Origin of the sequence: Halomonas profundus (genome assembly GCF_020865425.1) — a bacterium.
Classification (GTDB): Bacteria; Pseudomonadota; Gammaproteobacteria; order Pseudomonadales; family Halomonadaceae; genus Vreelandella; species Vreelandella titanicae.
Genome location: NZ_CP086344.1, coordinates 3,499,174 through 3,555,067, shown reverse-complemented (window position 1 = coordinate 3,555,067; position 55,894 = coordinate 3,499,174). Strand labels below are relative to the sequence as shown.

Here is a 55,894-nt window from a genome sequence, read left to right as displayed (position 1 = left end):
GCAGGCCGAGACCTACTACGCCAAGGTTATTCAAGACGTGGTTAAGATGCTGTGCGCGGGCCTGATTCACGGCGATTTGTCGGAATTTAACGTGCTGGTCGATGCCTCTGGCCCGGTGATTATCGATCTGCCCCAGGCCGTTGACGCTGCCGGTAATAACAGCGCGGCCGCGATGCTGTATCGCGATGTGGATAACATGCGCAACTACTTCGGCCAGTTCGCTCCCGCGCTTTTGAGCACCGAATATGGCAGAGAGATGTGGGCGCTGTATGAAACCGGTGAACTACATCCGGATAGCAAGCTCACCGGCCACTTCGATGCCGACACCCATATCGCTAACGTCGATGAGTTGATGGAAGTTATTGACGATGCCAAAGAGGAAGAGGCGGAACGCCAAGCGCGTATGCGCGATGATGACGACGACGGCGAGATTCCGCAGCCTTATTGAACAGCCTCAATAAATCAGGCTCCTCTCGTTTGATAGCAAAGTGAGGAGCCTGGTTCGAGCTTTTGCCTGCTTTTAAGATTTAACCCAGCAGTTCATTTGCTTGCTTGACCACATTGTCGACGGTAAAACCGAAGTGTTTGAACAGATCACCTGCCGGGGCGGATTCGCCGTAAGTGGTCATGCCGATCACACGGCCGTCCAGACCTACGTACTTGTACCAGTAGTCGGCGTGAGCCGCTTCGATAGCGATACGCTTGGTCACCGCTTTGGGCAGTACGCTTTCACGGTACTCGGCATCCTGACCGTTGAAGCGATAGGCCGATGGCATGGAGACCACACGCACCGCTTTGCCCTGCTGCTCGAGTTCAGCGGCGGCATCCATCGCCAGGCCGACTTCTGAACCGGTGGCAATCAGAATCAGCTCGGGTGTTTCTGGCGTGCCTTCGCTGTCTTTCAACACCGGGTCTTTAAGAACATAAGCCCCGTTTTGAATCGCTGCCAACTGCGCTTTAGTGCGCTGCTGGTGGGGCAGGTTCTGGCGTGACAGCACCAGCGCCGTGGGGCCAGAGTGACGCTTGATGGCCGCATCCCAGGCGGCGGCGGTTTCCACCGCATCACAGGGGCGCCAGGTGTTTAGATTCGGCGTGGTACGCAGGCTGGTGAGCTGCTCAATGGGCTGGTGAGTCGGGCCATCTTCACCCAGGCCGATGGAGTCGTGGGTAAACACGTAAATCACCTGCTGGCCCATCAGCGACGCCATGCGAATCGAGTTACGCATGTACTCCATAAAGATCAGGAAGGTTGCACCGTAAGGTACCAGACCGCCGTGCAGGGCGATGCCGTTCATGACCGCCCCCATGCCGAACTCACGCACACCGTAGTGCAGGTAGTTGCCGCTGGCGTCTTCCGGGGTGATCGCTTTGGCGCCTTTCCAGAAGGTCAGGTTAGACGGCGCCAGGTCGGCACTGCCACCCAGCAGTTCCGGCATTTGTGGGCCAATCACATTGAGTGCTTCGAACGAGGCTTTGCGTGACGCAATGGTCTCGCCACGCTCTTGGGCCTGCTCGATCAAGGCTTCGGTGGGCAGTTCCGCGGGTAACTGGCGCTTCATCCGGCGGGTGAACTCCCGCGCTTCCGTGGGGAAGGCTTCCGCATAGCGGGCAAACCGCGCGTCCCACGCCTGCTGAGCCGCTTTGCCCGCTTCACGGGCATCCCAGGCGGAGTAGATCGGCTCGGGAATATGGAAGGGCGCATGGGGCCAGTCGAGCTGAGTGCGTGCCAGGGCCACTTCGTCGTCGCCTAAGGGGGCGCCGTGGGCGTCTTCCTTGCCCTGCTTGTTGGGGGCACCAAAGCCAATGATGGTCTTGCAGATAATCAGGCTCGGCTTATCGTCGTGGCTCTTGGCCAGCTCAATAGCGGCTTTCACCTCTTCAGGCTTATGACCATCCACATTGGGCACCACGTGCCAGCCGTAAGCTTCAAAACGCTTGGCGGTATCGTCGGTAAACCAGCCTTCCACTTCGCCATCAATGGAGATGCCGTTATCGTCGTATACAGTGATCAGCTTACCCAACTGCTGGGTACCGGCCAGAGAGGCCGCTTCGTGGGAGATACCTTCCATTAAGCAGCCGTCACCTACAAAGCACCATGTGTGGTGATCGACGATGGTGTGGCCGGGGCGGTTAAATTGCGCCGCCAGGGTTTTTTCCGCGATGGCAAAACCCACGGCGTTAGCAAAGCCCTGACCCAGCGGGCCAGTGGTGGTCTCAATGCCCGGCGCGTAGCCGAATTCCGGGTGTCCGGCAGTAGGCGAGTGCAACTGGCGGAAATTCTGCAGCTGTTCCAGGCTCAGCTCGTAGCCGCTGAGGTGGAGCAGCGAGTAAAGCAGCATGGAGCCGTGGCCATTGGAGAGCACAAAGCGGTCGCGATCGGCCCACTTGGGGTCTTCGGGATTGTGCTTGAGGTAGTCATTCCATAGCACCTCGGCGATATCAGCCATACCCATGGGGGCGCCCGGGTGGCCGGATTTGGCCTTCTGAACGGCATCCATGGACAGGGCGCGAATGGCATTGGCCAGCTCAAAACGGTTATTCATAGCAGTGATACCTTAGTTGTTATATTGAGTAGCGTGTCTTTAGGCGCGAGCAGTCAAGCGTTGAGCAATCAGCGACTCTAATGTTTGTTGGTCGCTGGCGAAGCGTCGGATCCCGTCAGCCAGCATCTCGTTGGCCATTGCATCTTGGTTGTGCTGCCAACGAAAGTCAGCTTCTGATAGCGGTGTGAATGCTTTACGAGCGACGGTTTTCTGTTGGATTTTTGAGGCCACCTCTCCTTCCATGCTATCAAGCTGTTCTAGCAGTGCGGGAGAGATGGTCAGGCGATGGCAGCCCGCCAACGCTAATACTTGATCGGTGGTACGAAAACTTGCCCCCATGACGACAGTGTCATAATGACCAGTGGCAGCCCTCTCGCAAATCCCCTTTACAAATAGCACGCCAGGGTCTTCTTCTGGTGTGAACTGTTCACCTGTTGTCTTTTGATACCAATCGCTAACGCGGCCAACGAAGGGCGATATCAGGTACACCCCAGCATCAAAGCAGGCCTGTGCCTGAGCATCGCTGAACAAGAGCGTTAAGTTGCAGTTGATGCCTTCACGCTCTAATTGCTGAGCCGCACGGATCCCTTCCCAGGTAGACGCGAGCTTGATCAGCACACGGCTGCGGTTAATGCCCATTTTTTCGTAGCGCTCAATCAGTTCGTAGGCCTTGTGAATACTGGCTTGGGTATTAAAAGAGAGGTGTGCGGACACTTCTGTCGATATTCGTCCAGGTACCACATTGGCAATTTGCCCGCCAATCGCAACCGAAAGTTGGTCAACTATTCGGCTCAGGTCGCTCTCATCACTACATGATTCAGCAAGCACCTTGTCGATCAACTCTTGATAACGAGGCAGTTCGAAGGCCTTGAGAATCAATGAGGGGTTAGTGGTAGCGTCCTGCGGTTGATAGCGCTTTATGGCATCCAAGTCGCCCGTGTCGGCCACGACCAGTGAGTGTTCGCGTAATCCATCCAGAAGCGACATTGCCTACTCTCCTTAAAAATGAACATGCTGTGTTCAAATGATTGTCCATTTAGACCGATTTAGTCAAATCAGCGTGCCACTGAAATCGATTTTAAGGTCATTGAACAAAAGTATAGTGCTTGGTAGATAATGCTTTATATTCATATAATTCTTTTATTATCAATATATTATTGATTGTTTCTTGGTTTTTATCCTGAATCCTCCAAAAAAATACAACTAGATCTTATGATCGGTGTGTTTACAAATGCTCGGTTAGTGATAGATTGAATAGCGTCAGTAGACGGCTGGCAACTGCGTGGTGGTTTTCATCGTTGTTAGTCGTCCGCGTTTCTATTTCCTAGAAAGGGAGAGCATGAATGTCTAGTGCGACGTCTTCTCTCAGAGTCGCCATTGGCGGTGATGAGGCCGCTTACGACTTGAAAGAGATTCTCATTGGTTATATCCGAGAGTTAGGCTACGAGGTTGAAGATTTTGGCACTTTTAATGCCCAGCCGGTGCTGTACCCCGATGTTGCCTTTGAGGTGGCTACGGCGATTAAGGAGGGGCGCTTCGATCGTGCAGTACTGGTATGTGGCACGGGAATCGGAGTGGCTATTTCTGCCAATAAGGTGCCCGGTATCCGCGCTGCGCAGGCACACGATACTTACTCAGCAGCAAAGGCGCGCACCAGTAATAATGCACAGATTGTCACGCTGGGATCCAGAGTGATTGGGCCAGAGTTGGCTAAATCAATAGTGGCAACCTTTTTGGGCAGCAACTTTTCGGGTGGAAATTCCGAATTAAAAATAGCAAAGATTGACGAATATGAGTCTCGATTGAATACTCCGTAACCGTGGTATCGCTCATATTCGTCGACGCTGATTAATAACAACAGCATGCAAGCTGTGATCACGCAGTTTGGCCTCACTCCAGAGGATATAATAATGACACGCCTATTTAATGATCCAAATGATTTCCCTGAAGAAGCTCGTTTAGGTTTAGTAGCTGCTCATCGCGATAAGTTGATGGCTGTGCCGGGAGGTGTCGTACGCAGTACGCGCAGCCAGCCAGATAGTGTTGCGGTCGTGGTTGGCGGTGGTAGTGGCCATTACCCCACCTTTGCGGGGTTGGTCGGGCAAGGGTTGGCCCATGGGGCGGTCATGGGAAATCTGTTTTGCTCGCCTTCTGCACAGCAAGTTTATTCCGTCGCCAAAGCCGCCAACAACGGCGGTGGTGTGCTGCTCTCTTTTGGGAATTATGCGGGGGACGTGCTGCATTTTGGTGAGGCGCGCGAGCGTTTGATTGCGGACGGTATTCCCTGTGAAATCGTGCTGGTCACTGATGATGTCGCCAGTGCACCCTTGGCGGAGATTGATAAGCGCCGGGGCATCGCAGGTGATCTAACCGTTTTCAAGGCCGCCGCCGCTGCAGCAGAAAAGGGATTATCACTGGAAGAAGTAGTTCAAGTGGCGAAAGAGGCAAATCGCTGCACGCGCTCTTTTGGAGTGGCGTTTGAGGGATGCACGTTACCGGGTGCAGCCGATTCGCTCTTTCATGTGCCCGAAGGCAGGATGGCCATAGGGCTGGGGATTCACGGCGAGCCGGGTATTAGTGAGACGGATATTCCTTCCGCAGATGGCTTGGCAGAAATCCTCGTTGCCCGATTATTGGAAGAAGTTCCTGACGGTATCAGACTCCAAGGAGCTCGGGTGGCACCGATACTCAATGGCCTGGGTACTATTAAGTATGAAGAGCTGTTCGTTATTTATCGCAAGGTTGACGAGTTGCTGCAGGAAGCTGGATTAAGCATTGTGGAGCCCGATGTGGGCGAGCTGGTGACCAGTCTTGATATGGCCGGGGTTTCGCTGACGTTGTTCTGGCTTGATAAAGACATGGAGCCGCTGTGGACCGCCGCTGCGGATGCGCCGGGCTATCGAAAAGGCAGCGTGACGCCAGCGCAGGCGCTGGATCCTGCCGAGGTAGAGGTGGTTACGCAAGATGAGATTCCCGAGGCTAGCGATGCCTCGCGAAAATTAGCGTGCGGCGTCGTTGAGGCGCTCGAAGTGCTCGCAAATACGGTCAATGAAAACTGCGAGATGCTGGGCCAGATTGATGCGGTTGCTGGGGATGGTGATCACGGTATTGGTATGCAGCGGGGCAGCAGGGCTGCGCTTGAAGCGGCCAAAGAGGCTCTTGATGGCGGCGCGGGCGCGGAGACAGTGCTGCAGTGGGCTGGGCAGCGCTGGTCAGACGAAGCGGGCGGTACCTCTGGTGCTATCTGGCGGGTTATCTTAAAAGCGATGGGGGAGTCGCTTGGCAATGAGAAGCCGTTATCAGGACAGCGTCTTGCTGCTGGCGTGGTCAATGCCCGTCAGCAAGTCATGGCATTTGGTAAGGCTGAATTGGGCGATAAAACGCTTGTCGACGTGCTAGTGCCTTTTGCCGATGCCCTGTCGTGGGAGGCTGAGAAAGGCCAGGGAGCTTTGGCTTGCTGGGAATCCGCTGCACGCATAGCGAGTGAGGCTGCTGAGGCTACCAGGCAATTAATTCCCCGTGTTGGCCGCGCACGACCATTGGCTGAAAAAAGCGTGGGTACGCCTGATGCCGGTTCTGTTTCATTGGCGCTGATTATTCAGGCGCTGATTCCTGTGTTGAAAAAGTGTCAAGCAAGCTGACATGATACATGCCCTTCAATAACCCCTGGATGCCGAGGATGAATGGTCAAGACGCTGCAGATATAGACTTAATGACAGAGATTTCAACGCTCTACTATGTGCAGGGGGAGACGCAGGAAGCGATCGCAAATAGGCTCGGGCATTCGCGTGTGCGAATAGGGCGGCTGCTCAAGCGTGCCCAGGCAGAAGGAATTGTCGATGTCCGAGTGCGCCTGCATCCCGCCGTTAGTGTTGAGATTGAGCAGGAGCTCAAGCGGCGCTTTGGCCTGAAGCGAGCGTTGATTGCTCTGGATAATGCCGACCCGGATGTGCAGCGCTCGTCAGTCGCTAGCCTAGTGGCAGACCATCTGTCGCGTAGTTTGACCGATGGCCAGATCGTAGCCGTTGGCATGGGTCGTAACGTGGCCGCCGTGGCGGATAACGTTTTCCTGGCGGAGTCGTTGAAGGTTTCATTTGTGTGCGCAATTGGTGGCTCGCTGCGCGCAGGCGAGCATATGAATCCCGATCATATTTGTCGACGTTTGGCGAGTAGGTTTGGCGGTGATAGTGAGACGCTTTATGCCCCTGCGCTGGTACAGAGCGGTGAACTTAGGGATGCATTGTATGAAAACTCCACCGTGCGTCAGACGCTAGACCGGGCTCGACGCGCGGATACCGCTTTGATTGGCGTGGGTGACGTAAGTGAAGACAGTAATATGGTGCGTATGGGGTGGTTTTCCGCCCAGGAGATTGCTGAAGCACGGCTCTCTGGAACCGTGGGCGATATGATGGGCTATGACTTTATCGATATCCATGGGAAGCCTTCCGCAACGCAGATGCAGGGGCGTGTGGTGGGACTTAATATACAGGATCTCACGCGTATTCCAGACGTTATTGCTATCGCCAGTGAAAATACTAAAGCGGTTGGGATACTGGGGGCGCTGCGTACCGGGGTTATCGATACCTTGGCGACTAGTGTCACTAACGCGCACACCATTCTGCGTCTCGATGAAGCGACTACCGGGTAAGTGCGCGCTTGATTTGTATTCAAAACCTAAGGTTTCTCGGCATCTTACGCTTAGGTCGGCCCAACTTTCTCTGTTGCATTTATTGGCTTTTCTTGGGCATGTGGGCACTCTTTGGCATGCTTGGTTTCCCCCTTGTCCCTCGCTCCGATGTCAGTGATATTTGACGGGTGCTTGTACATTTGTACGATGCTGGAACATATAGCATGGCTTTAAGTGATGCTTTCGCATGGCCGTAATAATAAATAGTTTCCATTTTTAAAATTTAAATATAAAAAACAAATAATTATGTTATTGGTCTAAAGTATAAGATTAGAAAATTCCATTATGGATTGACTCAGCTATGCTTAAAGCAGTTAATTCATATGTACACAGCAAGATCTTTTGTAAAGCGTGCGCCGCTAGCCAAGCAATACAAGATATATTAGGAGTGAGTAATGCATAACGCCGATAACAACAATCACACCGAACTGCCTCTGACCATGCAAGCCGTCGTAGCCTACGCGCCTGGTGATTATCGTCTTGAAGAGGTGGGCGTGCCGAAGGTGGGAGAGGGTGAAGTCCTGATAAAGGTTGAAGCGTGCGGAATCTGCGCAGGCGATCTCAAAGCCTATGAAGGCGCCCCCAGCTTTTGGGGAGACGAAACCCAGCCCGCTTATATCAAAGCACCGATGATTCCAGGCCATGAGTTTATTGGTCATGTGATGGCTTTAGGAGAGGGCGTTAAAAACCTTGAGGTCGGTGATCGCGTTATTTCCGAGCAAATCGTGCCTTGCTGGGAGTGCCGTTTCTGTAACCGTGGGCAGTACTGGATGTGCGAAAAGCACGATGTGTATGGATTTCAGCACAACGTAAATGGCGGTATGGCTGAATATATGGTCTTTCCCAAAGAAGCCATTAATCACAAGTTGCCAGATGAGATTCCGATGGAGAAAGCGGTTCTTATTGAACCCTATGCTTGTTCGTTACATGCCGTTAAGCGTGCGCAGATTGAACTGGGAGATGTGGTTGTCCTCTCCGGGGCAGGCACCCTAGGGCTAGGAATGATCGGTGCGATCAAAAAGTCCGGGCCTTCCAAGCTGGTCGTACTGGATCTCAATAACAAGCGCTTAGAACTTGCTAAACAGTTTGGTGCTGACATTGTCCTGAATCCCGCTGAAGTCGATGTTATTGACTACGTTAAAGGCATAACGGAAGGCTATGGTTGCGATATCTATATTGAGGCGAGCGGTGCGGTACAGTCGGTAGAGCAAGGTCTTTATATGATCCGTAAATTGGGTCGCTTTGTCGAATTTAGTGTATTCAAAGAGCCAGTGACTGTTGATTGGAGCATTATTAGCGATCGTAAAGAGCTGGATGTGCTGGGTGCGCATCTAGGCCCTTATTGTTACCCACCTGTCATTGAGGGCATTGGTAATGGTGATTTCCCAACGGATCATGTGGTGACCCATAAGCTGCCGTTAGCCGAATTTCATCAAGGGCTAGATCTAATGCGCAATGACCCTAACGCATTAAAGGTTGTGCTTATACCTGACGGGAAGTAGGTAGTGAAAGTTTCTTATTTATAACTTTTTTATAACTACAATGATAACCGGAGTGATTATGTCGGCGACATTAAATTCGGTGCCCGGTGATAAGCGTATAAGGGCCTATGTGGCAGCTGCTTTTGCTTTAGCGCTGGTTGCACTCATGGCGTTTGATACCAAAGTCATTAGTCTTACTGAACTTGAGAGCGCGGTGGGGTTTTCACCCCAGCAATTTGCTCAGGAAACATTTCCAGAGATCCAAGCGTATGTCGAGAATAACGCTGTAAATGCATCGGTATTGGCGCCAGAGGTTCTCCAGGATGCCGGAGCGGCAGGTGAGAAATACGGCGTCGCTGCCGGCATTGGCCATATTGTGCCGGTCTCTTTATCCGGAGTTGCTGTAGAAAGCCGGGGGGGCGTTTACACCCTAGAGGTTGCCGATGTGCCTTCAGATATCGTTATTCGTGTGCAAACAGGCCCAGCCATTAATGGCACTACGCTGAGAGATACAACCGGCAATATTCAATTTGGCGACTTTACCAATCAGATTGAGTACCAAGATGTCGGCGCAGCGCTCAATGATGAAATGAAGCGTCAAGTGCTTGCGGATATTTCCGGGCAAGAGTTAACCGGAAAAACGTTAGAAGTAGTCGGCTCCTTTACCATGATAAATCCCAAAAACTGGCTAATTACTCCTGTGAGTATAGTGACCATTGAGTGAGGGGCGGCTATGAATATCGATAGATCAACAGTGGAAGTGGCTCCACCCGAGGTGATTCTTTCTGCACGCAATATCGAAAAGCGTTTCGGTGCCGTGCAAGCCCTCAAAGAAGTGAACTTCGATATATATCGAGGACAGGTGACAACGCTCTTTGGCGAAAATGGAGCGGGTAAATCTACGCTGATGAAAATTTTGTCTGGTGTCATTGCTCAGACGGCTGGGGAGATTGTATTGGAAGGAGAGAGCGTCAGCTTTTCTTCACCGTCGGATGCTGAAGCGCTGGGGATTACCATTATTCATCAGGAGTTGAGCTTGGCCCCTAACCTGAATGTGCGTGACAACATTTTTATGGGGCGTGAGCTGACTAAAGGAAGAGGCAGCGTCGACTATAAAGAAGAGGCACGTCAGGCTGAATTGTTAATGGAGGAGCTGGATGAACCGATCCACCCTCTTACCCTGGTCGAAGATCTACGGGTGGGGCAGCAACAAATCGTTGAAATCGCGAGAGCGCTGTCCAAGAACTCTCGCATTTTGATTATGGATGAACCGACTTCCGCATTGAGTGCCACGGAAGTCGAGACGTTATTCAAAGTCGTCCAGGATCTCAAAAACAAGGGTGTGTCGATTGTTTATATTTCTCACCATTTGGAGGAGGCGCTGCAGATTACCGATCATGCCGTTGTTCTCCGTGATGGGGTCATGACTGCTTATGCCCCACGTAGTGATATCGACCTGCAGTGGATCGTCAGGCATATGGTAGGAGAGAGTTTCGACCTTGGCTCACCGCCCACAGGGTATGAGCAGGGCTCCACCGCGCTCTCTATTCAGAACCTTTACATAAGCGACGATAAAGTGGCAGGTCGCTATGTTGTTGAGGATCTTTCTCTTGATGTGCGCGCAGGCGAGATTGTCTGCATTTATGGGCTAATGGGCGCTGGAAGAACTGAGTTATTGGAGTGTGTGGCAGGGCGAACCCGGCAGTCCAAGGGAGATATCTTGCTCAACTCAACTGACGTATCCCATTACAACATTGCACAGCGAATCGAGAGAGGGTTGGTGTTAGTGCCTGAGGATCGCCAGCGTGATGGGTTAGTACCCACCCTGTCAGTCGGTAGAAATCTGTCGCTAGCCAGTATTCATGCGTTTACTCGCAAGGGGCTTACTTCTTCCAGCTTGGAGGCAGAAATGATTAATTCAGCTATCGATAAGGTGCACATTAAAACAGACGGCGGGGAGGCTTCCATTGGTTCATTGTCTGGCGGTAACCAGCAAAAAGTGGTGATCGGTAAGATGTTGGCTACCCATCCAGACGTCATCATACTTGATGAGCCAAGCCGTGGTATCGACGTGGGCGCCAAGGCCGAAGTGTTCAAGTTATTGAGCCAAGGGGCTCGGCGGGGGTTGGCGGTTGTCTTTACAACATCTGAAGTAAGCGAGTGCTTGAGTATTCCACACAGAGTGCTGGTGATGAGCAAAGGACGGATCTCCGCTGAATTCAAACCGGGTGTAACGAAAGATGAAATTATGGCTGCTTCGGGCGAATCAGTTGCTGCATGATTATTCAATCGGATAGGTAATGACTATGTCTCATCACAACAATAACGCGTTACAAGATGAAAAAGGCAGTATCGATATCGTCAAGATTTTGCTGGAAGGTAGGGCTTTTTTTGCATTAATCGTGATCATTATTGTCTTTTCCATGCTCTCGCCTGTTTATTTTTCAACGGGTAATTTTTTAACCATGTCTTCGCATGTGGCTGTTTTTGGTTTGCTAGGCATCGGCATGCTGTTTGTCATTCTGACTGGCGGTATCGATTTATCGGTTGGCTCTACGTTGGCACTTTGCGGAGTGTTCGCGGGTATGTTGTTAGAAGGGGTGGAGATTGAAGCGTTTAATTTGGCTTTCTATCCTTCAGTGTGGGTCGTCGTGGTACTTACTTGCTTACTGGGCGGCCTCGTGGGGGCTATAAATGGCGTATTAGTTGCCTACTTCAAAGTGCCTGCTTTCGTGGCCACACTGGGCATGTTGTATGTCGCGCGCGGAGCCGCACTGCTGCTAACCGATGGATTAACGTTCAATAGTTTAAGTGGTGACCCTACATTAGGTAATACTGGGTTTGAATGGCTTGGGTTTAATAAACTATTCGGTATTCCTGTAGGTGTTTTGATTCTCTTTTGTGCTGCGGTTATTTGCATGTTGGCGCTCAGTCGTACGCCGTTTGGCCGGTGGATTTACTCTACCGGTGGCAATGCGCGTGCTGCAGAGCTATCAGGGGTGCCCGTCAATCGCGTTAAGCTCTCCGTCTACATTATTTCCGGCGTGTGCGCAGCCCTGGCTGGGATTGTGCTTGCCTCACAGTTGACCTCTGCTGGGCCTACGGCAGGTACTACCTATGAGCTGACAGCGATTGCTGCTGTCGTTATCGGCGGCGCCTCACTGATGGGGGGACGTGGCACGGTTCGAAATACTTTATTGGGCGCATTTGTAATTGGCTTTCTCGCCGACGGTCTGGTCATCATCGGTGTGTCTGCTTATTGGCAAATGGTCTTCACGGGTAGCGTGATTGTCTTCGCTGTCATGTTAAATAATGTCCAATACAGTGCTAAACACAAGTCCTCGCAACAAGCCGAGAAAACGACAGAAAGTAAGCGTGAAGGTTCTAGAGCAAGTGCTACTTAACGTAGCATTGCTTAGAAGTGTGGCCTGCTCAGGTCTACCGATTCAAAGACCAACAATCATAACTATGAGGTAATAATCATGCTTCCAAAAAGTAAAAAAGTGCTTTTTACAGCTCTCGCCAGTGTCTCGATGCTCTTTAGTAGCTCTATAGTTGCTCAGGACAAGGGACTGATCTCAATTATTGTCAATGATATGTCAAACCCCTATTGGCAAACGGAAGGAACAATTGCTGAGCGTACAGCAGAAGAATTGGGCTATGATGCAAATGTAAGTTCCCATGTGGGTGACACCAACACTGAAAGCAATCAGGTCGATACGGCAATTACCAATGGGGCTAAAGCAATCATTCTCGACCCTGCTAATGCGGACGGTTCCATTGGCGCTGTGCGAAGAGCAATCGAGGCGGGAATTCCGGTATTTATTATTAACGCTGAGATTAACCAGCAGGGATTGGCCAAAGCGCAACTGGTTTCCAATAATGCGCAAGGAGCCGCGTTAGGAGCGCAACAGTGGGCAATGCAACTAGATGGCGAGGGATCCTATATAGAGTTAAAGGGACCCCCTTCTGATAATAATGCTGCGACAAGATCCAATGGCTATGAGACGGTGCTTAGCCAATACCCCGATCTTAGCCTTGCTGCGTCTGACATCGCTAACTGGGATCGGACGGAAGGGCGCAATAAAATGCAGAGTATGCTCCGTTCTCATCCTGATATTCGAGGCGTCATTAGTGGTAACGACGAAATGGCTTTAGGCGCCATTGTGGCTCTAAAGCAGGAGGGGCGGCTAGACGATGTAATAGTAGGTGGTTTTGACGGTTCACCAGATGCTGTTGATGCGGTTCGCTCGGGTGAACTGGCCTATACCGTTCTACAGCCGGTGGCCGTATTTGCAGAACATGCAGTAAAAATTGCTGATCATTACATTAATACCGGAGAAACAGGGTTGGATAGTGAAAAACAGCTTTATGACTGTTTCCTTATTACTCAAGATAATGTCGATAGCTATACCTCTCCCTTTGTGTTGGAATAATAGGTTTTAGAAGAGTAAGCGTTAGAAGAGTAGGTGTTAGAGGAACTTGCCTAGAGGCCAGTCAGCTTTAAAGCTGGCTGGCTTTTTGAATAAGAGGGGGTGTCAATGATCTTTAATTTTGGTTCCATCAATATCGATTATACTTACCGTGTACCCTATTTTGTCCGCCCTGGCGAAACCTTGGAAAGCGGTGATTATAATATTGGGTTAGGTGGAAAAGGCGTCAATCAGTCACTGGCAATAGCGCGTGCCAAAGGAAGGGTGAGTCACTGGGGGCGAGTTTCATCGATAGATGCCTGGGTGACCAGTGAGCTTGAGTCTGCGGGTGTTGGTGTGAAAGATGTCGAATTGACCTCAGAGCCAAGTGGGCATGCCATTATTCAAATTGACGCACTGGGTGAAAACGCTATTCTTTTGTTCTCTGGCGCCAATTATGGTTTTACGCAGGAGAAAATGACGGCTCTTATTGCGCAAACCGCTCCTGGCGACACAATACTTATTCAGAACGAATGTAACGGGCTTGATCAGCTTATTCCATTAGCAGTGAGCCACGGCTGCAAGGTGATATTTAACCCAGCACCAATGACCTCGAAGGTATCATCACTCCCTCTAGACCAATGTGAACTGCTTTTTTTTAACCGTACAGAGGCCGCCGCTTTATTAGAGATGCCGGTAGAGTCGAGCGCCGCAGATTTGCTAAGGCGTTGTAAAGAATCGCTTGGCGATGTCGAGGTGGTTCTTACCCTAGGTAGCGAGGGGGCTTGGTATCAGCGCAGCAGTGAGACTCTTTTTCAATCGGCTTTAAAGGTAAAGGCCATCGACACAACGGCCGCAGGCGATACCTTTGTGGGTTACTTCCTTGCCGCTAGGCAAGCTGGCCTAAAGCCTTCACAGTGTTTGCAAAGGGCAACAGCGGCGGCTGCCCTGGCGGTTCAAAAACGCGGCGCTGCCAGTAGTATTCCAATGGCGGAAGAGGTTGATAGATTGATGTGTCAACAAGAAGCGCTATAGAGTGCGGCAGTGGTTTGTTTTCAGCATTATCTTGGTCACTTTATCTTAACGTCTTCAGAAGGCCGGTGGCAGTGACGCCCCGGCCACTAAGGACCATATCCGAATCAGGATCCTCCGAAATCAGCGGATTGCTCACGCCATAGTGCCGCCTCGTGGCGTAGGGTGCTGGCGAGCAGTGCGATGTCGTTGGGGCCGGCCACGAAGCGGTAGCCACTATTGGTAAGAGTGGTAACATCGCGACCGGGCCCGGTGATGGTGCCCATCCAGCGCCCGCTACTGGCGATGCGGCGCTCAAGATCCTCAATCAGACGGCGTACCTCGGGTGCCTCGAGACGTTCGAGCAAGTCCATAGAGCCCGCCAGGTCGTTGGGGCCGATGAACAGCATGTCTATGCCATCGACCTCGGCGATCGCCTCGACGTTATCTGCCCCTTCAGTATGCTCGATCTGGGTGATCAACAGCAGGTCATCGTTGGCTTGACTGGCGTAATCACTGAAAGCGCCGTAGCCTGAGGCGCGTACGATAGGAGCCGCATAGCCACGCTGTCCATGAGGAGGGTAGCGGCAGGCATCGACGATAGCTTGAGCCTGTGCAGCGCTATTGACCATCGGCACCATGATTGAGCGTACCCCCATATCCAGGATTTTCTTCAGGTAGGTGGGGTCGTTGGCGGGAATGCGTAAAACCGCTTCACCACCTGCTGCTTCGATGGCGCGAACTAGATGCGCGGTATGCTCGAGGCTGGAGACACCGTGCTCGTTGTCGATCAGAATGGTTTTCCAACCTGCCCAAACGGCAATTTCGGCTAGTTCGGGGCTGGCGCTTTCCAACCACAGGGCGCTAATGGCTCGACCCTGCTTAAGGGCAAGTTTGGTACGGTTGCGATGGTTCATGGATAGGTTTCCGTTTCCGAAGAGGGGCTAGGGTGGCGACGACGCTGAACACTCTCATAGATACCGCGAGTCAGCAGCAACGCCCAGAGCAGCAGGGTGAGTGTGCCTAGCGCCGCCGCCCAGGGGCGATCGAAGAAGGCCAGCAAGTCGCCTTGGGCCTTCATCATCGATGTCATGAAGTTTTCCTCGACGATTGTGCCGAGAACGATACCCAGTATGGCGGGCGCCAGAGGAAAGCCATTGGCCTCCATGGCGTAACCCAGGACACCCAGCGCCAATACTGTCCAGATGGCAATGACCGAGTTGGTAATGGCGTAAGCTCCCACCAACGAGAACAGTAGTACACAGGGCATGAGGACCCGACGCGGGATACGTACCACCTGACTGGAAGCCATGATCACCAACAGGCCAGCAGGGATCATCGCGAGATTGCTTAGTGCGAAGGCGCCGTAAAGGGTATGTACCAGTTCTGGTGACTCGGTAAATATCTGCGGCCCAGGTGACATCCCGTTGAGTAGCAGGATGCCGATGGCAATAGCCGTGACGCTATCGCCGGGGATACCGAACACCAATGCTGGCGTCCAGGCGCCACCGATAGCGGCATTGTTGGCGGAGCCTCCATCGGTTACGCCCTCAATGTACCCCGTACCGTAGCGTTCGGGATGGCGCGAGAAGCGCCGTGAAATCGCATAACAGATCCAAGCGGCGATATCTGCCCCGGCGCCGGGCAGCGCGCCGATCAGGGTGCCAAGTACGCTGGAGCGGGCGATGTTGCGCTTGAAGCGGCGCAGTACGAGCGCTGCCTCATGCAGCGCTTTGGAAAATGACTCTTGTACTGCATTGGCAGGTTGGTCGCGATGTCCTATCTGTGCACTGCGCAGAATCTCGCTGAGCGCAAACAGGCCGATGATGGCGGGAATAAAGCTAATGCCATCGAACAGTTCGTAATTGCCGAAGGTGAAGCGTGGATGGCCGACGGCGACATCGATGCCGATAGTGGCGATAAATAGGCCGAGGAAGAGGCTGGAAAAGCTCTTGGCGACGCTACCGTTACTAGTTAGTACCGCGCAACTCAGTCCTAGGCAGGCCAGCCAGAAGGTTTCGAAGCTGGAAAACTGCACTGCGACACGGGCCAACTGAGGGGCAATGAGCGCTAGAAGGGCGACACCCACCAGGCCTCCAATGCAGGCGGCGAACAATGACACCATCAGCGTCGAGCGGGAGCGTCCTGCGCGTGACAGGCGGTAAGCGTCCTCGACGTAGGCCGCGGAGGCGGGCGTGCCGGGGATACGCATCAAGGTGCCGGGTACGTCGCCAGCGAAAATCGCTGTGGTAGTTGTGGCGACAATGGCGCTGATGGCGATCAACGGATCCATGAAGTAGGTAAAGGGCACCAGAAGGGCCACCGCCATGGTAGCGGTTAGGCCCGGCATGGCGCCGATGAAAGTGCCATAGAGCGTACAGGCGGCGATGACCGCTAGAGACGCTGGACTGAATAGGGCAGTAAGGGTCGAGGCGCTCATAGCGTCACCATGCCATTGGTGTCAGCAGGCCCCAGGGGAGCGGGACGCGCAGCAGTGAATAGAACAGCAGATGCACGCTGATCACCAGGGGTAGCGCTAGCAGCACTGCGCCCCCAGCACGCATCCCGAAGATCAGGGCTGTGGCGGAGACTGCCATTAAGGAAGCAATATGAAAGCCCAGGGGGGCGAGCAATAGGCCATAGCCGAGTATCACGATCAGCAGGGCCAGGGGGCGTGCCGCCATCCGCCAGCCTGTTTGCCGAGGCGGCATCGTCGAAGTGCTCGGCGCCTTCCGCCGCCCCCGCGACCCAAAGCCGATTAGCGCTCCGCAAACTATCAGGCCAATCGCCGCGATAGAGGGAAACAGGCCGGGGCCGTACTCCAGCCCGCCCAGGGACGGGAAGGTTGAGGCGCGCCAGAGCACCAGTGCGCCGAAGAGAACCAGTAGGCTCCCCGACAATCGATCATTGCACATGAACACCTCCTGCTTATCAATCGGCCTCGCTTATTTGGCGAGGCCGATCGCTTCGACCACTTCGCCCAATTGACGATCAGCCTCAGCGAGGAGTTGAGCGGTCTCGTGACGATTTTCGAACACTACCTGAGTGCCACTGCTGCGCTTGAACTCGGCCCAGGCTTCACTGTTGATAGCTGTCTCGATTGCTTGCTCGTAGGTGCAGGCGATCTCGTCCGGTAGACCGTCAGGGCCGCTGACCGTCACAAAGGCACTTAGTGTCCATCCACTCTCCAGTGTGTCAGCTGTCAAAGGGACTTCAGGCATCTGTTCCATCGGAGTATCGCTCATGTAGCCCAGCGCCTTTAGTTCCCCCTGTTCGATCAGGTTGCGGGCCTCAGCGAGTGAAGGTGTCGCAACATCAATGCCCCCTGCCATCAGTTCCTTGAGTGCAGGCCCAGCACCTTGGCTGGGGATCCAGCGAATGGCGTCGGGAGCCAGTCCTTCGGCCTTGAGCATACCGGCTAGGGCGAGATGCCAGATGCCGCCCTGGGCAGTTCCCGATGCGGTCAATTCTCCGGGGGTCTGGCGTGCCTCGTCGAGTAGATCCTCAAGCGTTTCGTAGGGCGAATTATTTTGTACCACTACCCCAGGCGAGCTGCGGTTAATCAATGCGATGGGCGTGATGTCCTGGTAAGTCAGCGGCGTTAGGCCGAGCCAGTGCATGGTGTCGATCTCGACAGTGGCGGCACCAATGGTATAGCCGTCAGGTCTGCCACGCGCGAGCGAGGTGTGGCCTACAACGCCGTTTCCACCGGTACGGTTGATGACGTTGAAGGGCACACCCATTTGTTCCTCAAGCAGGCTGGCCAACCGACGTGCATTGGCGTCGGTGCCGCCACCAGTACCCCAGGGAACGATGAAGGTAACGGCTCGTTCGGGCTGCCAGTGACAGGTTTCAGTGTTATCGGCTGAGGCGGAAGTGGCTGCCAACGAGGCCCATAGGGGCAGTGAGATAGTCATTATTGTTGTCGAGTTTGTGCGTGTCATGCTGTGTGCTCCTGGCAGTGGCGAGGGATATTGACGGCGTTTTTTGATAGTTGTTGGGATGCCTTCATTGTCATTTTTTACCTAGTTCAATCGATTGAATAAATACAACTTTGGTCGTTATAGAATTGGAATTCCGTGTTTACGAGGCTTGCGATATCACTAAAAAAGCCGCTATGAGAGTATGTTGCTCATAATTCCAAAAGGAGGCTGGCGTACTAGATCGCGTTCCGTCGCCTATAAATCATGGGAGTTGAGTTTTTTATATGGCAAGTCGTCCGACACTTAAAACTATCGCCGATCAGGTAGGCGTCACCGTTTCCGCAGTATCATTAGCCCTGCGTAATGATCTGCGAATTTCCCAAGCGACGCGGGAGCGTATCCAACAGGCTGCGAAGGAGCTGGGTTACGTCTATAACCGGCATGCGGCGGGGTTGCGGAGAGGCGATAGCGGCACTGTAGCGGTATGCCTTAATGATCTGAGCAACCCCTTTTTCACCGAATTCCTTGGGCATATGGAAGCGCGCTTCCGCGAGGCGGATCGCATGATGCTGTTCTGCCATGCCCATGAAACACCATCGATCCAGGCGCGCTTCATTCGTCAGATGGCCGAGCATGGTGCCGCGGGTCTGATTTTAGTGCCTGTCGCCGGTACCACCCGAGAAGATCTTGATGGGCCGCAGGTAAGGCATCTACAGGATTTTCCGCTGGTGCTGATTTCCCGGGATGTCGCTGATACAAGTTTCGATCGAGTCATCAACGACGATGTGCTAGGCATCCGTCTTTTATTTGAACACTTATATGAAGCAGGGCATAGGCGCTTTGCTTGGTTGGGTGGTGGCGGTGATACGTCCACTGCCCGTGATCGAGAATGCTCCTTCCGGCAGCAGATGGATGCTGCCGGTTTGCCTGTCACCAGTGATTCGGTTCACCACGGGCCAACGACACTGGAATTCGGTGACGCCATGCTAAAGCGGCTGCTTGCGATGCCGGAACCACCGACCGCAATTATGTGTTTTTCGGACATTATCGCCTTTGGTGTGCTGGCGGCGTGCTACCGGCATGAGGTGCGCCCAGGTGTGGATATTTCTGTCACCGGTTTCGATGATATGGCTGCGGCCGCCTACTCGGCACCAGCATTGACCAGTGTGCGGGTGCGCACTGACCTAATTGGCCAGTGTGCCAGTGAGTTGCTGCTTTCTCGTATGGCGGGGGAGCAATTTCCGCCGGTTCGGAAGGTAATACCGCCCGAGCTGGTGGTGCGGGCGAGTACCGGGCCGGCAGCATGAACTTTGCACTCACCTGACCTCCGCTACGGCGAACATAGCGGTGATGGTAACCGAACGTCCTTAAATGGACGCCTATCGATCCGATCCTGAGCTACCCAACCTACCTACACCCATGATTGCCCACGTTATCAGCGTTAGGGCGTCACTTTGGATCAGCCTCATGAGTTGAAAAGGCTTGAGTTACTTTGCAGCAAAGAGCCTAAACGGCTATTTAAGCGTCAAACGTCTATGAATTGACTCAGGTAGCGAGCTTACATTCAGATTGCCCGCTACCTAAGCATCTCCACAACTTTGGCAGTGGTTTATCTTAGTCCTTGAATCCGTCGATGGTTTTCCAAAGTCATTACCAACGCTGCAGCCGCTTCCTGGCCTTTGGCACGGAAATGGTCATAGAAAAAATCATGATGCGTGCTGTGTTCATGGAAATGATGCGGCGTCAGCACGACAGAAAGTATGGGAATTTCTGTTTCCAGTTGCACCTGCATCATGCCTTCAACCACTGCTTGAGCCACGAAGTCGTGGCGATAGATGCCTCCATCAATAACAAAGCCCGCACCCACAATGGCGCTGTAACGACCTGTTTTGGCTAGCAACTTAGCTTGAAGAGGCACTTCATAAGCCCCCGCAACTTGGAATATTTCTATTTGATCAGCGGAAAAGCCATGCTCGCTGGCAAGTTGAGCAATAAATGCTTCTCTGGCTTGGGCAACAATATCGTGATGCCAAGACGCTTCGATAAAGGCAACGCGAGGGAATGAAGAAAGTTGGGTCTGATTCATGGTCATCCTAAGGGGATTGGTTACCAGAACCAGGGCATGAGGCATCCAATAGCACAGCACCCGCATGCGTTGGAACGCTACGGGTAATATCACTAGGAAACCTTCTCTTTTATCCGGACTATTACCGTCGGCTTCGGAATCTCACCGAATCTGCTGTCCTCAACCGTTAGGTGACACCTCTGGTTGAGCGCTCGTGGGCTTATCCGCATCAATAAAGATATGGCATCACCACCGGTGGGGACTTACACCCCGCCCTGAGAAAGTTCGCCATTACTGGCGGAAGACATTATACGCTGGCTGGCCGACAGATACAGATAGCATGACCAAAAAATTAAGATGATGGATGACGTCTTGAAAGGTGAGCTTAGCAACCAAAGGCGTACCTCTTCGCCATCATTGAAGCCCAAACCACTGGTGAAGTGCTAGACTACTGGATATCATTAGCAGGTTAATTATTGCGTCAATAGGGACAGATTTTAAGATTTAGGGAGTCGATGTGAAGGGCGTCATGTTGAATGCAGGGAGCGCAAAAGCGCTGGCAATATCACTAACCGTTGGCGCCGTTGGCGGTACGCTGTTTCAACTGTCCGGTTTGCCCCTTGCATGGATGCTTGGCCCTCTTATTGCCAACCTCGTGGTCTCTTCACAAGGCGTGAAGGTCGAAGTGCCTGAGCCACTGCGTAACGTATTTCTAGCCGTCATGGGGTTGGTGTTGGGTAGCCAGGTGACGCCGCAGCTGGCTCATCGCGTACTGGATTGGCCGGTTTCTGCTGCTCTCTTGCTGCTGGGAGTAGCCGCCTCCACTGCCGTAGCCGCTGCCTGGTACCGGCGCTGTGGTTTCGACCCCGTCAGTGCCTGGTTTGGTGCCTCGCCCGGCGCGATGACGGCGATGATTCTGTTGGGCGAAAAGTGCGGTGGCGACCCCCAGCGTATTGCAGTCGCGCAGTCGCTGCGCATCATTTTAGTGATTCTTTTTTTGCCGCCGCTATTTTGGGCCTATGAGGGCGGAGGCGAGGGCATCGGCCCTGTTCATAGCAGTTTTGAACACGGCTGGATGCTACTGATGATCCCGCTGCTGTTGCCGCTAGGACGCTGGCTGCGAATTCCCAGCCCTGCACTGCTGGCACCACTGCTAGCCGCTGCTCTATTATCCGGTGTTGATATTGCCAGTTTCGCTCTCCCGGAATGGGGGATGAACCTGATGCTGTGGGTGCTGGGCAGTGCCATTGGTTCGCGCTTTCAGGGCATGACGCGAAAGCTTTTTGGCCGCTATTTATGGCAGTCTGGTGTGGCGACGCTGTTAGCGTTGCTGGTACTGGCACTCTTTGCTGAGCTGATTCACCAACTGTTAGGGGTAGGGCGCGATGTGGCGCTGTTGGCGCTGGCGCCGGGGGGCATTGGCGAAATGGCTATTTTGGCCGTCGCGCTCAATATCGACCCGGTGTTTGTTGCCTTTCACCACCTGCTGCGCATGGTCACGCTGATGATCATTGCGCCTTTTTGGGCGCGTTGGCTGCTGCGCCACGCCACTTCTTAAATCTTAAACAATCAAACTGTTACATAAATAAGTTAACGTCTGTCACATCAATTTCAGACACACCAATTCCAGACACACCAATGCCAGTCACGTAAGGAAGCCTCATGCTATCGCGTGTTTTACAGCCGCTATTTCGTTACTTCGAAACGCGGGTAAACCCTTATCCGGAAGGCGAGGTTAAAACGCCGCCTAAGGGCTTAATGCCGTTTATTGTGCACTTTTCCCGTCCGATGCTGCCGCTGTTGCTGCTAATGACGCTGTTCACGGCGCTGGTCTCGGCGGCTGAAGTGGTTTTCTTTAGCTACATGGGGCAACTGGTCGATTGGCTGGGCAACGTTGAACGTGCAGGCTTTTGGGCTGAAAACGGCCTGTGGCTTGCTGGCCTGGGGCTATTGCTGCTGATCGGTTTGCCGCTGTTGGTGCTGATGCAGTCATTGGTCACCCATCAGAGTATTTTCGGTAACTACCCGATGATCGGCCGCTGGCTATCCCACCGCCATATGCTTAGCCAGAGCCTGGCATTTTATCAGGACGAATTTGCCGGGCGGGTGTCGCAAAAGGTGATGCAAACGGCGCTGGCGATCCGCGAGACCGTCACCAAGGTGATGGATTTATTGGTCTACGCCATCGTCTATTTCACTGGCGCGGCCTACCTGCTGGGCCGGGCGGATCTTTTGCTGCTGATCCCACTGGGACTGTGGCTGGTGGGCTACCTGTCGATCATGCGCTACTTCGTACCGCGCCTGCGCGATGTCTCCATGGCACAGGCGGACGCCCGTGCCCAAATGACCGGCCGCGTGGTGGACAGCTACAGCAATATCCAGACCATCAAGCTGTTTGCCGACACCGAGCGCGAGCAGCGCTACGCCAAAGATGCTATGGAAGGCTTTATGGTCACCGTTCACCGCCAGATGCGCTTGGTGACGATCATGAGCGTGGGTTTAACGCTGCTCAACACGGCGCTGTTGGTGGGCACTGCGGCCATGGCGATCAGCGCCTGGTACACGGAGGCGATTTCCCTGGGCGTTTTGGCGATTGCCATCGCGCTGGTCATGCGTATCCGTTTTATGTCTGACTGGATATTGTGGGAAGTCGCCGGGTTGTTTGAAAATATCGGCACGGTTCAAGATGGCATGAACACCATCGCTCAGAAGCCCACGATCAACGATGCGCCCAATGCTAAAGCGCTTCAGGTTCCCCATGGTGAAATTGTGTTTGATGCGCTGCGCTTTCAATACGCCCAGGCGAAAGGGGAGAGTAAAAACGTCTTTGATGGACTCAGCCTGACCATCAAGCCCGGCGAGAAAATCGGCCTGATCGGCCGTTCCGGGGCGGGTAAATCCACCCTGGCCAATCTGCTGCTGCGTTTTTATGACTTGCAAGGTGGGCAGATATTGATCGATGGGCAAAACATTGCCGAGGTGACTCAAACCTCTTTGCGCCACCAGATTGGCATGGTCACCCAAGACACCTCGCTGCTGCACCGCTCGCTGCGTGACAACATCCGTTACGGCAGTCCCCACGCCAGTGACGAAGACGTTTGGAACGCGGTGTGCCGCGCCCATGCGGATACCTTTATCAATGATCTGGTCGACCCGAAAGGGCGTCGCGGCCTGGATGCCCATGTGGGCGAGCGCGGTGTGAAGCTTTCCGGCGGGCAGCGCCAGCGGATCGCTATCGCCCGGGTGCTGCTCAAAAATGCCCCTATTCTGGTTCTGGACGAGGCCACCTCGGCGCTGGACTCGGAAGTGGAGGCTGCCATTCAAGAGCAGCTGGATACGCTGATGGAAGGCAAAACGGTGATTGCCATCGCGCATCGGCTGTCGACCATTGCAATGCTTGATCGGTTAATTGTGGTGGATGAAGGGCGCATGGTGGAAAGTGGCACGCATCAGGAGCTGCTTGCACGCAACGGCATTTATGCCAGCCTTTGGCAGCGCCAGTCAGGTGGCTTCCTGGGCCTTGATATCGACGGCAACGGCCCCAACCAACAGTAGATACATACATCAATGTACATACTCGAACTGTACATACTGAGGTAACGATGAAAGCGATCAAGCTGAATCAGCCCGGCGGTTTGGACAAGCTGGACGTTGTCGACATGGAAGCGCCTGGGGAGCCGGGCCCTGGTGAAATCCGAGTACGTCTACACGCCAGCTCTCTGAATTTTCACGACTACGCCGTGGTCGCTGGGATGATTCCCACCGACGATGGGCGTATTCCCATGTCAGACGGCGCAGGCGTTGTCGAAGCCGTGGGAGATGGTGTCAGTGAGTTCGCGGTGGGCGACCACGTGGTATCGACCTTCTTTCCCCACTGGTTGGAAGGCCCGGCGCGTGTCGGTGATTTTCGCACCACGCCAGGTGACGGCGTGGATGGCTACGCTCGTGAGCAGGTTGTACGCCCGGCTGAGTGGTTTACCCATCAGCCCAAGGGCTATAGCCATGCGGAATCCGCTACCTTAACCACCGCTGGCTTGACCGCTTGGCGGGCGCTGGTCGTCGATGGTGGCATTAAAGCGGGGGATAGCGTGCTGGTGATGGGCACGGGCGGGGTATCCATTTTTGCCCTGCAGTTTGCCCGATTGATGGGCGCGCGGGTAATTGCTACCTCATCATCTAACGAAAAGCTGGCGCGGCTGCGTGAGATGGGCGCCGAGCACACCATCAACTATAAAGAGACGCCTGATTGGGGTAAGCGCGTGAAAGAGCTGACCAACGGCGAAGGCGTTGATCATATCGTCGAAGTGGGCGGGCCAGGTACGCTGCCGCAATCCTTTGATGCGATCAAAATCGGTGGGCATATCGCTTTGATTGGTATCCTCACTGGGCGTGAGGGTGAAATACCGACGGCTAAATTAATGGCCAAGCAGGCGAGTTTGAAAGGCTTGATTGTGGGCAGTCGTCGCCACCAGATCGAGATGATTCGTGCGCTGGAAACATTCGATATGCACCCGATCATTGACCGCGAATTCCCGCTTGCCGAGATCGCCGACGCTTTCCGTCACCAGGAATCTGGCCAGCACTTCGGCAAGATCTGCCTGACGTTTTAAAACAGTTGGCTTACTTTCGAGGAAGTGAGTCATAGATAAACAGTTTGCACGCCTTGCGCACTTGCCGGGCGTGCAAGTGCAGACTAATCTGGCAAGCGGCTGTAGACCACGCCTTTTACTTCAAGCTCCAATATCTCATCGTAGGGCACCATCACGCCTTCAACGTCACCCGGTGTGCGATGGCTGTTCTTAATCTCGGTTTCAGGTATCACCTTTACGCCCATTAGCCCAACGTGCTGGATTCTGGCGCTAAAGCGATTGCCCTCATGCTCAATCAGTAGCCGCTCACCGGCAATACACTTCTCGAGCTTGGCGTGGAGTTCTGTTTCGCTAACGTGGACAACACTCATTGCTTTCTCCTTTAGCTTTTGCCATTGCTCTCGCAATAAAATAATAATCCGTTATGTGCGCTAACGACTGTCTATAAAGACTTTATTTTAGACCATAAGTTCGTCTATGAGGTTAGAAGCTGCGCGCACCGTGCTAAAGTGAACGCTTATTGCTAACCATAGGGACAAGGTCATGGGGGAGCATTCAACATCAGCCGACACGCCGCTGTGGGCGGTCGTCGAGCTCGATCAGTTTCGTACCCCTGAGCAGACCCAGGCAAGCCAATGGCGACGTTCGTTCCGTTCGATCTCGTCGTGGCTGGGGGGCAAAAACGATGCTGAGCAGCAGGTAAAAGACGAAAGCGAGCTACGTGCGCTACCCGGGGTTAGGCTAGCACATTTAGTGCCGTCTATTGATTGGGCTCCCGCGGCGAGAGCGTTGGGGCAACAGCTAGAAGGCCAGGATGCGCCTGTAACGTTCTTTATTACCACGCCCTACAGTGGTCATGCTTCGGTGGTAACTCATTGGGCTGAAAAGCATCATGTTGCCTGCTTAGCGCCGCCCACGCTTAGCGAAATAGCCGAGGGTAGCACTCAGTGGATAGAGCAGTGTGTCAATCAACGAGAATGGGCCATTCCCGCTCTGGAACGTTATTTTTTACGCCACACTCAGGGTATTCAGGGCGTTCGAGAGTTTCTTGAGCGTGCTTTAAGTGGCCGTTTGGGTAAAGGTGTGATTGGTTGCGACAGCTGGACTTACGCTTTCCTTCATCGGGTGATCGGTATCGATGGGGCACCGGTGTTTACCCTTCAATCCATGGAGGGCGAGCAACTGGCACGCTATTTTGCACAAATTGCGGCCCATTCGGGGCAGCCGCCGCCTGTTTACAGCACGCGAACCGGTAAGCAGGTATTGTTCGACTCAGCATCTGAGCAAAAGAGTAAAGCGCCTAATAAAGAACTGCAGCGCTTAGCGGCTCACTGCCGCGGTCATATAGGTCTTGCATGGCACTACTGGCGCGAGCGGTTACGTGAGCCAAAAGCAGACAATGAAGAGGCCCTCTGGCTGGTCGATGCCCTAGCAGAGGCGGAGCTTGCCGTTGATACCGGCGATATCGCCACGCTGGTGATGCATGCGTTATTGGTTCATGGCGGTCTGGATGACGACTCTTTGGGGGAAGTGCTGCCGTTCTCTCACCATGAAGCACTCAATGCCCGTTTAGCCCTGCAGCGCAAAGGCATTGTTTCAAGCTGCGAAGGACGTTGGCAGATCGCACCGTTAAGCTACGCGAGCGTTCGCCAGTTACTAGAGTCGCGTAATTATCTGGTCGATCCTCTGTAAGTAGCACCGGTATCAGCGACAGGCCCGCGGAGGGCAACCCATGGAAGAGCAACAGAAGTATGCGCGGCTTTTTAACGATATCGATAGCCAAGCGCTGATTACGTTGGGCGTAGTGCTGCTATCAACCATTGTGCTGATTATTTTCAGCCAACGGGGGCTGAACTGGATCGGCAACCGAATGCATGGTCAAGTTCGCTTTCGTATTTTTGCTCTGGTGCCGATGACGCGCTTACTGATATTGATTACTGCACTCGCCATCATCGTACCGATTATTATTGAGCCGTCGCTGCGCAATATGGTGACCCTGTTGGGTGCACTGGGCTTAGCCATTGGCTTTGCCATGAAAGATTACGTGAGCAGCTTGATAGCAGGCGTTGTTTCAGCGATAGAGCTGCCTTATCGGCCAGGCGACTGGGTTCAAATTGAAGATACCTACGGCGAGGTCAAACACGTTGGCTTACGCACCGTAGATATCCAAACCCCTGACGATGATTTGGTCTATGTACCGCATTTAAAGCTGTGGGATCACGCCGTCTATAATGCCAACAACGGCGGTACCAGCCTGCAGTGCGTGGCGAGCTTTTATCTTCACCCTGAGCACGAGGCAGGTTGGGTACGGAAAGCGCTGCGTGATGTAGCGCTGACCAGTGCCTACCTGAAATTCGACCAGCCGATCATTGTGGTGGCTGAGGAGAAACCCTGGGGCACCCACTACCGCATACGCGCCTATCCGGTGGATCCCCGTCAGCAGTTTCTGTTTATTACCGATCTCACCTTGCGCGGTAAGAAAGTGCTGAGTGCCGCGGGCGTGCAGTCAGCAATGTTGCCACCGGATGCGGCCTTGGATACCCGCAACGCGGTGGGGTCAGCTTACTCAAGAGGTGGTGATTAGCTATCACTCTCTTCGGTTAATTCACCGCTGTGATAGACGTTTTGTACATCATCCAGCTCGTTGAGCATGCCCAGAAACTTTTCGAACATTGCCACGTCGTCACCTTCAACCGGAGTGGTGGTTTGCGGTAGAAACTGGATCTCGTCAGCCTCAAAGTCAATCTCACCGAACGCGTCCAGTAGCGCCTGCTTGGCTTTGGCATAGTCGGTGTGCGGGGCGAAAACAGTGATGCGATCGCCCTCTTGCTCAATGTCGGTGACATCTACATCGGCTTCCATCAGCGCTTCAAGCACGGCTTCTTCATCGCTTCCGGCGAAGGAGAAGATAGCGCAGTGGTCAAACATATGGCTGACGCTACCGGGAGTGCCGATTTTGCTCTTGGTTTTGGTGAAGCAGCCGCGCACATCGCCAAAGGTGCGGTTGGGGTTGTCGGTAAGGCAGTCGACAATCACCATCACATTGCCAGGGCCGAAGCCTTCGTAGCGTGCGGGCGAGAAATCCTCGCCACCGGCACCGCTGGCTTTGTCGAGCGCTTTATCAATAACGTGAGAGGGCACCTGATCTTTTTTGGCCCGCTCCATTAAGCCGCGCAGCGCCAGATTGCCATTAGGGTCGGTGCCGCCCGCTTTAGCGCAAACGTAAATCTCGCGTCCGTATTTGCTGTAGACCTTGGTCTTTGCATCGGCCGTTTTGGCCATGGATTCCTTACGGTTCTGAAAAGCCCTACCCATGTTGCCGTCCTATGTTTTCTAGACCTATGTTTGCTATATGCCCCGCGCAATGAGCGGCGGGGCGGATGTTTTCAAAAGAGCGAATAAATCGCATAGAGCAAAAAGATTAAATTTTACCCAACAGCGTACCATGCTAACAGCGTTATTTAAGACGCTTACCGAAGTGTTGCTTGGCTTGGCGTATACTGGCCATCATTGCTCATATTTTGATTTTGACCCCTCAAGGAGGAAAAGACATGCCGTTAACACTCTGGCTATCGCTCGCCGCGATTTGTGCCATGGGCGCTATGTCGCCGGGGCCGAGCTTGGCACTGGTGCTGCGCCATACGTTAGGCGGCGGGCGTTTTACTGGAGTGACCGCGGCAGTTTTCCATGCCTTTGGTGTAGGCTTTTATGCGCTCCTTACCGTTTGGGGGCTAGGCGCGATAATCGCCGGTTTTCCGCTGCTGTTCCAGCTGATTACCTGGTTCGGCGCGGCTTATTTGGCGTGGCTAGGGGTTAAAGCGCTGCGTGCCGGGAAAGCCGGTGCCTTAGAGCCTAATGCGATTGTCACTAGCCGAGGGCAGGCGGCCAAAGAGGGCGTGCTGGTGGCATTAGGCAACCCGAAGCTGATTCTGTTTTTTGTTGCGTTACTGAGCCAGTTTGTGACCCCGGAAATGAGTGGGGTAGCTAAAGCTATCATTGTGTTAACGGCGATGATTATTGATGGCGGTTGGTACGTGTTGGTGGCGGTGGTGCTTTCCCACTCGCAGATTTTGCCCTGGCTACAGCGGCGTGCCCATTGGATTAACCGCATCACGGGCGTACTGTTAATCGCGCTGGCGCTACGAGTGGTCGCCGGATCGCTGGTGTAAAAAGCATAGCCGTGGCATGGTGATACCCATGCCGTTTGGGGTTTTGTGGGGCTGATTGATGCAAATATACGACCAAGACTGCTATACCCACCAAGGGCTGCCGTTCAATTTACGTGCGCTACGCGGCCAAGTGCTGCTGGTGGTTAACGTTGCCAGCCAGTGTGGCTTTACCCCGCAGCTAAGCGAACTCGAAACCCTTTTTCAGCGTTATCGGGATCGTGGTTTCACCGTGCTCGGTTTCCCGTGTAATCAGTTTGGCCGCCAGTCGCCGGAAAGTGCTCAAGCGTTTTGCCAGTTTGGCGAGCAGCAGTTTGGAGTCAGTTTTCCGCTACTGGAAAAGGTCAATGTCAATGGGAGTGATGCCCATCCACTGTTTGTGCTGCTCAAGCGCGAGGCGCCTGGAGTCCTAGGCACACAGCTGGTCAAATGGAATTTTACCAAGTTCCTGGTGGGCCGTGATGGCAAGGTGATAGCCCGATTTGGGCCGCGCTATCACGGGCGCCCGCTACGTCTGGCATTAGAAGAAGCCTTGGATCAAACATACCCATAGCCCCACAGGGCACTATCCCTCTATACCTGCTCGCCCCGCGCGACTGCTACACGATTCATGAGTGCGTTCCAGCGGTGGCGCACCATCATGGTCGTTAAGCCTGAAAATAGCGCCCAGCTTTTGCGTCGCCAGCCCTTCAAGCGCATATTGTGATTGACCAACTGCTTCATCAGCTTATAGTCGTCAAATTGTCGCCATTCGCTGGCGATTGAAAGCTGATGGCGAGACATCACCGGTGCCATTTCCAGGCGAAACATCCATTCGAGCTCGTTAAGCGTCATATCATAGCGCTCTATGACCTCGATCATACGCGCGTAATCGCGTTCACTGGGTTCACGGTCCAGCCACAGCGGGGCTAGCGCTAGCCATAGATCGCCGCGTTCATCTACTAGCTGCTGTGCATTCATGATCGCCTCGTGGGAAGTCGTTGCTGATATAAGTACTTTGGCAGCTATCGTGACGCTAATGCGCCCCGAGCTCAAGGGCGGGCAGGAGCTCAAGGATGGAGAGTCGCTCATGGGAGGACGATAGCTCAGGAGCGGACAGAGCGCACGGAGACAGCTAGAATAGCCTCTATGAGTCATGACACTGCTATGCCAAAAGCTATGCCACAAACTATGCCAAAAGCTATGGCAAAACGGTGTCGCTAGTTATGATGTTGCCAGTTACGATATTAAAAGCTAAATCAATCCGATAAAGAGGTTCTCTGTGATTATTAAACCCAAAGTACGCGGCTTTATTTGTACCACTACTCATCCCATCGGCTGCGAGCAGAACGTTCGCGAACAGATTGAAGCGACCCGTGCTCGCGGTTTGGATAAGCAGGCTGGCCCAAAAAAAGTACTCGTCATTGGGGCTTCAAGTGGCTATGGGTTGGCAGCCCGTATTACCGCAGCTTTTGGCTACGGCGCCGACACCTTGGGCGTTTTCTTTGAAAAGCCTGCCACCGATAAGAAACCCGGCACCGCAGGCTGGTACAACAGTGCCGCCTTCGATAAGTTTGCCAAGCAGGAAGGGCTGTACAGCAAATCGATTAACGGCGATGCGTTCTCCCATGAAGCGCGGGAAAAAGCCATTGAACTGATCAAGCAGGACATGGGCGAGATCGATCTGGTGGTGTACTCGCTGGCATCACCCGTTCGCAAGCTGCCTGATAGCGGCGAACTTAAGCGCTCGAGCCTAAAGCCAATTGGCGAAACCTACCGCGCCACTGCTATCGATACCAATAAAGACGCGATTATCGAAGCAGAAGTAGAGCCAGCCACCCAGCAGGAAATCGACGACACCATTACGGTAATGGGGGGCGAAGATTGGGAACTGTGGATGGAAGCGCTTGACCAAGCTGGTGTGCTGGCAAAAGGTGCGCGTAGCGTGGCGTTTAGCTATATCGGTACTGAAATCACTTGGCCGATCTACTGGCACGGTGCGCTGGGTAAAGCCAAGGAAGACCTTGACCGCGCTGCAGCGGCTATCGACGCCAAGCTGAAAGAGAGCGGTGGCGGTGCCAATGTGGCGGTACTCAAGTCGGTGGTCACCCAGGCGAGCGCGGCCATTCCGGTAATGCCGCTTTATATCGCCATGGTCTACCGCATCATGAAAGAGCAGGGTCTGCACGAAGGCACAATCGATCAATTGAACCGTCTATTCGGTGAGCAGCTCTACTCAGCCCAAGGCAAGCGCGGTGAAATGGTAACTGATGAGGTAGGGCGCCTGCGTTTGGATGACTGGGAGTTGCGCGATGACGTTCAGCAAGCGTGCCAGGATCTGTGGCCGGAAGTGACGACCGAAAACTTATTCGAGATTACCGACTATGCTGGTTATAAGCACGAATTCTTGAAGCTGTTTGGCTTTGAGCGTGACGATGTCGATTACGATGCCGACGTCAATCCAGAGGTTACGTTTGATGTCGTGAATCTGTAAGCCATTCACAGAGGCGGTAGCGCCGCCCAATTCGACCGGAACGCTGGAGGTGTTTATGGACACTAGGGAAAGCAAAACCCCGGAAGAAGAGAAGCAGCATATTATCAATGAGCGAATACCTGAGGATTATGAAACCTCAAAACCGCATCTACAGCCTGAAGCCAAGAAGCGGCCAGGCGGGCTGTATAAGTTACTCCCGATAGTGGTGATCATTGTCGGCGTGATTGTGGTTAGTATCGTCGTGTTAGGCATTATTAACCGCGGTAATTAGTACTTAACCATTCTCTCTTTTTTGCCGGGCCTTGCGCCCGGCAATTTGCATTCATGCGTCACGTTTTTGTTGCAGTGGTCATAACGCTGCCATCCTCTACGCAATTGGGTAAGATGATCGTTTATCTATGTCGATGGCGGTCTTTCATGCATCTTTTCATGCAACTCAATCAGTTATCATGCAGCCCAACCCGTTAGCCTCACAGGCAGCGCTACCGCGTCGGCGGGTGGCCTTTCTGCTGCTACCAGGTTTTTCGTTATTGACCCACGCCAGCGCGCTGGAGCCGCTACAAATGGCTAACCAGCTGAGTGGGCAGATGCTTTACCACACCGTCACATTAAGTCTCAATGACGAGCCCGTGCGCAGCGGTGCTCAGCTTTCGCTCATTGCTCAGCACGCCTTAAGTACTGCATTAGGCCCGCTTGACCTGCTGTTGATATGCGCACCAACACCGCTGCCCTATACGTTACCCGCAAAGTTGAATGAGTGGCTGCGTGGGCACCAGGGGCGCGGTGTGGCACTGGGTGGGTTGGCAGGGGGCACGGAAGTGTTGGCGCGCTGTGGGCTGCTTGAAGGCTATCGTGCGACGCTGCCCTGGCAGCGTTTTGAGGCCTTTGCTCAAGCCTATCCGCAAGTGACGCTTTCTCAACAGCTGTTTGAAATTGATCGCGACAGGCTGACCTGCGCGGGGGGAACCGCGGCCATGGATTTGATGCTCACGCTGATTGGCCAGCATCACGGTGCGCGCTTGGCGGAGCAGGTGTCTGAGCAGTTTGTCTGCGACCGCATCCGCTTGGCAGATGAGCGCCAGCATGTGCCGCTGCGTAGCCGCCTGGGGCATGCGCCGCAAAGTCTGGTGGAGGCTGTCACGCTGATGGAAGCCAATATTGAGGAGCCGCTCTCGACCCTGGAACTGGCCGAACATCTGGGTATCTCTCGGCGTCAGTTGGAGCGGCTATTTAAGAAGTATCTGCAGGCGGTCCCTAGTCGCTACTACCTGGATTTACGCTTACAAGAGGCGCGCAAACAGCTTCGCGATAGTGACCGGCCGGTAGGCGATATTGCGTTTGCCACGGGATTTTCCTCAGGCGCGCACTTTTCTACCGCCTACCGTCACCATTTCGGCATGACGCCGAGAGAAGAGCGCCTGGGTTAGAAAGATTCAGGTTAATGTATCCACAATGCCACCTTCCACACGCAGTGCCGCCCCGCTGGTTGCACTGGCTTGGGGAGAAGCGGCGTAGACGCTCATACTCGCGACTTCTTCGGGTGTTGCTAAGCGCTGGATAATTGAAGAGGGGCGGTTCTCTTTAACAAAGCGTTCTTCCATCTCTTGCTGAGAGATGCCCTCTTTTTCCGCCATTTCCCCCATCATCTTGATCACGCCTTCTGAACGGGTCGGCCCAGGTAGAATGGCATTCACGGTGACCTGGGTGCCGCTGAGCACTTTGGCCAGCCCGCGAGAGACGGAGAGCAGCGCCGATTTGGTCATGCCGTAATGCACCATTTCACTAGGGATGTTGATCCCCGACTCGCTGGAGATAAACTGTATGCGGCCCCAGTCGCGCTCGCGCATGCCCTGGGCGTAGTGACGGGAAAGCCTCACCGCGCTCATGATATTAATATCGAAAAATTGCTGCCACGTAGCGTCATCTACATCGAAAAAGTCCTGCGGGGCGAAAATGCCTACGTTATTGATCAGGATATCCGCGCTGGGCTGCTGTTTAATAAGCGTTTGGCAACCTTCAGCGGTGCCGAGATCAGCCGCCACGCCTTCTACCTTGGCATTGGGAGTGTCTTTTTTAAGTGCGCTGATGGCACCATCAACACGTGCTTGGGTACGCCCTGTTATAACCACGTCAGCGCCTGCCTTGGCGAGCCCTTGAGCAATTGCAAAACCGATGCCCGCTGTAGAACCCGTGATAATGGCGTGTTTGCCGCTTAGATCAATCTGCATACGCTGGTCTCCTCTCATCCTGAGTGTCGGTGCTCATCACTATGCAACGCAGCTCAGCGAATAACCGCATAGCTTGCTAATAAGTATGGGGCTCTTTTAGAGTTCTTCAAGGCGGTTCAGTGATACGCCGAGACGCCGCTATTCATAATTTGCCGTCCCATTGCTGAAAGCGCTTGGACTCTTTACCACCTTATACTGTTGTTACTACTTTCCTCCACTGGAGCTAGCGACCCATGAGCCATACCCCAAGCCCTCAAGATTACGACCACTACATGACGCCCAACTACTCACCACAGCAGGTCATTCCCGTGCGTGGTGAAGGTAGCCGCTTGTGGGATCAACAGGGCCGTGAATATATCGACTTTGCCGGGGGCATCGCGGTTAACTCCCTTGGTCATTGCCATCCAGTACTGGTCAATGCGCTCAAAGAGCAGGGCGAGAAGCTGTGGCACCTCTCCAACGTATATACCAACGAGCCAGCGCTGAACCTGGCCAAGACGCTGGTCGAGCGCACCTTCGCCGATAAGGTGTTCTTATGCTCCTCCGGCGGTGAAGCTAACGAAGCTGCGCTTAAGCTGGCGCGCCGCTGGGCGGTGGATAATCACGGTGAGCACAAAGATAAAATCATCTCGTTCTACCAATCTTTTCATGGCCGCACCTTCTTTACCGTCAGCGTGGGTGGCCAGCCCAAATACTCCCAGGGCTTTGGGCCGGTGCCGGGCGGAATTCTGCACGCTAATTACAATGACCTGGATAGCGTTCGCGAGCTGGTGGGCGACGACACCTGCGCGATTATGGTGGAACCCATGCAGGGCGAGGGCGGTATCGTGCCCGGCACCCAAGAATTCCTCCAAGGGCTGCGCGATCTATGCGACGAGCACAATGCGCTGCTGATTTTTGACGAAGTACAAACCGGCGTTGGTCGTAGCGGCGAACTCTACGCTTATAAGAACTACGGCATTACGCCGGATATTCTTACCAGTGCCAAATCACTGGGCGGCGGTTTCCCCATTGGCGCCATGCTGGCAATCGACTCGGTGGCTAAATCGCTGGTTGTTGGCACTCATGGTTCTACTTACGGCGGCAATGCGCTGGCATCAGCCGTTGCCCTGGCGGCCGTTAAGTTTATCGATACCCCCGAGGTACTCGAAGGTGTTAAGCATCGCCACGATCTGTTCCGCGAACACTTAGAAACCATTAACCGCAAGCACGGCGTGTTTAAAGAGATTCGCGGTATGGGCTTATTGATCGGTGCGCAAATGTCGGATGCCTATGAAGGCCGCGCCAAAGACATTCTGCCGCTGGCTATTGAAGAGGGCTTGATGGCGCTTATTGCCGGGCCGAACGTGCTGCGTATGGCACCTTCTCTGGTCATTCCTGAAGCCGATATCGCCGAGGGCATGGCGCGCTTAGAGCGTGCGATTGAGCGGTTAGTTGCGGAAGCATGAGTGAGCAACAGGCTGCGTCAGTCGTGTTAACTGAAGAGAGGGCGTCGAAGATGCTGGTAGTTCGACCCGTTAAAGCGTCTGATCTCACGGCGCTTGAGCAATTAGCCGAGCATGCAGTACCTAAGTTGACCAACTTGCCTGCTAACCGTGAGCGGCTTCAGGAGCGCATTGCGCGCTCTCAAGACGCCTTTAACGGCGACGTCGAGTTTCCAGAAAACGAGCACTATACGTTTGTGCTGGCTGACGATTCACGCGAGGAAGTGCTCGGTACCGCCACTATTCGCGCCCAGGCGGGTGCCAATGAGGCCTACTACACCTACCGCCAGGAAACGCTGATTCACGCCTCGCAGCAGTTGAACGTACGTCGCGAGGTGCAGACGCTAGCGCTCTCCCATGAAGTTTCGGACGCTACCCTGCTGTGCGCTTTTTCGCTTAACCCGCGCTATAAAGGCACTAGCGCGGAGAGCCTGCTGCGCCGGGCGCGGCTGATGTTTATCGCCCAGTACCCCGAGCGCTTTTCGCGCATTCTGGCGGTGGCGTTCCCCGGCTACCTGGATGCCCGCAATGAGTCGCCGTTCTGGGAGAGCGTAGGGCGGCACTTTTTCGCCCGCAGCTTCCAGGATATGAATCATATTGCCGGGGTACGCTCGAAAAGTTTTATTGCTGAAGTAATGCCCCAGTTTCCGCTCTATTTGCCGCTGCTAACGCCTCAAGCGCGGGCGGCGATTGGCAGGGAACACCCGGCCCACGAAGAGGCGCTGGAAGAGATGCTGGCGGAGGGCTTTGTGCGCTCTCGCCATGTGGATATTTTCGACGCCGGGCCGATCGTCAAAGCCGAGCGCGAACGGTTGGAAACCTTCTGCAGTGCTGCCTGGCACCCGGTACGCATTCGCCCTGAACACGCTTTACCGGATGCTGAACCCGCGCTGGTTGCCAATCAAAAGCTTGGCGAGTTTCGCTGCATCGTCGCTCGCTACGCGCTGTCACCCACAGGCCAGTTGATGCTCTCTGCAGAACATGCCGAGCGGTTGGGCGTCACGGAAGGGCGTGCGGTGCTCGCCGCACCGCTAGCGCTCCCCACCGTGGTAGACGCGCTCGATGAAGGAGAAATGTAATGCGCATTCGACCCATTGCCCGTGATGATCTGGATGGGCTTCAGGCGCTTGCGCAGCAGGCAGGGGTTGGTTTTACCTCGCTGCCGGATAACCGCGAGTTTCTAGCCGGTAAGATTGAAGCGGCTGCCAGCGCCTTTGAAGAGCGCACCCCGGTGGATGACCGGCTTTATTTCTTTGTGCTAGAGGATGAAGTAAGCGGCGAGTTGGCGGGCTGCTGCGCCATTGAGGGGCAGGTTGGCCGCGAAGTGCCGTTCTACAACTACCGGCTGGGCACTTTGGCCCACTCCTCGGTTCAGCTGGATCTGCACCGCACCATCGATACGCTGTTTTTAAGCTCCGACCATACCGGTGACGCCGAAGTGTGCTCGTTGTTTCTACGCCCGGAATACCGCGGCGAAGCCAACAAACATTTGCGCAACGGTGCGCTGCTCTCCAAAGCACGCTGGCTATTTATTGCCCAGTTTCGTGACCGTTTCCCCGACAAAGTATTAGCCGAAATGCGCGGTGTGTTCGATGAAAACAACACCAGTCCTTTCTGGGAGAGCCTGGGCAAACACTTCTTCCCTATGGATTTCAGCGAAGCTGACCGCCTAACCGGCCTGGGGCAGAAGAGCTTTATTGGCGAGCTGATGCCTAAGTTTCCCATTTACACGACTTTTATGGCCGAAGAGGCACGGGCCTGTATTGGTCAGGTGCATCGCCACACCCGCCCGGCGCTGGAGATGCTTAAGAAAGAGGGGCTGCGCTGGGAAGGCTATATCGATATTTTTGACGGTGGCCCGACGGTGGAGGCGTACATTGATGACGTGCGTGCCATTCGCAACTCACGGCTCTGCCAAGTGGAAGTTTCTGCCGCTGCCAGCGAAGAGAGTGTCAGCCGCTGGCTGGCCGCCACCACCCAGATGCTGCACTTTACCGCCAGTTGGGTAGGCCGCGCGCCTGCTGATGACAACACCATCGTGCTTAGCGAACAAGAAGCGAAGCGCTTAGGCGTTGCCACCGGTGATACCCTAAGGCTACTCGAGACCTAGGCGACGTTTACAGGAGAGTTTTATGCACGCCCAACAGCAGCAACTGATCAATGGCGCCTGGGTCGCAGGCGACGCCGAGCCGTTGAGCAAGCACGATCCCGTTTCCGGACAGCCGTTATGGCAAGCAGCGACGGCCAGTACTAAGCAGGTCGCAGCCGCTGTAGAGGCCGCCCGCGGTGCCTTCCCCGGCTGGGCGCGCACACCTTTTGCCGAGCGCCAGGCGCTTGTCGAGCGATTTGCCGAGGTGCTAAAAACACGTGGTGAAGACCTGGCCGTGGCGATTGCCTCTGAAACCGGTAAGCCGCTCTGGGAGGCGCGCACCGAAGCGGGAGCCATGGTGGGCAAGGTGGCGCTGTCGGTTAAGGCGTATAACGAGCGCACCGGTGAACGGGAAAAAGCGGTGGGTAGTGCAAGCGCTGTGCTGCGCCATCGTCCTCATGGTGTGATGGCGGTGTTTGGCCCTTACAATTTCCCTGGCCACCTGCCCAACGGCCATATGGTGCCTGCGCTATTGGCGGGTAACTGTGTGGTCTTCAAGCCCAGCGACCAAACCCCGCTTACTGCGGATTTGACCCTACAGTGCTGGCTAGAGGCCGGGCTTCCGGCAGGCGTCATTAACCTGGTGCAGGGCGGTGTGCCGGTAGGCCAGGCACTGGCAGGTAACCCAGATATTGATGGCCTGCTGTTTACCGGTAGCGCCAAAGTGGGCGGTATGCTGCACCAGCAGTTTGCCGGACAACTGGATAAAATTCTGGCGCTGGAACTAGGCGGCAATAACCCCCTGGTAGTGAAGGATGTCGACGACGAGCGTGCCGCGGTATTGACCATTCTGCAGTCGGCGTACCTCTCCGGCGGCCAGCGCTGCACCTGCGCGCGGCGCTTAATGGTGCCGGAGGGTGCAGTAGGCGATCGATTGATCGATGCGCTTTCTGAGGCGATCGCCAAGTTACACGTGGCGGGCCAGTTCGAAGAAAATCCTGCGCCGTTCTATGGCGGTTTGGTCAGCGTAGCGGCGGCGGACGGCCTGCTCAAGGCCCAAGAGGAGCTGGAGGCCATGGGCGGTACGGTGATCAATCGTATGAAGCGCCAGAAAGAGAACACCAGCCTGTTAAGTCCCGCGCTAATTGATGTGACCGGTCTTGACGTGCCGGACGAGGAGCACTTCGGCCCGCTGCTGAAAATCCACCGCTATCGTGATTGGGATGAAGCGCTACAGCTTGCCAATAACACCCGCTACGGGCTCTCCGCCGGTTTAATTGGCGGCGATCGAGCCGATTGGGATGACTTCTTGCTGCGTATTCGTGCCGGAATCGTCAACTGGAACCGCCAAACTACCGGTGCCTCCGGCGATGCACCTTTCGGCGGCGTGGGTGACAGCGGCAACCACCGTCCCAGCGCGTTTTACGCGGCGGACTACTGCGCCTACCCAGTCGCCTCCATGGAAGCTGACAGCCTGGAGATGCCCGAGACCCTGCCGCCGGGAGTGAGCCTGTGAGTGCCGCCGACATCAGCAGCGTTAGGGAAGTCAATTTTGACGGCCTAGTCGGCCCAACCCATAACTACTCTGGGTTGGCCGTGGGCAATGTCGCGTCCATGAGTCACGGCGGCTTAGTCTCCAATCCCAAGGAGGGCGCGCTGCAGGGGCTGCTTAAGATGAAGTCGCTGATGGACGCGGGCTATGCCCAGGGCGTTCTGCCACCCCAACAGCGCCCCGATATTGGCGCACTGCGCGATTTAGGTTTTAGCGGTAGTAATGGTGAGGTGCTGGCTCGTGCTTCTAAAGAAGCGCCGCAACTGCTTCGGGCGGTGTGCTCGGCGTCCAGTATGTGGACGGCTAACGCGGGCACTATTACTCCCAGCATTGATGCACCCGATAGTCGGGTACACTTCACACCAGCGAATCTACAGTCCAGCTTTCACCGCTACCTGGAGCCGCAAACCACGGGACGTGTGCTGAAAGCGATCTTTCGTGACGAACAGCACTTCTGCCACCACCCGGTGCTGCCCGCTACTCCAGCCTTTTCCGATGAGGGTGCGGCCAATCACACCCGTCTATGCGGTGAGCACGGCGAACCCGGTGTTCACCTATTTGTATATGGTCGCCAGGCGTTTGGTGACGTGCGTAGCGGCGAGCGCGAACCCAAGCGCTACCCCGCCCGGCAAACGCTGGAAGCCAGCCAGGCGGTAGCTCGCCAGCATGGGCTAACGGAAGCGCAAACGGTATTTTCCCAGCAGCACCCGGATGCCATCGACGCGGGTGTTTTCCATAACGACGTCATTGCGGTGGGTAACGGCCCTGTGCTGCTCTACCACGAAATGGCCTTTCTGGATGAAGAAGGCACGCTCGATGAGCTGCGCGCCAAAATGGCCAGCCCGCTGATTCCCGTGCGCGTGCCCTTGGAAGCGGTAAGCATGGAGGATGCGGTAGCCTCGTATCTATTTAATTCGCAGTTGCTCTCCAATCCGGATGGCACCATGACACTGGTAGTGCCCGGCGAATGCCAGGAGCGCGAGGCGGTATGGCGCACCATTCAGGATTATCTGCTGGCGGGCAATAATCCGATCAGTGAAGTGGTCGTTAAAGACGTCAAACAAAGCATGCGCAACGGCGGCGGCCCCGCTTGCCTGCGCCTGCGCGTGGTGCTAACGGAGGCCGAACGTGCAGCGCTCTCTGGCCGCGTGCTGCTCACCAATGCACTGTACACTGACCTGACCGCGTGGGTGGAACGCCACTACCGCGATCGCCTCGCCCCGGACGATTTGGCCGATCCACAGCTGGCGGAAGAGTCGCTTGCAGCACTGGATGAACTCACTCAACTGCTGAAAATCGGCCCGGTTTATCCCTTTCAACTGGGGTAGGGTGTGATGTAGTGAGGGAAAATAATAAACGCCATGGCAGTGCCTTGGCGTTTTGGTTTAAAGTTTGCAGCGAAAGCTTAGCCGTCGCTTTGCCCGGCGTATGCGATTAGGAGGGAGCAGTGCGACAATATATGCTGGCCTTGGTGATAGGAGTATTTTTAATAATGTCGACAGGCACTAATGCGAACGGCTTGGATTTCGAAGCGTTAGTGTCTGAGCAAGGCGCAGCAGGCCCACTGCCAGCACTTCAGCCGTTTGAAGCAAGGGATGGCACCACACTTTCATATCAGCATTATCCAAGTGAATCCGACACGGCGCTGGTGCTCGTGCACGGCTCAGGGACCGACAGTCGATATCTGGCAACCTTTGCTCGCGGATTGGCAGCTTCAGGCGCCGCCGCTGTTTACACCCCGGATATTCGAGGGCATGGGCCATCTCCCGTTCGGCGCGGCGATATCGACTATATCAAGCAGCTTGAGGATGATCTTGCCGATCTTATTGCCCACATCGAAGTGGTCAATCCTCAATTAACGCGTATCGTCGTCGGTGGGCATTCGTCAGGTGGCGGGTTAGCAATACGTTTTGCTGGTGGCACGCATGGGCACCGTGCCAACGCCTATCTGCTGCTAGCGCCTTACCTAGGATACGACGCACCTACTGTTCGGAAAAGCTCGGGCGGGTGGGCAGACCCCAAAGTGACCAGGATCATTGCTATATCCATTTTGAATGAACTCGGTATTACCCACTTCAATAAGCTACCGGTGCTGCACTTTAATTTGCCGCCCGAATACCGCCAGGGCTCAGAAACGCTAGCGTATTCGTACCGGCTTATGAAGGGCTTTGCTCCCGCCAATTGGCAGAACGATCTCAGTTCTATGGCGGCTCCAGTCCTTCTTATTACTGGATCTGATGACGAAGCATTTTTTGCGGAGCGCTTCGAGCCCACTTTGCGGCCCATCGTTCCACACGCTGATATCGTCACGGTGCCTAATGCATCGCATCTGAGCCTTGTTGTGAACAAAGAGGGCATCAAGACAGCTTACCATTGGCTTCAAGCGTTATAAGAGCGAAAACCTCATGTGTATGGGATGGTGGAAACACTTATGGTTCTCACACCTAGCACTAGGATTACGTCAATATGCCCTTAATCGACATCCGTGCTGCACTCGAAACTGATGTTCCGGACATTCAATCCTGCGCACGACTGGCCTATTCAAAGTATATCAGTCGCATTGGTCGTGAACCCGCGCCCATGCATGCAGACTTCGCAAGCCTAATCGACTACGGCTACATAGATGTTGCCATCCTTGATTCACATTTTGTGGGCTATGTTGTGTTCTACCCCGAAGGCGATCATTTTCACCTCGAAAACGTTGCCATACTACCCGAGTATGGTGGCCTCGGCATTGGGAAGCGATTGATCGATCACGTGGAATGTTCAGCCGAGGAAAAGGGGTACGAAGCCGTGGAACTTTATACGAATGAAGCCATGATAGAAAATCTCGCCATGTACCCCAAACTGGGATACGTCAGGGTCGAGTGTCGGCATGAAGCGGGGTTTAATCGAGTGTATTTCCGAAAGCAGCTAAAGTTAAATGGCTGACAAGAAGAGCTTTCCTAGCCTGGATTTCTCATAGTACCTCAGCCAGTACCGCACTCAGGCTGTAACACCGCTAAACACCTACTGGCTCGACTTACATCGGCTACTTTTTAACCACTTTCCGTCCTTCAGACACACTTCCCCCTTTCCCCCATTGCGTCGGGCCGGGGGCGCCCGAGCAGTCAGTTCGGCACCAACCGCCTGACCAGATCGGATAGCGCCGTTTTATAGGGGTAGCTGTCACTCATCAACACCCGGATGCGGCGCGTATTGCGGAGGATGACCGCGCCTACTTTGATGAGCTTGAGCCTCAGGTTGCTTGGACTCATGCGCGCGAAGGGCGTGTGCTTCAGGTAAGTCCGTAACCGCTCGAACAGCGTATAAGCGAAGCCCGACAAGATCAGCCGCCACTGATTGGCCCACCAGTGCGTGCTGGAGGTCCGGTCAGCAAACAGGCTCAGTTGTTGATCCTTGATCCGGTTCTCCATGTCACCCCGGGCACAGTACTGCTCGTAGTAAAGCTTGAAGCCGTCATCGTAACGAGAGCTGATGATAAACCGGGGATTAGAGCCTAACTCACCTTCTTCTAGGCGGGCCACCACCCAGCGTGGGTATTTCCAGGAGCGGGCTTGATACTGGAAGCGGAACGTCCCCGCTACTTTCCCTCCCACCTGCCATTGGGTCTTGCGCACCAGCATCATGGGGACGTCCACTTCCTTGAGCAGCCGGCTGTTCTTTGCGATTCCCACGATGTAGTCGACGTGATGCCGATCACACCAGTTCAGCATCCGGGGACGACAAAAGTGGCTATCACCTCGTAACACGATGCGCGTATCGGGCCAGTATTGACGGATAAAGCGTACCAGTAAGGCGAGGATCGCCCAGCTATGGCGGCTGTCGCTGCGGTCACTGGTGCGCAGATAGCTCACCAGTAAGTGGCGCCCACAGAAGACATACAGTGGGAAGTAGCAGTGGTGATCGTAATAACGGTTAAAGAACTTGCCGGGTTGCTCGCCATGCACGGGGATGTCGGTGCCATCAAAGTCCAGCACGATCTCCTTGGGTGGTTCGTCATGCTGTTCAATGAAGTGATGCCACAGCAACTCATGGGCCTTCACTATTGCTTGCCGATCGGCGTTCTGCTCCACCCGGCACAGCGTCGACTTGCCTGCCAGCGTATCCTCTTCACCGAGCGCTGTCTGAAGGGCCTGATCATAGCGCAGGGCCTCATGGTCGTTGAAATCTTCATAGCCAGCGGCGACACCGAACACCCGCTGACGAACCAACGTGTCGAGCTTATGACGAACCTGTTCCGGTGAGCGGGGATCATGAAGCACGGCGGCCAAGCGGCGTGTTAGGCGATGCTGTTTATCGACTTCACGAAGCAGGAGTAATCCGGCGTCCGACGTAATGTGGCCCCCGGAGAAGTCGGCTTCAATTTGGCGGCGAGAGAGTGGCGAGAAGGTCAGCTTTTCAGGTACCATTTTGGAAGCGGCTGTTGGTGTTGGTTTTTGGTGTAAGGCCCTGAAACGTTAACACTTTCAGCCGCTTTCTTTTATACCCTGTGAGAAATCCGGGCTAGTTGGGTCGATTCAGTGAACGCGTCACTCTTGAGTTCATCACCGTATTGGAGATTGGTGATTTGAGAAAAGTATTAATGAGCGCCTGTCTCTTGGGTAAAAAGGTTCGCTATGATGGTGGCGCCCTTTCCGTGGATGATCAGATCGTTGAGCAGTGGCGTTCTGAAGGCCGAATCGTTTCTGTTTGCCCCGAAGTTGAGGCGGGGATGAGTATTCCCAGGCCGCCCGCGGAGATTTTCCAAGGCAGTGGTAAGGGTGTTTTAAACGGTGAGGTCGATGTTATCGAAGACGATGGAGGCAAGGTGACCAATGAATTTTTAGCAGGTGCCTCTATCGCTTTGAACCTGTGCCGTAAATTCGCTATCGATATCGCAGTGCTTGCTGAGTTCAGTCCTTCATGTGGAAGCACCGCTATTTATGACGGCAGTTTCTCTGGTAAAAAAGTACCGGGTATGGGAGTAACAGCCGCACTGCTCCGGGAACATGGTGTGCACGTGTTTAGTCAGTATGAAATAGCCCGAGCTAACACTGCACTTCTTGCTACAAGTTCGTGAAAGCAGTACTAGGATTCGAGATATGACGCCTATTATTCGGTCTACTAACGACAAGGCGTTCGCGGAAAAATTAATTCGCCAAAATATGTCTGCTTACTACGAACAGTTGGATATGCGCTGGAATACAGCCCTGTTTGATAAACAATGGGAGGAGTTAGACAGTTACGAATTAGTTATTAACGCTAGTCCAGTTGGGTTGTTATGCATAAATCACGATGAAGCCGCTTACTATATTCGAGAGCTACAAATTGATCAGAAGTGGCAGCGCCAAGGCTTAGGTACAGCGGCAATCCGCCACACGAAGGAAATCGCCCAACAGTCGGGCATCCGCTTACTTCGGCTGCGTGTGTTTTGTATCAACCCAGCAATAGCGCTATACGAGCGTATGGGGTTTCGCGTGCGTAAAACAGAGGGCGGGACTCACTATATGGAGCGGAGCATACTCTAACCCGTTAAATTAATGGGGCTTTACTGTTAAGTACTACAAGAGATTGCGCCGGTGCTGCTGGAACCTACCGACGCTCGCTTTACTTTTTTAGGTTGGATGACGGGGTAGTTTGCCGATTTTTGTATTAATAACCTACCGTAAAGGCTTTCTGAATATGCTGGGGCGTCTCGGCTTCATCAAGCATCGCTACCGCGAAATCCTCCATTGAAATGCGAGATTCTCCGTTATTGTCCACGACGAGGGTATCGGTGCCAAGACGATATCGTCCCGTACGCTCTCCAGGCATGAGCATGGCGGCAGGGGAGAAATAAGTCCACGCTGTGCTGGTTTCACCCAAGCAGAGTTCATACTGAGCTTGGCATGCCTTGGCAATTTCTAGCGCAGAGGCAGGAAGGAAATCGGGGGCTGTTAAGACCGTATCACCGGCGCGCCCGGGGATTAGCAATCGCGCGGCTCCGCCTACCAAGAGCACTCGCTGACCCGGAAGGGCACTCGCCATTAGAGAACGGGTTAGCGCGACCAACGTCGCTTCTTTTCCATCGGGTGGGCGAACGGCGCTGATCAACACGTCTTGTCCTTGAATAACATGAGCTAGCTGGTGTGAGTCTGCTATATCCGTGACACAGCGGCTTGCTTTAGCGGGCAGTTTGTTAAGCTGACTCTCTGTTCTCACCACGCCGGTTACGTTATGACCACGTGCTAATGCTTCATTCATAATGCGTTTGCCAACGTCGCCAGCGGCACCAAATATTGCAATTTTCATGATATATCTCTCTTGGGCTCATTAGTTAAGTTGTTTGGCTTTGCCAATGTTGAGCAGGGTAATTCCGGCTCCAATTAATAGGGTGCCAAGCAGTAAGCCTTCGGGAGCGGTTTCTCCTTGCAACAATATGGCGACCGGAACGCCCACCACGGCGCCGACGGAACCCAATAGGCTCAGAAACACCGGGCCGCCGCTTTTCTGTAGCAGGAAGAGCAGTAAGAACTGGCCTGCGAAGACCATCGCCTGGAGTGCAATCAGCAAGAACGGCAGGGAGCGTTCTGTTGGAACGTTCAGTGAGAAGCCAGGCAGAAACCCCACGCTGAGGAGAATGATGGCCGCTGCGATAAGCATCCCCGGCGCCAACGCATCGCTGGATACACCTTCTGGCCAGCGTAAGGTTCGGTAGAGGTTGCCGATAGCCAGCAGGACGGGGCCAATTAAAGCGAGGAGAATCCAGAGGTAATCAGCATCCGGGGCGGAAAACTTATGAAAGGCGAGGGTGACGGCCCCCGCAAGGGCTGATATAACCCCCGCCGCACGCAACACCTGAAACCGCTCCATTTTTAACGCTAATGCGCCGATGTAGGTGAGTAGCGGTGGCAGAGTGATGATTAATGCCACGAACCCCGCACCCACATGGGGGATAGCTGAGAAAAAAAGCAGGTTGGCACCCGCTACGCCCAGCAGACCTGAAATAGCGTAATACTCAACGGTGCGAACGTTAACCGGCGGCAGATTGCCGCGGAAGGCCGCGAGAACCAATAGAATAAGCGCCGCTCCTGAAATTGACCAAAACAGAAAAGCGAGCGCCGGTAGCTGAATGTCACCGGCAAGTTTTGCCAAATTAGTCGATAGACCCAGCAAGGCGCCGCCGGATAACAGATACACCAGTGGGGCAAGCCAAGCTCTTTTGCGTGAGTGTGTGCGAGTAGTGCTTAATGATGTCATTCGCGTAGTTCTCATTGGTACCGTTTCGAAGTGTCTTGATATCAAGATATGTGTGATTAATCTTGACGTCAAGATAATTAAGCGCAAAATACGCTCATGGATCATGTAGACAACATTCTCAAACAGTGGCGGCAGGAGCGGCCTGACCTCGATGTAGCGCCGATGGCTACCATCGGGCGGGTCAAACGGCTTAACCACGCTTTAATACGCGTAATGGAGAAGACCTGGGCGAAATACGGTCTGACTGACGCGAGCTTTGACGTTCTGGCAACTCTTCGCCGTGAGGGAGCGCCCTACGCGCTATCGCCGGGGAATTTGATGGCATCCACCATGGTGACTTCAGGCACCATGACTCACCGCATCAATCAACTGGAAAAGGCGGGTTTGATCAAGCGGGTCAAAAACCCCGACGATGGTCGTGGTTTTCTCATCTCTCTTTCCCAGCGTGGATTCGAGTTAATCGATGAAGCTGTTGCTGCTCATGTGGAAACCCAGGCGCAGCTGGTAAGCGGCTTGACTGAAGAGCAACGAGCGCAACTCGATGAGCTGCTTAAACAGTTCTTGGCGGGATTGGAGCAGGAGTGATGCTTGGCATAGCGGCAACTTAGCCACTATTGAGAAGAGTCACGCCTAGACTCTGTTCCATCTCGCTTAAACACCTGAAGACGTTGGCATGGCTGATACGCAGCGCTTGGCTGGCGCCGGATAGCGACCCCACCTCTGCAATCGCTAGATCGTCCCACCTTATTTGCAGTTCATTCATGCAAACTGAGTTGTCATTTTTCGCGAATGTTTGAGCGTATTTGAACAGGCTAGTCTGTCGTTGAACCAATCAATAGGGGAAGCGAAGAATGAATGTGTTGATCGTCTTGGCTCATCCTGAACGCAAGTCGTTTAATGGCGGCCTAGTGGATGAGGCGGTAGAACAGCTGGTGGGCGAGGGGCATACAGTGGAAGTGGATGATCTCTATGCTGAGCAGTTTGATCCGGTGGAGCGCCCTGAGCAATATCCGCATAGCGCCGTGGCGTCGGACTACTTCTATCCCCTCAATGAGCAGCGGGCTCACTACGAGAAAAACACATTACCGCAGGATGTCCAGCGGGAGTTGGCGCGGTTGGAGTGGGCTGACTTGGTGATCTTCCAGTTTCCCTTATGGTGGCACGCCCAGCCTGCCATTTTGAAAGGCTGGTTTGATCGGGTGTTGGTGTATGGCGGGCGCTATACCAGCCGCATGCGTTACGACAGAGGCTACTATCGCGGTAGGAAGGCGATGCTATCAGTCACCACGGGCTCACCGGAGAAAGCATTTCAGCCTTTTGGCCGAGCTGGCAATATGGTGCACTGGCTGTGGCCCATACACGCATCGTTGTACTACGTTGGCTTTGACGTGCTGGCGCCTCAGGTGAGCTACGGCATTCAGGGCGGCGGTATTCGTTACCAAGAGGAAGCTGACATCATTGGTCACCTAGAGGTCTGCAAAGCGGCTTGGGTAGATCGTCTGAGAAACTTGGACAGCGAACTGCCCATCCCCTTTACCGGATGGGATGACTGGGACGAAGATGGCGTTTTACGCCAAACAAACCCGTTGAGATGGCGGCTAGGCTGAGCTCGTGTAGACTCTTACTGTCTATAAAACAGATCAGCAAAAGGCCCAATCAGCGCCATGACCACCTCGAACCACCGTTTTTCCGATGCTGAGCGCCGTGGGCTCTACCGCGCCATACACGAGCGGCGCGATGTGCGCTCGCAATTTCTGCCCGACAGAATACCTCCTGATGTACTGGCCCGCCTTTTGGAGGCCGCGCATCATGCGCCTTCAGTGGGATTTATGCAGCCCTGGGATTTCATCGTGATTGAAAGTCGCAGCGTCAGAGAAGCAGTGCTGGCGATGTTCGAGCAGGAGAATCAGAAGGCCGCCGAACGCTTTGAAGGCGAGCGTCAAGCGCATTATCACAGCCTTAAGCTGCAAGGTATTATGGAGAGCCCGCTTAATCTCTGTATTACCTGTGACCGAAGCCGGGGCGGCCCTCACGTGCTGGGGCGCAATAGTATGGTGGATACCGATCTTTTCAGCACTTGTCTCGCTGTACAGAATCTCTGGTTGGCTGCGCGGGTAGAAGGTATTGGCGTTGGTTGGGTGAGCATTCTCGACCAAGAGCAGCTGAGCAAGGCGCTGAATCTGCCTGACCACGTTTACCCCTTGGCGTATCTCTGCCTTGGCTATGTTAGCGAGTTTTTAGACCAACCAGAGCTTGAAGCTAAAGGCTGGCGCTCTCGCTTGCCATTAAGTGAACTAGTACATGGTGATCAGTGGGGGCAGCCGCTTGCCAGTGGTTTGTGAGGAAGTTTTTATAAGGGGGGCCAGCTCGCTGTGCCCAAGTCATCTACTCTTTGCTTGCGGCGCTGGTTCTTGTCTTCGTACATGCGCTGGTCTGCCAGAGCAAATACCTGTATGGCAGGCACTTCGCTGGAGCTGGCGAATCCCAAGCTCAAATGAAGCGTCAGTTCTTCACGTTCACCGCTAGCGGTGTCGATAATGCAACGCTGTTCAGGCAAATTGTCTCTGATCAAGTTGGCCATACGCTTGGCTGCCGTCAAGTCGGCAGAAGGAAATAGAATGACGAATTCATCGCCACCGCAGCGTGCAAGTATGTCGCTGTCCCTGCAGTGAAGTTGCAGGTACTTGGCAACGCTGGAAATCAGTTGATCGCCTGCAACATGACCATAATGGTCGTTCACTTCCTTAAGCTTGTCGACGTCCATCATCAATACAGCAAAATCCAGGCTCGGCGTCTGCGCCTTGCCTTGAATGCTCATTTGCAGCGCGGCTTCCAAGAAACCGCGGTTATAAAGGCCGGTGAGTCCGTCACGCTCAGCCGTTTTCTTCAATTCCAAATGTAGCAATTTATTTTCGGTAGCGGCCGCCAGTTGGTCGGCAAAGAGGGAAAGTATTTGCTCTAAGCCGTCTTCTCGGCTGGGAGCTTTCATGATCAGCCAGCCTTCGTACAAGCTTAGACGGCCTTCCATGGACATGACATATAGGTTCTCGCCTTCGTCTGTTTGTGGCAGTGTGCCCGGCTGTACTCTTTGCCTATGAACGCTGGCCAATAGATGCTTTAGACGCTGTTCATCCTTTGGGCTTAGTCCCGCAACAGCCGCGTAGCGTGTTACTTCACAACGTTGTCGTTCTTGTACAAAAACAGCAAAACCGTAGTCGGGGAAATGGGAGTGTAGGTGGTTTAAGGAGTCATCCAGCAGGGTATGGATATTGGTCGCACGATTTGCCACCGTCCCGAGATCAAGCAGCGCGTGAAAGACTCGGTTCTGAAACTGAATCTCGCCAATGCTGCGGCCGATCTGACGATTCTGACTGTACGTTATGCGGCCTATGGTTAGAAAATAGACGATTGCCCCCGTCCATTGGTAGATGTCTAAATTGTTGCTCACATAGGGGCGAAACTTGAATCCCGTTAAGGCGCTTCCAATTAAGGCTGCGGTTGTGAAAAGTACGGCTGAAATAAGCATCTTCCGTACCCCGCCGACCACTAAATTGTTCATCAAACAGGCAAGCCCAATGGTGATGGTGCCTAAAGCGTAAAAATCCAGCACGCTGCACCAAAAACCAAATAGCAGGCTGTCATAGAGAAGATTTCTGAACTCGGCACGCTTGGAGTTCTGGGCGCTTACAGCAAGCGCATAGGCAATGCCGGGCCATAGCAGCAGCAAAATCCCGGGCAGAATAAGTGTCCAGCCGCTGCCTTCTACCACGGCGATCCATACGGTGAGTCCGAAGGTATGGCAAAAGGCAAAAATTCGCGGGGCAATTGTCGCCAATGCAAGACGGTGTATGCGTCTCAAAGAAGATTGCATTCGTGAGTCTGTATTCTGAGTTGTTTGAGTAACAGGCTAGCATCTAAGAGGTTAAGAAGCCTTATCCTCAAGTCAGGCGAATAGAGCCTTACTTGCTCTTAGGTTTTAGACAGTGTCAGGGCACATCTACTGGATTTGATAAAGCGCACTCGCAACTTGTTAGTAAACGGTTTGCGTGTTTGCGAAGCGCCTCTTTGAGGCCGTCTGGTTCTAGGATGGTAAATTGAAATGGGAGCTGTGCCAGCCAATAGGCAAACCACTCGAAATTATCCGTGCGTGTATGGAGCAGTAGTCCACCTTCAACCTGTTCGAACTGACCTGTACAGAAAAATTGGTTCTCAAAGTCAGCGGACGCGGCATGATCAATGTGTAGCACCAGTGATACTTCATGAGTGGGGCCCCAGGACATGAGGCTTTCGCTCAAAAAATCGGCTGCATCAAAGCGGGTGGGGCGTATGAAGGTACCTGAGAGTAGGTGCACGCCGCTGATACGATCTAACCGAAATGAGCGCATGGCTCCCCGTAGATGGCAAAAACCGACGGCATACCACCTACCTTGTTGGAAAACTAGCCCGTAGGGGTCGATCTGACGCTCAATCGGATCATGCTGCGGGGAGTGGTAGGTAAGCCCCACGGTTCGCATGGCCTCTGTGGCTTTAGTCAGCGTCTCAAGGGCGCGGTCATCACGGCTGGGTTCGCGCCGGGGTAAGATCACCTGAGTGGTCTCACTGATGCCGCGAACACGGCTTTTTAAATTAGCTGGCATCACTCGCTCGAGCTTCGCTTGTACGCTGGCAATGGCGGGCGTTGCGTTTGTTAACCCCAGTTGGCTAGCGGCCAATAAGCCTAACGAAACGGCGAATGTCTCTTCGTCGGTAAACATCATGGGTGGCAGCTTGAAGCCAGCCACCAATCGGTAGCCACCGTAGCGCCCTTGCTCGGTCACTATCGGCACGCCTATATCTTCCAGCGCCGTAATGTATCGCCGTATAGTGCGCCGATCCACGCCCAGGCGTTCGGCCAATTCAGCGCCGCCCATTTGGCCATTAGCTTGCAGCAACTCAAGCACCGCAAGTACGCGTGTTGTGGGGCCTGCCATTACTGCCTCCCTACTGAAGCCATCGTTAAAGTCTTGCAGAAATATGCATTGTTGCTTTTATTTAGGGCGGATTCTCACCTATTAACAAACTAATCTGACCTGGCAGTACCTTATGTCACCTGAAGATTGAATGAAAAAGGAGCCTAATATGTCAGAACTAACGTTTTACACCCACCCTATGTCCCGCGGGCGCGTTGTGCGCTGGATGTTGGAAGAAGTAGGCATAGACTACTCGGTAAAGGCGATGGAGTTCGATTCAGAGATGAAATCTGAGGACTACTTGGCCATAAACCCCATGGGCAAGGTGCCTGCCATCAAACATGGCAACACTGTTGTGACGGAAGTGGCGGCTATCTGCGCGTACCTGGCGGATCAGGTTCCGGATAAAAAGCTTTCACCACCCCCGCAATCTCCCGAACGTGGAGTTTATTATCGCTGGCTGTTTTTTATGGCGGGTCCGTTTGAAATGGCTACTAGTGCAAAGGCCTACAATTGGAAAATCGACAGCAGCAACGTACAGGCCGTTGGTTGTGGCCAAGTGGAAGACAGTATCAATACGCTTGAAAAAGTACTCAGTGAAAACGCTTATATTTGCGGCGATCAGTTTACTGCCGCAGATATATTGGTTAGCAGTTATCTCTGGTGGGAAACAATGCAGGAGAATATCCCACCAAAAGAGGTGTTTAAGCATTACATAGAGCGTATGGAAAGCAGGCCAGCAGCCAAGCGGGCCAATGAGTTGGACGATGAACTGGCTAAGAAAATGAAGCCTTTGTCCGTCTGATGGCTTAATTGCATTGCCGCTTTTGTATTAAGTTGGCAATTGCTTTCAAGGTAGATGAACCCTATCTGGTTGCAGTTTTTGCTACAGATAATAGCGGTAAAGCCTCTGGCTAGCGGCGTGTGCGGAAGGTATCGGCGCTGGCCAGCCTACCCATATATCGCTACTGTATTCGCCTGTGCTAAATAAGATAGGGCGCCATTCATGCAAAGCGATATCACCCTCCAGTGGCTAAGACCCGACGCCCCTAATCGCGGCAGCTGGGGCTTTAAGGGGCGCTTATGATCAGTGGCCGCGCATTACGCTATTTCGATACTGTGGCCCGGTGTCGTTCGCTGCGCCAAGCTGCCGCCCAACTGCATATTGCCCCCACAGCGATTAGCCGCCAGATCGATTTACTGGAACACCAGCTTGGCGCACCACTCATCGAGCGTGGCCCCAACGGCATTAGCCTGACGGCGGCGGGGGAGTTGTTGGCTGCCCAGGCGCAGCGTACCCTCCGTGACCTAGAGCGGGTGCAGGAACATATTGCCGATTTGAAGGGCTTGCGAACTGGGCGGGTCAGTTTGCAGGTGGCGGAAGGCGTTGTCGCTGGCTTGCTAGCGCCTACGTTAGCCAAGATGGGGCAGCGCTATCCCCATTTGAGTTTTGATATCGGGATCGTCAGCGCTAGCCAAATGGTGGAGGCGCTGCGCCGAGGCGATGCCGATATTGGCTTGTCCTTCTTTATGCCCCGCCATGATGACATTGTGCCCTTTGCTAGCGCCGAGTTGCACCACCATGCAGTGATGGCTCCAAGCCATCCATTGACCGCAGCTTCTGAGGTGAGTCTTCACTCCCTGGCAACGCACCGGCTGATCCTGCCTGATGAATCTTATGGCGTGCGCCAAGCGCTGGAGCGCGCCGCTCATCAGGCCGGGATAGTTCTGGCCCCCACCTTTAGAACCGCTTCACTGGAAACTCAAAAAGCACTCGCCCTTAACGGTGCAGGTGTTCTGGTATTGCCACCGATGGCGGTAGCTCGGGAGTGCCAATTAGGTCAACTCGTTAGCATTCCCTTGGCTTCTTCAGAGCTTGAAGCAGCGCGGGTAGATCTCTGCGTTTATCGCCATCGCCAGCGTAGCTTTGCCACCGAGGCGTGCCTTTCGCTGCTGGCAAGTGCCCTACAAACACTGCAATCTCCGTCATCTTGAAAGATATTGAAAGAAGAACCTGAAAGAATAGAGTGCACACAAAAAGTGGACACGCTGCGGTCAAGATTGAAATAGCAGAAGACACGGTGTGGGTTCATGCTGAGCCTGTTGATAACGTCAGCCTGATAACAACAGCAAAAGGTAATGTGATGCCTGAACTACACCAACTCACCGCCACCCAATTAATAGATGGCTACCGAGCTTATAGGTTCTCGCCAACTGAAGTAGCCAGCGCCTTGGTTGAGCATATCGACGCCTGGGAGCCGCACATCAATGCGCTGTATGCCTATCAACCTGATGCGTTCATTAAAGCAGCCGAAGCCTCCACCCAGCGTTGGGCTAGGGGGCAACCTAGCGGCGCGCTGGATGGCGTGCCAATAACCCTTAAAGAGCTGATTGCAACGAAAGGGATGCCAGTGCCGGGGGGAACCGGGCTTGGCGAGCAGCCCGTTGCCACCGAAGACGCTCCCCCCGCTGCTCGTTTAGCGGAAGATAGCGCTCTACTGCTGGCGAAAACTACCTGCCCCGACTTTGGCATGCTCTCATCCGGGCTCTCGTCGTTTCATGGTTTGACCCGCAATCCATGGGATTTAGCTTGTAATACCGGCGGTTCAAGTGCGGGCGCGGGCGCTGCCGCCGCTGCTGGGCTTGGGCCACTGCATGTGGGCACCGATATTGGTGGCTCGATACGCCTTCCTGCGGCGTGGTGCGGCGTCGTCGGCTTTAAGCCCACTTTGGGCCGGGTACCGATAGACCCTTATTATGTAGGCCGCTGTGCCGGGCCAATGACCCGAAGCGTAGCGGATGCCGCGCTGATGATGACGGCGCTTGCCCGCACAGATCGACGCGATGCGATGCGTCTGCCGCCGGAAACGATTGACTGGATGGATCTGGAGCTCGACGTTAAAGGTTTGCGAGTGGGTGTGATGATGAAGGCGGGCTGCGGGTTACCTTTGGATGATGAGATTCGCCACCACGTGGAACAGGCCGCAAAGCAGTTGGAAGCCGCTGGGGCAACGCTGGTGCCAATGGCGCCAGTGCTGTCCCGCGAAATGTTAGATGGACTGGATCACTTCTGGCAGGCCCGTCAGTGGGGCGAGCTGTTAAAGCTCTCGGCTAACGAGCGTGAGCAAGTGTTGCCTGCCATTTTAGCCTGGGCCGATGGTGGTGCACACTTAAGTGGCGTTGACGCGGTGCACGGTTTTCAGCAAACCATGGCGATGCGACGCGCCACCGAAGCCGTATTTGATGAGGTCGATGCGGTTATTTCACCCACCACACCCAATATCGCCTTCCCAGCCGAGTGGCCATCGCCTACCAATGATCCGCGTCAGCCCTTTGAGCACATTGCTTACACCGTGCCGTGGAATATGGGCGAGCAGCCTGCGATCTCGCTTAATGCTGGGTTTAGCTGTTCCCCTAGTTCCGTCAATATGCCGATAGGGGTGCAGTTGGTTGGCCCGCGTTTTGGAGATCACTTTGTGCTGAAACTGGCGCGGCAGCTAGAAACGCGTTTGGCGTTGCCCATGCGCTGGCCGATGCTGCCAGTGATTAACTCTGCAGTTAAATAAGAGGAATACTCATGGAACGTTTATTGGTACTGCCTACCTCCCGGGCGGGCTGGGGGCTGTTAATTGCGTTTGTGGTGCTGGTGCTGGCGGGAACGTGGCCGGTGATTGGTTGGGTAAACAGAGCCACCTTAGTGATGGGCTTGCCTCTGTTAGTGGTGTGGAGCTACCTGGTGATTTTTGCCTGCGTAGTGGTGATGCTGATCGGCAATCGTATTGTGGAGCGAGACGACCATGAATAGCCCTTGGCCACTATTGATTACCTTGACCTATGTCGCTATTGCCATGGTGATTGGCCTACGCGCCAGAGCAGGGCGTTCCATGAATAGCTTGGAGGAGTGGGGCGTGGCGGGCCGCAGCATGGGGCCGGTGACGCTTTACTTGCTTATTGCCGCCGGTAGTGTGAGTGCTTACACCTTTATGGGAGCGCCCGGATGGGCTTATTCCAAAGGGGTGGCGGTGTTTTATGTAGCGGTTTACCTGTCGTATTTGGCCCTGGTCGCTTGGTATTTCGGCCCTAAAGTGTGGCAGTTCGGTGAGCAGTTTGGTCACGTAACTCAGGCAAGCGCCATTGCTGACCGCTACCAGAGCCCCGCACTGGGCGCACTGGCGGCAATTGTCATGGCGATTGGCTCCATTGCTTATGCGGTGCTGCAGACCATAGGTTCGGCTTATATTCTGTTCGTGATGAGCGGTGGTTTGATTCCGATTTGGTTGGGGGTCGTGCTGGTGCTGGCCTGCATTGCCGTCTATCTCTACGCCAGCGGTCAGCGGGCGATTGGTCGCACCAATGCCTTTCAAGGCGTGTTGATGCTGATAGTCGCCTGGGCGGTTGGTTTGTGGGCAGTGCATAGTGCAACCGGTGGATTGAGTTTTGCTGGCGTATTCGAGCGCATTCAGGCCGAGCATAGTGAGTTTCTCACTCTGCCAGGCGCAGGTGGCGATATGAGCTTTAGTTTCTGGACAACTTCGATCATCGTTTCCATGTTCTCGTTTATGCCGCCGGTGTGGACGCAGTGGATGAGCGCCTCCTCGGCACGTACTATCCGTCGCAGCGCAACGTGGCTACCCACGTATTACGTGGTTATTCTGCCTATGGTTGTTGTAGGCTTCATCGGCATTTTTTCGCTGCCTGAGCTGGCTCGGGCCGATACCGTGGTACTTGAGTACGCCATGCAGCACTTGCCGGTGGTATTAGTAGGATTGCTTGGTGCGGGAACCCTGGCAGCCTCAATGTCTTCCAGCGAGCCGTTTATTCATTCGGTATCGCTGTCACTCAGCAAAGATGTGCTTCAGCCGGTGTTAAAACTCTCGGATGGCGTTACTGGAAAACTTGCGCGGCTGCTGATTCTGCCCATTATGTTTTTAGTGGTCGCGCCGCTCGCCATTGCCGAGCCCGGCAGTTTGGTAATGATTCTGTTAGTGGGGCTCGGGTTTGCCTCCCAGGTGCTGCCTGCC

The 55,894-nt window shown here is 54.2% G+C and carries 55 protein-coding genes and 1 riboswitch (2 of these 56 running past the window's edge); of the genes, 38 read left to right on the top strand and 17 right to left on the bottom strand.

The annotated features are described in order from the left end of the window. Positions 1 to 448: the 3' portion of a PA4780 family RIO1-like protein kinase gene (locus LMS44_RS16260; RefSeq protein ID WP_159177155.1), read on the top strand. Its footprint begins 428 nt before the window's first position; the window shows 448 of its 876 coding nt (coding positions 429–876); its start codon lies off the left edge, out of view; it ends in the stop codon at positions 446 to 448. 79 nt (positions 449 to 527) lie between these two features. Here the strand turns inward: LMS44_RS16260 and tkt are convergent, their stop codons facing one another. Together tkt and tal are read right to left on the bottom strand one after the other, a co-directional pair. Further along, positions 528 to 2,543, bottom strand: a complete 2,016-nt coding sequence (gene tkt / locus LMS44_RS16255) for a transketolase (RefSeq protein ID WP_445533558.1) — start codon at positions 2,541 to 2,543, stop codon at positions 528 to 530. Between the two features lie 39 nt (positions 2,544 to 2,582). Further along, positions 2,583 to 3,530 (bottom strand): transaldolase, encoded by a 948-nt coding sequence (gene tal / locus LMS44_RS16250; protein WP_414122003.1) that lies wholly within the window; start codon positions 3,528 to 3,530, stop codon positions 2,583 to 2,585. Positions 3,531 to 3,886: 356 nt separating this feature from the next. Between tal and LMS44_RS16245 the strand changes: the two genes are divergently transcribed. From LMS44_RS16245 to LMS44_RS16205, 9 genes are all read left to right on the top strand, one after another. Then, the gene (locus LMS44_RS16245) at positions 3,887 to 4,360 is read left to right on the top strand and encodes an RpiB/LacA/LacB family sugar-phosphate isomerase (RefSeq protein WP_022522467.1); all 474 of its coding nucleotides are present in this window, start codon (positions 3,887 to 3,889) and stop codon (positions 4,358 to 4,360) included. Between the two features lie 93 nt (positions 4,361 to 4,453). Continuing rightward, a complete protein-coding gene (locus LMS44_RS16240; protein WP_027959984.1) occupies positions 4,454 to 6,184 on the top strand; it encodes a dihydroxyacetone kinase family protein in 1,731 nt (576 codons plus the stop codon). 38 nt (positions 6,185 to 6,222) lie between these two features. Continuing rightward, positions 6,223 to 7,191 (top strand): sugar-binding transcriptional regulator, encoded by a 969-nt coding sequence (locus tag LMS44_RS16235; protein WP_022522469.1) that lies wholly within the window; start codon positions 6,223 to 6,225, stop codon positions 7,189 to 7,191. Between the two features lie 434 nt (positions 7,192 to 7,625). Next, on the top strand, positions 7,626 to 8,732 hold the full coding sequence (locus tag LMS44_RS16230; RefSeq protein ID WP_027959986.1) for an MDR/zinc-dependent alcohol dehydrogenase-like family protein: 1,107 nt from the start codon (positions 7,626 to 7,628) through the stop codon (positions 8,730 to 8,732). Positions 8,733 to 8,790: 58 nt separating this feature from the next. Then, positions 8,791 to 9,435, top strand: a complete 645-nt coding sequence (locus LMS44_RS16225; protein ID WP_278370126.1) for a DUF2291 family protein — start codon at positions 8,791 to 8,793, stop codon at positions 9,433 to 9,435. A 9-nt stretch (positions 9,436 to 9,444) separates the two neighbouring features. Next, positions 9,445 to 10,992, top strand: a complete 1,548-nt coding sequence (locus LMS44_RS16220; RefSeq protein WP_039860922.1) for a sugar ABC transporter ATP-binding protein — start codon at positions 9,445 to 9,447, stop codon at positions 10,990 to 10,992. A 25-nt stretch (positions 10,993 to 11,017) separates the two neighbouring features. Further along, a complete protein-coding gene (locus tag LMS44_RS16215) occupies positions 11,018 to 12,115 on the top strand; it encodes an ABC transporter permease (protein ID WP_022522473.1) in 1,098 nt (365 codons plus the stop codon). 78 nt (positions 12,116 to 12,193) lie between these two features. Continuing rightward, positions 12,194 to 13,147 carry a D-ribose ABC transporter substrate-binding protein gene (locus LMS44_RS16210; protein ID WP_009288677.1) on the top strand — a complete coding sequence of 318 codons (954 nt, stop codon included), beginning with the start codon at positions 12,194 to 12,196 and terminating at the stop codon, positions 13,145 to 13,147. Between the two features lie 105 nt (positions 13,148 to 13,252). After that, positions 13,253 to 14,158 carry a ribokinase gene (locus tag LMS44_RS16205; protein ID WP_342584876.1) on the top strand — a complete coding sequence of 302 codons (906 nt, stop codon included), beginning with the start codon at positions 13,253 to 13,255 and terminating at the stop codon, positions 14,156 to 14,158. A gap of 104 nt (positions 14,159 to 14,262) precedes the next feature. Here LMS44_RS16205 and LMS44_RS16200 read toward each other — a convergent pair whose 3' ends face one another. From LMS44_RS16200 to LMS44_RS16185, 4 genes are read right to left on the bottom strand one after another with little or no spacing between them, the layout of a single operon-like run. Then, positions 14,263 to 15,051, bottom strand: coding sequence for an HpcH/HpaI aldolase family protein (locus LMS44_RS16200; protein WP_342584875.1), 789 nt, complete (start codon positions 15,049 to 15,051; stop codon positions 14,263 to 14,265). Next, positions 15,048 to 16,574, bottom strand: a complete 1,527-nt coding sequence (locus LMS44_RS16195) for a tripartite tricarboxylate transporter permease (protein WP_490203968.1) — start codon at positions 16,572 to 16,574, stop codon at positions 15,048 to 15,050. Before LMS44_RS16195 ends, LMS44_RS16200 begins: the two co-directional genes overlap by 4 nt. A 4-nt stretch (positions 16,575 to 16,578) precedes the next feature. After that, positions 16,579 to 17,049 carry a tripartite tricarboxylate transporter TctB family protein gene (locus LMS44_RS16190; RefSeq protein ID WP_474192379.1) on the bottom strand — a complete coding sequence of 157 codons (471 nt, stop codon included), beginning with the start codon at positions 17,047 to 17,049 and terminating at the stop codon, positions 16,579 to 16,581. Positions 17,050 to 17,079: 30 nt separating this feature from the next. Then, a complete protein-coding gene (locus LMS44_RS16185) occupies positions 17,080 to 18,078 on the bottom strand; it encodes a tripartite tricarboxylate transporter substrate binding protein (RefSeq protein ID WP_498945696.1) in 999 nt (332 codons plus the stop codon). Between the two features lie 263 nt (positions 18,079 to 18,341). On the opposite strand from LMS44_RS16185, the gene LMS44_RS16180 reads away from it, so the two are divergent. After that, positions 18,342 to 19,364 carry a LacI family DNA-binding transcriptional regulator gene (locus LMS44_RS16180; RefSeq protein WP_498945694.1) on the top strand — a complete coding sequence of 341 codons (1,023 nt, stop codon included), beginning with the start codon at positions 18,342 to 18,344 and terminating at the stop codon, positions 19,362 to 19,364. A 302-nt stretch (positions 19,365 to 19,666) separates the two neighbouring features. Here the strand turns inward: LMS44_RS16180 and LMS44_RS16175 are convergent, their stop codons facing one another. Continuing rightward, positions 19,667 to 20,143 carry a 6,7-dimethyl-8-ribityllumazine synthase gene (locus LMS44_RS16175; RefSeq protein WP_498945692.1) on the bottom strand — a complete coding sequence of 159 codons (477 nt, stop codon included), beginning with the start codon at positions 20,141 to 20,143 and terminating at the stop codon, positions 19,667 to 19,669. A gap of 97 nt (positions 20,144 to 20,240) precedes the next feature. Then, positions 20,241 to 20,409: riboswitch (FMN riboswitch) on the bottom strand. A gap of 242 nt (positions 20,410 to 20,651) precedes the next feature. Between LMS44_RS16175 and LMS44_RS16170 the strand changes: the two genes are divergently transcribed. From LMS44_RS16170 to LMS44_RS16160, 3 genes are all read left to right on the top strand, one after another. Next, a complete protein-coding gene (locus LMS44_RS16170; RefSeq protein ID WP_498947301.1) occupies positions 20,652 to 21,680 on the top strand; it encodes an AbrB family transcriptional regulator in 1,029 nt (342 codons plus the stop codon). A 104-nt stretch (positions 21,681 to 21,784) separates the two neighbouring features. Further along, on the top strand, positions 21,785 to 23,677 hold the full coding sequence (locus tag LMS44_RS16165; protein ID WP_009288174.1) for an ABC transporter ATP-binding protein: 1,893 nt from the start codon (positions 21,785 to 21,787) through the stop codon (positions 23,675 to 23,677). Positions 23,678 to 23,724: 47 nt separating this feature from the next. Further along, a complete protein-coding gene (locus tag LMS44_RS16160; protein ID WP_009288175.1) occupies positions 23,725 to 24,732 on the top strand; it encodes a zinc-dependent alcohol dehydrogenase family protein in 1,008 nt (335 codons plus the stop codon). A gap of 83 nt (positions 24,733 to 24,815) precedes the next feature. On the opposite strand, the gene LMS44_RS16155 is transcribed toward LMS44_RS16160, so the two are convergent. Further along, positions 24,816 to 25,082: a hypothetical protein gene (locus tag LMS44_RS16155; RefSeq protein WP_027959997.1), complete on the bottom strand. Its 267-nt coding sequence runs from the start codon at positions 25,080 to 25,082 to the stop codon at positions 24,816 to 24,818. A gap of 172 nt (positions 25,083 to 25,254) precedes the next feature. Between LMS44_RS16155 and LMS44_RS16150 the strand changes: the two genes are divergently transcribed. Then, a complete protein-coding gene (locus LMS44_RS16150; protein WP_498945689.1) occupies positions 25,255 to 26,403 on the top strand; it encodes a hypothetical protein in 1,149 nt (382 codons plus the stop codon). Positions 26,404 to 26,443: 40 nt separating this feature from the next. Then, complete coding sequence (locus LMS44_RS16145) at positions 26,444 to 27,295, top strand: mechanosensitive ion channel family protein (protein WP_141440802.1); 852 nt, start codon at positions 26,444 to 26,446, stop codon at positions 27,293 to 27,295. Here the strand turns inward: LMS44_RS16145 and LMS44_RS16140 are convergent. Beyond that, a complete protein-coding gene (locus LMS44_RS16140) occupies positions 27,292 to 28,026 on the bottom strand; it encodes a YebC/PmpR family DNA-binding transcriptional regulator (protein ID WP_400674301.1) in 735 nt (244 codons plus the stop codon). The two genes, LMS44_RS16145 and LMS44_RS16140, sit on opposite strands and share 4 nt — an antisense overlap. Positions 28,027 to 28,262: 236 nt before the next feature. Here LMS44_RS16140 and LMS44_RS16135 point away from each other — a divergent pair, with 236 nt between their 5' ends. Together LMS44_RS16135 and LMS44_RS16130 are read left to right on the top strand one after the other, a co-directional pair. After that, positions 28,263 to 28,880, top strand: a complete 618-nt coding sequence (locus LMS44_RS16135; protein ID WP_498945687.1) for a LysE family translocator — start codon at positions 28,263 to 28,265, stop codon at positions 28,878 to 28,880. 58 nt (positions 28,881 to 28,938) lie between these two features. Next, the gene (locus tag LMS44_RS16130; RefSeq protein ID WP_498945685.1) at positions 28,939 to 29,430 is read left to right on the top strand and encodes a glutathione peroxidase; all 492 of its coding nucleotides are present in this window, start codon (positions 28,939 to 28,941) and stop codon (positions 29,428 to 29,430) included. 20 nt (positions 29,431 to 29,450) lie between these two features. Here LMS44_RS16130 and LMS44_RS16125 read toward each other — a convergent pair whose 3' ends face one another. Beyond that, positions 29,451 to 29,837, bottom strand: a complete 387-nt coding sequence (locus LMS44_RS16125) for a DUF7079 family protein (RefSeq protein WP_022522489.1) — start codon at positions 29,835 to 29,837, stop codon at positions 29,451 to 29,453. A gap of 301 nt (positions 29,838 to 30,138) precedes the next feature. On the opposite strand from LMS44_RS16125, the gene fabV reads away from it, so the two are divergent. The 3 genes from fabV (at position 30,139) to LMS44_RS16110 (ending at position 32,777) form a co-directional block, all read left to right on the top strand. After that, complete coding sequence (gene fabV / locus LMS44_RS16120) at positions 30,139 to 31,350, top strand: enoyl-ACP reductase FabV (RefSeq protein WP_027960004.1); 1,212 nt, start codon at positions 30,139 to 30,141, stop codon at positions 31,348 to 31,350. Between the two features lie 55 nt (positions 31,351 to 31,405). Continuing rightward, entirely contained in the window at positions 31,406 to 31,621 is a 216-nt protein-coding gene (locus LMS44_RS16115; protein WP_022522490.1) for a hypothetical protein, read from the top strand. Between the two features lie 178 nt (positions 31,622 to 31,799). Then, a complete protein-coding gene (locus LMS44_RS16110) occupies positions 31,800 to 32,777 on the top strand; it encodes a GlxA family transcriptional regulator (RefSeq protein WP_171051191.1) in 978 nt (325 codons plus the stop codon). Between the two features lie 6 nt (positions 32,778 to 32,783). On the opposite strand, the gene LMS44_RS16105 is transcribed toward LMS44_RS16110, so the two are convergent. Continuing rightward, complete coding sequence (locus LMS44_RS16105; protein WP_027960006.1) at positions 32,784 to 33,578, bottom strand: SDR family NAD(P)-dependent oxidoreductase; 795 nt, start codon at positions 33,576 to 33,578, stop codon at positions 32,784 to 32,786. Between the two features lie 233 nt (positions 33,579 to 33,811). On the opposite strand from LMS44_RS16105, the gene LMS44_RS16100 reads away from it, so the two are divergent. From LMS44_RS16100 to LMS44_RS16070, 7 genes are all read left to right on the top strand, one after another. Continuing rightward, on the top strand, positions 33,812 to 35,026 hold the full coding sequence (locus LMS44_RS16100; RefSeq protein ID WP_498945681.1) for an aspartate aminotransferase family protein: 1,215 nt from the start codon (positions 33,812 to 33,814) through the stop codon (positions 35,024 to 35,026). Positions 35,027 to 35,076: 50 nt separating this feature from the next. Then, positions 35,077 to 36,141 carry an arginine N-succinyltransferase gene (locus LMS44_RS16095; RefSeq protein WP_498945679.1) on the top strand — a complete coding sequence of 355 codons (1,065 nt, stop codon included), beginning with the start codon at positions 35,077 to 35,079 and terminating at the stop codon, positions 36,139 to 36,141. Further along, the gene (gene astA, locus LMS44_RS16090) at positions 36,141 to 37,172 is read left to right on the top strand and encodes an arginine N-succinyltransferase (protein ID WP_041158269.1); all 1,032 of its coding nucleotides are present in this window, start codon (positions 36,141 to 36,143) and stop codon (positions 37,170 to 37,172) included. The genes LMS44_RS16095 and astA overlap by 1 nt, the downstream gene beginning before the upstream one ends. Positions 37,173 to 37,194: 22 nt before the next feature. After that, positions 37,195 to 38,667 (top strand): succinylglutamate-semialdehyde dehydrogenase, encoded by a 1,473-nt coding sequence (gene astD / locus LMS44_RS16085; RefSeq protein WP_278370102.1) that lies wholly within the window; start codon positions 37,195 to 37,197, stop codon positions 38,665 to 38,667. Next, positions 38,664 to 40,031, top strand: a complete 1,368-nt coding sequence (gene astB / locus LMS44_RS16080; protein ID WP_498945677.1) for an N-succinylarginine dihydrolase — start codon at positions 38,664 to 38,666, stop codon at positions 40,029 to 40,031. The genes astD and astB overlap by 4 nt, the downstream gene beginning before the upstream one ends. A 164-nt stretch (positions 40,032 to 40,195) precedes the next feature. Continuing rightward, a complete protein-coding gene (locus tag LMS44_RS16075; protein ID WP_498945675.1) occupies positions 40,196 to 41,095 on the top strand; it encodes an alpha/beta hydrolase in 900 nt (299 codons plus the stop codon). A gap of 74 nt (positions 41,096 to 41,169) precedes the next feature. Continuing rightward, positions 41,170 to 41,634, top strand: coding sequence for a GNAT family N-acetyltransferase (locus LMS44_RS16070; RefSeq protein WP_138801079.1), 465 nt, complete (start codon positions 41,170 to 41,172; stop codon positions 41,632 to 41,634). 179 nt (positions 41,635 to 41,813) lie between these two features. On the opposite strand, the gene LMS44_RS16065 is transcribed toward LMS44_RS16070, so the two are convergent. Continuing rightward, the gene (locus LMS44_RS16065; RefSeq protein ID WP_179917458.1) at positions 41,814 to 43,115 is read right to left on the bottom strand and encodes an IS1380 family transposase; all 1,302 of its coding nucleotides are present in this window, start codon (positions 43,113 to 43,115) and stop codon (positions 41,814 to 41,816) included. A 143-nt stretch (positions 43,116 to 43,258) separates the two neighbouring features. On the opposite strand from LMS44_RS16065, the gene LMS44_RS16060 reads away from it, so the two are divergent. Both LMS44_RS16060 and LMS44_RS16055 read left to right on the top strand, forming a co-directional pair. Continuing rightward, the gene (locus LMS44_RS16060) at positions 43,259 to 43,765 is read left to right on the top strand and encodes a 2-thiouracil desulfurase family protein (RefSeq protein WP_278370134.1); all 507 of its coding nucleotides are present in this window, start codon (positions 43,259 to 43,261) and stop codon (positions 43,763 to 43,765) included. Between the two features lie 22 nt (positions 43,766 to 43,787). Then, positions 43,788 to 44,213 carry a GNAT family N-acetyltransferase gene (locus LMS44_RS16055; protein WP_278370097.1) on the top strand — a complete coding sequence of 142 codons (426 nt, stop codon included), beginning with the start codon at positions 43,788 to 43,790 and terminating at the stop codon, positions 44,211 to 44,213. A 124-nt stretch (positions 44,214 to 44,337) separates the two neighbouring features. On the opposite strand, the gene LMS44_RS16050 is transcribed toward LMS44_RS16055, so the two are convergent. Beyond that, positions 44,338 to 44,976: an NAD(P)-dependent oxidoreductase gene (locus LMS44_RS16050; protein ID WP_278370096.1), complete on the bottom strand. Its 639-nt coding sequence runs from the start codon at positions 44,974 to 44,976 to the stop codon at positions 44,338 to 44,340. Between the two features lie 21 nt (positions 44,977 to 44,997). Further along, positions 44,998 to 45,924 (bottom strand): DMT family transporter, encoded by a 927-nt coding sequence (locus LMS44_RS16045; protein WP_278370095.1) that lies wholly within the window; start codon positions 45,922 to 45,924, stop codon positions 44,998 to 45,000. A gap of 96 nt (positions 45,925 to 46,020) precedes the next feature. Here LMS44_RS16045 and LMS44_RS16040 point away from each other — a divergent pair, with 96 nt between their 5' ends. Continuing rightward, positions 46,021 to 46,509 (top strand): MarR family winged helix-turn-helix transcriptional regulator, encoded by a 489-nt coding sequence (locus tag LMS44_RS16040; protein WP_278370094.1) that lies wholly within the window; start codon positions 46,021 to 46,023, stop codon positions 46,507 to 46,509. Positions 46,510 to 46,528: 19 nt separating this feature from the next. Here the strand turns inward: LMS44_RS16040 and LMS44_RS16035 are convergent, their stop codons facing one another. Beyond that, positions 46,529 to 46,687: a helix-turn-helix domain-containing protein gene (locus tag LMS44_RS16035; protein ID WP_340638811.1), complete on the bottom strand. Its 159-nt coding sequence runs from the start codon at positions 46,685 to 46,687 to the stop codon at positions 46,529 to 46,531. A gap of 88 nt (positions 46,688 to 46,775) precedes the next feature. Here LMS44_RS16035 and LMS44_RS16030 point away from each other — a divergent pair, with 88 nt between their 5' ends. Beyond that, complete coding sequence (locus LMS44_RS16030) at positions 46,776 to 47,531, top strand: NAD(P)H-dependent oxidoreductase (RefSeq protein ID WP_022522511.1); 756 nt, start codon at positions 46,776 to 46,778, stop codon at positions 47,529 to 47,531. A 57-nt stretch (positions 47,532 to 47,588) separates the two neighbouring features. After that, positions 47,589 to 48,266, top strand: coding sequence for a 5,6-dimethylbenzimidazole synthase (gene bluB / locus LMS44_RS16025; protein WP_278370093.1), 678 nt, complete (start codon positions 47,589 to 47,591; stop codon positions 48,264 to 48,266). An 8-nt stretch (positions 48,267 to 48,274) separates the two neighbouring features. Here the strand turns inward: bluB and LMS44_RS16020 are convergent, their stop codons facing one another. Continuing rightward, on the bottom strand, positions 48,275 to 49,795 hold the full coding sequence (locus tag LMS44_RS16020; RefSeq protein WP_498945670.1) for a sensor domain-containing diguanylate cyclase: 1,521 nt from the start codon (positions 49,793 to 49,795) through the stop codon (positions 48,275 to 48,277). 115 nt (positions 49,796 to 49,910) lie between these two features. Continuing rightward, entirely contained in the window at positions 49,911 to 50,894 is a 984-nt protein-coding gene (locus LMS44_RS16015; protein WP_498945668.1) for a helix-turn-helix transcriptional regulator, read from the bottom strand. A 148-nt stretch (positions 50,895 to 51,042) separates the two neighbouring features. Here LMS44_RS16015 and LMS44_RS16010 point away from each other — a divergent pair, with 148 nt between their 5' ends. The 5 genes from LMS44_RS16010 to LMS44_RS15990 all read left to right on the top strand — a co-directional run. Continuing rightward, a complete protein-coding gene (locus LMS44_RS16010) occupies positions 51,043 to 51,678 on the top strand; it encodes a glutathione S-transferase family protein (protein WP_041158265.1) in 636 nt (211 codons plus the stop codon). 278 nt (positions 51,679 to 51,956) lie between these two features. Then, positions 51,957 to 52,868: a LysR family transcriptional regulator gene (locus tag LMS44_RS16005; RefSeq protein WP_190374839.1), complete on the top strand. Its 912-nt coding sequence runs from the start codon at positions 51,957 to 51,959 to the stop codon at positions 52,866 to 52,868. Positions 52,869 to 53,017: 149 nt separating this feature from the next. Continuing rightward, positions 53,018 to 54,439: an amidase gene (locus LMS44_RS16000; RefSeq protein ID WP_498945665.1), complete on the top strand. Its 1,422-nt coding sequence runs from the start codon at positions 53,018 to 53,020 to the stop codon at positions 54,437 to 54,439. A gap of 11 nt (positions 54,440 to 54,450) precedes the next feature. Continuing rightward, on the top strand, positions 54,451 to 54,678 hold the full coding sequence (locus tag LMS44_RS15995) for a hypothetical protein (RefSeq protein WP_027960159.1): 228 nt from the start codon (positions 54,451 to 54,453) through the stop codon (positions 54,676 to 54,678). Further along, positions 54,671 to 55,894: the 5' portion of a sodium:solute symporter family protein gene (locus LMS44_RS15990; protein ID WP_498945663.1), read on the top strand. It continues 270 nt past the right edge of the window; only the first 1,224 of its 1,494 coding nucleotides appear in the window; its start codon is at positions 54,671 to 54,673; the stop codon falls past the right edge of the window. Before LMS44_RS15995 ends, LMS44_RS15990 begins: the two co-directional genes overlap by 8 nt.

Bases quoted from the DNA above. Each gene is read 5' to 3' on its own strand.
- LMS44_RS16180 (WP_498945694.1), top strand. From the start codon at position 18,342: ATGGCAAGTCGTCCGACACTTAAAACTATCGCCGATCAGGTAGGCGTC.
- LMS44_RS16145 (WP_141440802.1), top strand. From the start codon at position 26,444: ATGGAAGAGCAACAGAAGTATGCGCGGCTTTTTAACGATATCGATAGC.
- astD (WP_278370102.1), top strand. From the start codon at position 37,195: ATGCACGCCCAACAGCAGCAACTGATCAATGGCGCCTGGGTCGCAGGC.
- LMS44_RS16245 (WP_022522467.1), top strand. From the start codon at position 3,887: ATGTCTAGTGCGACGTCTTCTCTCAGAGTCGCCATTGGCGGTGATGAG.
- LMS44_RS16020 (WP_498945670.1), bottom strand. From the start codon at position 49,795: ATGCAATCTTCTTTGAGACGCATACACCGTCTTGCATTGGCGACAATT.
- LMS44_RS16210 (WP_009288677.1), top strand. From the start codon at position 12,194: ATGCTTCCAAAAAGTAAAAAAGTGCTTTTTACAGCTCTCGCCAGTGTC.
- LMS44_RS16220 (WP_039860922.1), top strand. From the start codon at position 9,445: ATGAATATCGATAGATCAACAGTGGAAGTGGCTCCACCCGAGGTGATT.
- LMS44_RS16105 (WP_027960006.1), bottom strand. From the start codon at position 33,578: ATGCAGATTGATCTAAGCGGCAAACACGCCATTATCACGGGTTCTACA.
- LMS44_RS16050 (WP_278370096.1), bottom strand. From the start codon at position 44,976: ATGAAAATTGCAATATTTGGTGCCGCTGGCGACGTTGGCAAACGCATT.
- LMS44_RS16010 (WP_041158265.1), top strand. From the start codon at position 51,043: ATGTCAGAACTAACGTTTTACACCCACCCTATGTCCCGCGGGCGCGTT.
- LMS44_RS16000 (WP_498945665.1), top strand. From the start codon at position 53,018: ATGCCTGAACTACACCAACTCACCGCCACCCAATTAATAGATGGCTAC.
- LMS44_RS16230 (WP_027959986.1), top strand. From the start codon at position 7,626: ATGCATAACGCCGATAACAACAATCACACCGAACTGCCTCTGACCATG.
- LMS44_RS16185 (WP_498945696.1), bottom strand. From the start codon at position 18,078: ATGACACGCACAAACTCGACAACAATAATGACTATCTCACTGCCCCTA.
- LMS44_RS16240 (WP_027959984.1), top strand. From the start codon at position 4,454: ATGACACGCCTATTTAATGATCCAAATGATTTCCCTGAAGAAGCTCGT.
- LMS44_RS16015 (WP_498945668.1), bottom strand. From the start codon at position 50,894: ATGGCAGGCCCCACAACACGCGTACTTGCGGTGCTTGAGTTGCTGCAA.
- LMS44_RS16115 (WP_022522490.1), top strand. From the start codon at position 31,406: ATGGACACTAGGGAAAGCAAAACCCCGGAAGAAGAGAAGCAGCATATT.
- LMS44_RS16035 (WP_340638811.1), bottom strand. From the start codon at position 46,687: ATGAATGAACTGCAAATAAGGTGGGACGATCTAGCGATTGCAGAGGTG.
- LMS44_RS16140 (WP_400674301.1), bottom strand. From the start codon at position 28,026: ATGGGTAGGGCTTTTCAGAACCGTAAGGAATCCATGGCCAAAACGGCC.
- LMS44_RS16095 (WP_498945679.1), top strand. From the start codon at position 35,077: ATGCTGGTAGTTCGACCCGTTAAAGCGTCTGATCTCACGGCGCTTGAG.
- LMS44_RS16100 (WP_498945681.1), top strand. From the start codon at position 33,812: ATGAGCCATACCCCAAGCCCTCAAGATTACGACCACTACATGACGCCC.
- LMS44_RS16125 (WP_022522489.1), bottom strand. From the start codon at position 29,837: ATGAATGCACAGCAGCTAGTAGATGAACGCGGCGATCTATGGCTAGCG.
- LMS44_RS16205 (WP_342584876.1), top strand. From the start codon at position 13,253: ATGATCTTTAATTTTGGTTCCATCAATATCGATTATACTTACCGTGTA.
- LMS44_RS16130 (WP_498945685.1), top strand. From the start codon at position 28,939: ATGCAAATATACGACCAAGACTGCTATACCCACCAAGGGCTGCCGTTC.
- LMS44_RS16135 (WP_498945687.1), top strand. From the start codon at position 28,263: ATGCCGTTAACACTCTGGCTATCGCTCGCCGCGATTTGTGCCATGGGC.
- LMS44_RS16075 (WP_498945675.1), top strand. From the start codon at position 40,196: ATGTCGACAGGCACTAATGCGAACGGCTTGGATTTCGAAGCGTTAGTG.
- LMS44_RS16065 (WP_179917458.1), bottom strand. From the start codon at position 43,115: ATGGTACCTGAAAAGCTGACCTTCTCGCCACTCTCTCGCCGCCAAATT.
- LMS44_RS15995 (WP_027960159.1), top strand. From the start codon at position 54,451: ATGGAACGTTTATTGGTACTGCCTACCTCCCGGGCGGGCTGGGGGCTG.
- LMS44_RS16235 (WP_022522469.1), top strand. From the start codon at position 6,223: ATGAATGGTCAAGACGCTGCAGATATAGACTTAATGACAGAGATTTCA.
- LMS44_RS16200 (WP_342584875.1), bottom strand. From the start codon at position 15,051: ATGAACCATCGCAACCGTACCAAACTTGCCCTTAAGCAGGGTCGAGCC.
- LMS44_RS16040 (WP_278370094.1), top strand. From the start codon at position 46,021: ATGGATCATGTAGACAACATTCTCAAACAGTGGCGGCAGGAGCGGCCT.
- LMS44_RS16165 (WP_009288174.1), top strand. From the start codon at position 21,785: ATGCTATCGCGTGTTTTACAGCCGCTATTTCGTTACTTCGAAACGCGG.
- LMS44_RS16055 (WP_278370097.1), top strand. From the start codon at position 43,788: ATGACGCCTATTATTCGGTCTACTAACGACAAGGCGTTCGCGGAAAAA.
- astA (WP_041158269.1), top strand. From the start codon at position 36,141: ATGCGCATTCGACCCATTGCCCGTGATGATCTGGATGGGCTTCAGGCG.
- LMS44_RS16175 (WP_498945692.1), bottom strand. From the start codon at position 20,143: ATGAATCAGACCCAACTTTCTTCATTCCCTCGCGTTGCCTTTATCGAA.
- bluB (WP_278370093.1), top strand. From the start codon at position 47,589: ATGACCACCTCGAACCACCGTTTTTCCGATGCTGAGCGCCGTGGGCTC.
- LMS44_RS16195 (WP_490203968.1), bottom strand. From the start codon at position 16,574: ATGAGCGCCTCGACCCTTACTGCCCTATTCAGTCCAGCGTCTCTAGCG.
- LMS44_RS16110 (WP_171051191.1), top strand. From the start codon at position 31,800: ATGCAGCCCAACCCGTTAGCCTCACAGGCAGCGCTACCGCGTCGGCGG.
- LMS44_RS16190 (WP_474192379.1), bottom strand. From the start codon at position 17,049: ATGTGCAATGATCGATTGTCGGGGAGCCTACTGGTTCTCTTCGGCGCA.
- LMS44_RS16215 (WP_022522473.1), top strand. From the start codon at position 11,018: ATGTCTCATCACAACAATAACGCGTTACAAGATGAAAAAGGCAGTATC.
- LMS44_RS16030 (WP_022522511.1), top strand. From the start codon at position 46,776: ATGAATGTGTTGATCGTCTTGGCTCATCCTGAACGCAAGTCGTTTAAT.
- LMS44_RS16005 (WP_190374839.1), top strand. From the start codon at position 51,957: ATGATCAGTGGCCGCGCATTACGCTATTTCGATACTGTGGCCCGGTGT.
- LMS44_RS16150 (WP_498945689.1), top strand. From the start codon at position 25,255: ATGGGGGAGCATTCAACATCAGCCGACACGCCGCTGTGGGCGGTCGTC.
- LMS44_RS16160 (WP_009288175.1), top strand. From the start codon at position 23,725: ATGAAAGCGATCAAGCTGAATCAGCCCGGCGGTTTGGACAAGCTGGAC.
- tal (WP_414122003.1), bottom strand. From the start codon at position 3,530: ATGTCGCTTCTGGATGGATTACGCGAACACTCACTGGTCGTGGCCGAC.
- LMS44_RS16070 (WP_138801079.1), top strand. From the start codon at position 41,170: ATGCCCTTAATCGACATCCGTGCTGCACTCGAAACTGATGTTCCGGAC.
- LMS44_RS16045 (WP_278370095.1), bottom strand. From the start codon at position 45,924: ATGACATCATTAAGCACTACTCGCACACACTCACGCAAAAGAGCTTGG.
- LMS44_RS16155 (WP_027959997.1), bottom strand. From the start codon at position 25,082: ATGAGTGTTGTCCACGTTAGCGAAACAGAACTCCACGCCAAGCTCGAG.
- LMS44_RS16170 (WP_498947301.1), top strand. From the start codon at position 20,652: ATGTTGAATGCAGGGAGCGCAAAAGCGCTGGCAATATCACTAACCGTT.
- LMS44_RS16225 (WP_278370126.1), top strand. From the start codon at position 8,791: ATGTCGGCGACATTAAATTCGGTGCCCGGTGATAAGCGTATAAGGGCC.
- tkt (WP_445533558.1), bottom strand. From the start codon at position 2,543: ATGAATAACCGTTTTGAGCTGGCCAATGCCATTCGCGCCCTGTCCATG.